50 protein-coding genes (2 of these 50 only partly in view) are annotated in these 55,133 nt (G+C 70.1%); 22 read left to right on the top strand and 28 right to left on the bottom strand.

Features of this window, described 5'->3' with window-relative positions:
* Together AC07VX_RS23550 and AC07VX_RS23545 are read left to right on the top strand one after the other, a co-directional pair.
* Positions 1-924: the 3' portion of a glycosyltransferase family 2 protein gene (locus AC07VX_RS23550; RefSeq protein WP_493166943.1), read on the top strand. 60 nt of this gene lie to the left of the window's left edge; 924 of the gene's 984 nt are visible here — the last part of the coding sequence; its start codon lies beyond the left edge, outside the window; the stop codon is at positions 922-924.
* Complete coding sequence (locus AC07VX_RS23545; RefSeq protein ID WP_493166944.1) at positions 921-2,429, top strand: MptA/MptB family glycosyltransferase; 1,509 nt, start codon at positions 921-923, stop codon at positions 2,427-2,429. Before AC07VX_RS23550 ends, AC07VX_RS23545 begins: the two co-directional genes overlap by 4 nt.
* Before the next feature lie 7 nt (positions 2,430-2,436).
* Here the strand turns inward: AC07VX_RS23545 and AC07VX_RS23540 are convergent, their stop codons facing one another.
* Genes AC07VX_RS23540 through AC07VX_RS23530 form a run of 3 tightly spaced genes read right to left on the bottom strand, consistent with a single transcriptional unit; the run spans position 2,437 to position 5,396 of the window.
* The gene (locus tag AC07VX_RS23540; protein WP_493166945.1) at positions 2,437-3,276 is read right to left on the bottom strand and encodes a class I SAM-dependent methyltransferase; all 840 of its coding nucleotides are present in this window, start codon (positions 3,274-3,276) and stop codon (positions 2,437-2,439) included.
* Positions 3,277-3,282: 6 nt separating this feature from the next.
* On the bottom strand, positions 3,283-4,311 hold the full coding sequence (locus AC07VX_RS23535) for an NAD-dependent epimerase/dehydratase family protein (RefSeq protein WP_493166946.1): 1,029 nt from the start codon (positions 4,309-4,311) through the stop codon (positions 3,283-3,285).
* Positions 4,308-5,396, bottom strand: a complete 1,089-nt coding sequence (locus tag AC07VX_RS23530; RefSeq protein WP_495122029.1) for an N-acetylneuraminate synthase family protein — start codon at positions 5,394-5,396, stop codon at positions 4,308-4,310. The genes AC07VX_RS23535 and AC07VX_RS23530 overlap by 4 nt, the downstream gene beginning before the upstream one ends.
* Before the next feature lie 191 nt (positions 5,397-5,587).
* On the opposite strand from AC07VX_RS23530, the gene AC07VX_RS23525 reads away from it, so the two are divergent.
* Genes AC07VX_RS23525 through AC07VX_RS23500 form a run of 6 tightly spaced genes read left to right on the top strand, consistent with a single transcriptional unit; the run spans position 5,588 to position 11,564 of the window.
* Positions 5,588-6,586 (top strand): glycosyltransferase family 2 protein, encoded by a 999-nt coding sequence (locus AC07VX_RS23525; protein WP_493166948.1) that lies wholly within the window; start codon positions 5,588-5,590, stop codon positions 6,584-6,586.
* Entirely contained in the window at positions 6,583-7,128 is a 546-nt protein-coding gene (locus tag AC07VX_RS23520) for a dTDP-4-dehydrorhamnose 3,5-epimerase family protein (RefSeq protein WP_493166949.1), read from the top strand. Before AC07VX_RS23525 ends, AC07VX_RS23520 begins: the two co-directional genes overlap by 4 nt.
* A complete protein-coding gene (locus AC07VX_RS23515; RefSeq protein ID WP_495122028.1) occupies positions 7,128-8,051 on the top strand; it encodes an NAD-dependent epimerase/dehydratase family protein in 924 nt (307 codons plus the stop codon). The genes AC07VX_RS23520 and AC07VX_RS23515 overlap by 1 nt, the downstream gene beginning before the upstream one ends.
* Positions 8,048-9,406 (top strand): hypothetical protein, encoded by a 1,359-nt coding sequence (locus AC07VX_RS23510; protein WP_493166951.1) that lies wholly within the window; start codon positions 8,048-8,050, stop codon positions 9,404-9,406. The genes AC07VX_RS23515 and AC07VX_RS23510 overlap by 4 nt, the downstream gene beginning before the upstream one ends.
* Positions 9,403-10,386, top strand: a complete 984-nt coding sequence (locus tag AC07VX_RS23505; protein ID WP_493166952.1) for a glycosyltransferase family 2 protein — start codon at positions 9,403-9,405, stop codon at positions 10,384-10,386. Before AC07VX_RS23510 ends, AC07VX_RS23505 begins: the two co-directional genes overlap by 4 nt.
* Complete coding sequence (locus AC07VX_RS23500; protein WP_493166953.1) at positions 10,386-11,564, top strand: glycosyltransferase; 1,179 nt, start codon at positions 10,386-10,388, stop codon at positions 11,562-11,564. Before AC07VX_RS23505 ends, AC07VX_RS23500 begins: the two co-directional genes overlap by 1 nt.
* A gap of 4 nt (positions 11,565-11,568) precedes the next feature.
* On the opposite strand, the gene AC07VX_RS23495 is transcribed toward AC07VX_RS23500, so the two are convergent.
* From AC07VX_RS23495 to rfbF, 4 genes are read right to left on the bottom strand one after another with little or no spacing between them, the layout of a single operon-like run.
* Positions 11,569-13,338, bottom strand: coding sequence for a thiamine pyrophosphate-binding protein (locus tag AC07VX_RS23495; protein WP_493166954.1), 1,770 nt, complete (start codon positions 13,336-13,338; stop codon positions 11,569-11,571).
* Complete coding sequence (gene rfbH, locus AC07VX_RS23490; RefSeq protein ID WP_493166955.1) at positions 13,335-14,654, bottom strand: lipopolysaccharide biosynthesis protein RfbH; 1,320 nt, start codon at positions 14,652-14,654, stop codon at positions 13,335-13,337. The genes AC07VX_RS23495 and rfbH overlap by 4 nt, the downstream gene beginning before the upstream one ends.
* Positions 14,651-15,712 carry a CDP-glucose 4,6-dehydratase gene (gene rfbG / locus AC07VX_RS23485; protein WP_493166956.1) on the bottom strand — a complete coding sequence of 354 codons (1,062 nt, stop codon included), beginning with the start codon at positions 15,710-15,712 and terminating at the stop codon, positions 14,651-14,653. Before rfbG ends, rfbH begins: the two co-directional genes overlap by 4 nt.
* On the bottom strand, positions 15,697-16,476 hold the full coding sequence (rfbF, locus tag AC07VX_RS23480) for a glucose-1-phosphate cytidylyltransferase (protein WP_493166957.1): 780 nt from the start codon (positions 16,474-16,476) through the stop codon (positions 15,697-15,699). Before rfbF ends, rfbG begins: the two co-directional genes overlap by 16 nt.
* A gap of 129 nt (positions 16,477-16,605) precedes the next feature.
* Between rfbF and AC07VX_RS23475 the strand changes: the two genes are divergently transcribed.
* From AC07VX_RS23475 to AC07VX_RS23445, 7 genes are all read left to right on the top strand, one after another.
* Complete coding sequence (locus tag AC07VX_RS23475) at positions 16,606-18,162, top strand: peptide MFS transporter (RefSeq protein WP_493166958.1); 1,557 nt, start codon at positions 16,606-16,608, stop codon at positions 18,160-18,162.
* Positions 18,163-18,383: 221 nt separating this feature from the next.
* Positions 18,384-19,580: an efflux RND transporter periplasmic adaptor subunit gene (locus AC07VX_RS23470; protein WP_493166959.1), complete on the top strand. Its 1,197-nt coding sequence runs from the start codon at positions 18,384-18,386 to the stop codon at positions 19,578-19,580.
* A gap of 17 nt (positions 19,581-19,597) precedes the next feature.
* A complete protein-coding gene (locus tag AC07VX_RS23465) occupies positions 19,598-22,891 on the top strand; it encodes an efflux RND transporter permease subunit (RefSeq protein WP_493166960.1) in 3,294 nt (1,097 codons plus the stop codon).
* Between the two features lies 1 nt (position 22,892).
* On the top strand, positions 22,893-24,281 hold the full coding sequence (locus AC07VX_RS23460; protein ID WP_493166961.1) for a TolC family protein: 1,389 nt from the start codon (positions 22,893-22,895) through the stop codon (positions 24,279-24,281).
* A gap of 76 nt (positions 24,282-24,357) precedes the next feature.
* Positions 24,358-25,425, top strand: coding sequence for a sensor histidine kinase (locus AC07VX_RS23455; protein WP_493166962.1), 1,068 nt, complete (start codon positions 24,358-24,360; stop codon positions 25,423-25,425).
* On the top strand, positions 25,413-26,105 hold the full coding sequence (locus AC07VX_RS23450) for a LytR/AlgR family response regulator transcription factor (RefSeq protein ID WP_493166963.1): 693 nt from the start codon (positions 25,413-25,415) through the stop codon (positions 26,103-26,105). The genes AC07VX_RS23455 and AC07VX_RS23450 overlap by 13 nt, the downstream gene beginning before the upstream one ends.
* Before the next feature lie 60 nt (positions 26,106-26,165).
* On the top strand, positions 26,166-27,398 hold the full coding sequence (locus tag AC07VX_RS23445; protein ID WP_493166964.1) for an acyltransferase family protein: 1,233 nt from the start codon (positions 26,166-26,168) through the stop codon (positions 27,396-27,398).
* Here the strand turns inward: AC07VX_RS23445 and AC07VX_RS23440 are convergent.
* From AC07VX_RS23440 to AC07VX_RS23430, 3 genes are all read right to left on the bottom strand, one after another.
* Entirely contained in the window at positions 27,299-27,826 is a 528-nt protein-coding gene (locus AC07VX_RS23440) for a DUF7482 domain-containing protein (RefSeq protein WP_493166965.1), read from the bottom strand. The two genes, AC07VX_RS23445 and AC07VX_RS23440, sit on opposite strands and share 100 nt — an antisense overlap.
* Before the next feature lie 44 nt (positions 27,827-27,870).
* Positions 27,871-28,410, bottom strand: a complete 540-nt coding sequence (locus AC07VX_RS23435) for an HPP family protein (RefSeq protein ID WP_493166966.1) — start codon at positions 28,408-28,410, stop codon at positions 27,871-27,873.
* Between the two features lie 137 nt (positions 28,411-28,547).
* Positions 28,548-29,912, bottom strand: a complete 1,365-nt coding sequence (locus AC07VX_RS23430; protein WP_493166967.1) for a cation:proton antiporter — start codon at positions 29,910-29,912, stop codon at positions 28,548-28,550.
* Between the two features lie 210 nt (positions 29,913-30,122).
* Here AC07VX_RS23430 and AC07VX_RS23425 point away from each other — a divergent pair, with 210 nt between their 5' ends.
* From AC07VX_RS23425 to AC07VX_RS23415, 3 genes are read left to right on the top strand one after another with little or no spacing between them, the layout of a single operon-like run.
* Entirely contained in the window at positions 30,123-30,374 is a 252-nt protein-coding gene (locus AC07VX_RS23425) for a type II toxin-antitoxin system Phd/YefM family antitoxin (RefSeq protein ID WP_493166968.1), read from the top strand.
* 8 nt (positions 30,375-30,382) lie between these two features.
* Complete coding sequence (locus AC07VX_RS23420) at positions 30,383-30,880, top strand: PIN domain-containing protein (protein ID WP_493166969.1); 498 nt, start codon at positions 30,383-30,385, stop codon at positions 30,878-30,880.
* Entirely contained in the window at positions 30,877-32,409 is a 1,533-nt protein-coding gene (locus AC07VX_RS23415) for a tryptophan halogenase family protein (RefSeq protein ID WP_493166970.1), read from the top strand. The genes AC07VX_RS23420 and AC07VX_RS23415 overlap by 4 nt, the downstream gene beginning before the upstream one ends.
* Here AC07VX_RS23415 and AC07VX_RS23410 read toward each other — a convergent pair.
* From AC07VX_RS23410 to AC07VX_RS23380, 7 genes are all read right to left on the bottom strand, one after another.
* Positions 32,393-33,580 (bottom strand): MFS transporter, encoded by a 1,188-nt coding sequence (locus tag AC07VX_RS23410; protein ID WP_493166971.1) that lies wholly within the window; start codon positions 33,578-33,580, stop codon positions 32,393-32,395. The genes AC07VX_RS23415 and AC07VX_RS23410 overlap by 17 nt on opposite strands.
* Positions 33,581-33,582: 2 nt before the next feature.
* Complete coding sequence (gene arsN2 / locus AC07VX_RS23405; protein WP_493166972.1) at positions 33,583-35,415, bottom strand: arsenic resistance N-acetyltransferase ArsN2; 1,833 nt, start codon at positions 35,413-35,415, stop codon at positions 33,583-33,585.
* Entirely contained in the window at positions 35,406-35,897 is a 492-nt protein-coding gene (locus AC07VX_RS23400) for a MarR family winged helix-turn-helix transcriptional regulator (RefSeq protein WP_493166973.1), read from the bottom strand. Before AC07VX_RS23400 ends, arsN2 begins: the two co-directional genes overlap by 10 nt.
* Before the next feature lie 114 nt (positions 35,898-36,011).
* A complete protein-coding gene (locus tag AC07VX_RS23395) occupies positions 36,012-36,689 on the bottom strand; it encodes an aquaporin (RefSeq protein ID WP_493166974.1) in 678 nt (225 codons plus the stop codon).
* Entirely contained in the window at positions 36,682-37,185 is a 504-nt protein-coding gene (locus AC07VX_RS23390) for an arsenate reductase ArsC (RefSeq protein ID WP_493166975.1), read from the bottom strand. Before AC07VX_RS23390 ends, AC07VX_RS23395 begins: the two co-directional genes overlap by 8 nt.
* An 8-nt stretch (positions 37,186-37,193) precedes the next feature.
* Complete coding sequence (locus AC07VX_RS23385) at positions 37,194-37,688, bottom strand: arsenate reductase ArsC (protein ID WP_493166976.1); 495 nt, start codon at positions 37,686-37,688, stop codon at positions 37,194-37,196.
* A gap of 12 nt (positions 37,689-37,700) precedes the next feature.
* Complete coding sequence (locus AC07VX_RS23380) at positions 37,701-38,027, bottom strand: ArsR/SmtB family transcription factor (protein ID WP_493166977.1); 327 nt, start codon at positions 38,025-38,027, stop codon at positions 37,701-37,703.
* 152 nt (positions 38,028-38,179) lie between these two features.
* Between AC07VX_RS23380 and AC07VX_RS23375 the strand changes: the two genes are divergently transcribed.
* Both AC07VX_RS23375 and AC07VX_RS23370 read left to right on the top strand, forming a co-directional pair.
* Positions 38,180-39,298 carry a mechanosensitive ion channel family protein gene (locus AC07VX_RS23375; protein ID WP_493166978.1) on the top strand — a complete coding sequence of 373 codons (1,119 nt, stop codon included), beginning with the start codon at positions 38,180-38,182 and terminating at the stop codon, positions 39,296-39,298.
* Between the two features lie 5 nt (positions 39,299-39,303).
* The gene (locus AC07VX_RS23370; RefSeq protein ID WP_493166979.1) at positions 39,304-40,539 is read left to right on the top strand and encodes a potassium/proton antiporter; all 1,236 of its coding nucleotides are present in this window, start codon (positions 39,304-39,306) and stop codon (positions 40,537-40,539) included.
* Here the strand turns inward: AC07VX_RS23370 and epsC are convergent.
* From epsC to AC07VX_RS23340, 6 genes are all read right to left on the bottom strand, one after another.
* A complete protein-coding gene (epsC, locus tag AC07VX_RS23365; protein WP_493166980.1) occupies positions 40,522-41,457 on the bottom strand; it encodes a serine O-acetyltransferase EpsC in 936 nt (311 codons plus the stop codon). The genes AC07VX_RS23370 and epsC overlap by 18 nt on opposite strands.
* Positions 41,408-41,950, bottom strand: a complete 543-nt coding sequence (locus tag AC07VX_RS23360) for a hypothetical protein (RefSeq protein ID WP_493166981.1) — start codon at positions 41,948-41,950, stop codon at positions 41,408-41,410. The genes epsC and AC07VX_RS23360 overlap by 50 nt, the downstream gene beginning before the upstream one ends.
* 5 nt (positions 41,951-41,955) lie before the next feature.
* Positions 41,956-42,717 (bottom strand): DUF899 domain-containing protein, encoded by a 762-nt coding sequence (locus AC07VX_RS23355; protein WP_493166982.1) that lies wholly within the window; start codon positions 42,715-42,717, stop codon positions 41,956-41,958.
* An 83-nt stretch (positions 42,718-42,800) separates the two neighbouring features.
* Complete coding sequence (locus tag AC07VX_RS23350) at positions 42,801-43,454, bottom strand: Vgb family protein (RefSeq protein ID WP_493166983.1); 654 nt, start codon at positions 43,452-43,454, stop codon at positions 42,801-42,803.
* Between the two features lie 26 nt (positions 43,455-43,480).
* The gene (locus AC07VX_RS23345) at positions 43,481-44,701 is read right to left on the bottom strand and encodes a helix-turn-helix domain-containing protein (protein ID WP_493166984.1); all 1,221 of its coding nucleotides are present in this window, start codon (positions 44,699-44,701) and stop codon (positions 43,481-43,483) included.
* A gap of 1 nt (position 44,702) precedes the next feature.
* Positions 44,703-44,882 (bottom strand): hypothetical protein, encoded by a 180-nt coding sequence (locus AC07VX_RS23340; RefSeq protein WP_493166985.1) that lies wholly within the window; start codon positions 44,880-44,882, stop codon positions 44,703-44,705.
* A gap of 96 nt (positions 44,883-44,978) precedes the next feature.
* Here AC07VX_RS23340 and AC07VX_RS23335 point away from each other — a divergent pair, with 96 nt between their 5' ends.
* Both AC07VX_RS23335 and AC07VX_RS23330 read left to right on the top strand, forming a co-directional pair.
* Positions 44,979-45,563 carry a LysE family translocator gene (locus tag AC07VX_RS23335; RefSeq protein ID WP_493166986.1) on the top strand — a complete coding sequence of 195 codons (585 nt, stop codon included), beginning with the start codon at positions 44,979-44,981 and terminating at the stop codon, positions 45,561-45,563.
* A complete protein-coding gene (locus AC07VX_RS23330; protein ID WP_493166987.1) occupies positions 45,563-47,008 on the top strand; it encodes an aminotransferase-like domain-containing protein in 1,446 nt (481 codons plus the stop codon). Before AC07VX_RS23335 ends, AC07VX_RS23330 begins: the two co-directional genes overlap by 1 nt.
* On the opposite strand, the gene AC07VX_RS23325 is transcribed toward AC07VX_RS23330, so the two are convergent.
* The 5 genes from AC07VX_RS23325 to AC07VX_RS23305 form a co-directional block, all read right to left on the bottom strand.
* On the bottom strand, positions 47,001-47,492 hold the full coding sequence (locus tag AC07VX_RS23325; protein ID WP_493166988.1) for an MOSC domain-containing protein: 492 nt from the start codon (positions 47,490-47,492) through the stop codon (positions 47,001-47,003). The two genes, AC07VX_RS23330 and AC07VX_RS23325, sit on opposite strands and share 8 nt — an antisense overlap.
* Before the next feature lie 268 nt (positions 47,493-47,760).
* Positions 47,761-49,011: a TIGR02679 family protein gene (locus tag AC07VX_RS23320; protein WP_493166989.1), complete on the bottom strand. Its 1,251-nt coding sequence runs from the start codon at positions 49,009-49,011 to the stop codon at positions 47,761-47,763.
* On the bottom strand, positions 49,008-53,159 hold the full coding sequence (locus tag AC07VX_RS23315; protein WP_493166990.1) for a TIGR02680 family protein: 4,152 nt from the start codon (positions 53,157-53,159) through the stop codon (positions 49,008-49,010). Before AC07VX_RS23315 ends, AC07VX_RS23320 begins: the two co-directional genes overlap by 4 nt.
* Complete coding sequence (locus AC07VX_RS23310; protein ID WP_493166991.1) at positions 53,152-54,450, bottom strand: TIGR02678 family protein; 1,299 nt, start codon at positions 54,448-54,450, stop codon at positions 53,152-53,154. The genes AC07VX_RS23315 and AC07VX_RS23310 overlap by 8 nt, the downstream gene beginning before the upstream one ends.
* Positions 54,447-55,133 carry the final stretch of a TIGR02677 family protein gene (locus AC07VX_RS23305; protein ID WP_493166992.1) on the bottom strand. Its footprint extends 816 nt past the window's final position, so 687 of the gene's 1,503 nt are visible here — the last part of the coding sequence; the start codon falls outside the window, past its right edge; the stop codon is at positions 54,447-54,449. The genes AC07VX_RS23310 and AC07VX_RS23305 overlap by 4 nt, the downstream gene beginning before the upstream one ends.

The raw sequence follows: 55,133 nt of genomic DNA, 5'->3' as shown, positions 1-55,133 counted from the left end.
CACCAGCGCATCAAGGCCCAGTTCGAGCCCGGCGGCCCCGCGGCTGACTTCGAGTTCGAGCACATCTTTCTGGACAACGGCTCCACCGACGACACCGTCGCCCGCGTGAAGCTGCTGGCCGCGGCCGACCCGCGCGTCAAGCTCATCGTCAACGCGCGCAACTTCGGCCATGTGCGCTCGCCGCTGCACGGCATGTACCAAGCCAGCGGCCAGGCCGTCATCACGATGGCCTCCGACCTGCAGGACCCGCCGGAGCTGATCGGCCAGTTCGTCGCCCACTGGCGCGCCGGCGAGCTGATCGCGTTGGGCGTGAAGCCGCGCTCGCGTGAGACCTGGGCCATGGCCGTGATCCGGCGCTTCTACTACCGCGCGCTGGGCCGCATGGCCGACGTGCCGCTGATCGCCAACTTCACCGGCTTTGGCCTCTACGACCGCTCGGTCATCGACATGATCCGCGAGCTGGGCGATCCCTATCCCTATTTCCGAGGGCTGATCGCCGAGCTGGGCATCCGCTACGCCACCGTCGAGTTCGAGCAGCCCGCCCGCGTGCGCGGCATCACGAAGAACAACTTCTACACCCTCTACGACCTGGCCATGCTGGGCCTGACCAGCCACTCCAAGCTGCCGCTGCGCCTGGCCACGCTGGCCGGCTTCACGCTTAGTGCGGTCAGCCTGCTGGTGTCGCTCGGGTACCTGCTGGCCAAACTGCTGTTCTGGCAGCACTTCGCCGTCGGCACCGCGCCGGTCATCATCGGCCTGTTCTTCTTTGGCGCGGTGCAGCTCTTCTTCATCGGCCTGGTGGGCGAGTACGTGGCGGCCATCCACACCCAGGTCAGCAAGCGGCCGCTGGTGGTGGAGAGGGAGCGCGTGAACCTGCCGCCGGGCGATGCGCTGCCGCGCCATTCGGGCGAGCCGCGCGCATGACCGCACCGCCCGCCGGGCGCCGCTGGAGCTGGCTGTTCGCGGCCTATCTGGCTTCGGTGCTGCTGACGATGGCGGTCTCGGCGCGGCTGTGGTGGCAGTCGCCGCTGCACCTGACGGCCCACGAGTTCGACTACTTCCTCGGCCTGTTCGAAGGCAGCGGGTCGCGCGTCGCCGCCGAGCGTGTGCTGCAGGGGCGGGCCCTGCACCTGCTGCTGTTCGCCGGGCTCGGTGCGCTGTATGCCGCCCTGCTGCTGGGGCTGAGCCGCCAGCCCGACGCCGTGCCGACGCGGCGCCTCGCCGCGGGCAGCGCCCTCGTTGCGCTGGCCTTCGCCATCGGCATGCCCTGGGTCAGCCCCGACGTGTTCTTCTACATCGGCACCGGCTGGGTGGACGCGCATTACGGCCTCAACCCCTATCGCTACGCGATGAACCAGGTGCCGGGCTTCGCGAACGACGTGATGTTCGCCAATGTCTTCCCCCTGTTTCTGGAAGGCACGACGTCCTACGGTCCGCTGTTCCAGAAGATCGCGGCAGGCATCGCCTGGCTGTCGGGCGGCAACGACAAGCTTGCCCTGGCGCTGCACAAGCTGTTCTACCTGGGCCTGCATGCAGCGGCCAGCGCGCTGGTGTTCCAGCTGGCGCCGCCGCGGTGGCGCAAGGTGGCGCTGTTCGGCTATGCCGCCAACCCGCTGATCCTGTTCAGCGTGCTCACCTGCGCGCACAACGACCATCTGATGAACGTCTGCATCCTGGCGTCGCTGTGGCTGCTGCGGCGCGACCAGCCCCTGGCCGCCGGCGTGGCCCTCGGCATGGCGGTCAGCCTGAAGTACTTCCCCCTCGTCTTCCTACCCATCCTGCTGGTCATGGCCCTGCTGCAGCACGCGCAGGCGCGGCTGGCCTGGCGGGACCTGCGCGCCCCCGCGCTGCTGGGTGGCGGCTTCGTGCTGGCGTTGCTGGCGCTGCAGCGCCTCTACCCGGCGTCGACCGAGCATGTGTCGCACCTGCTCAGCACCGGCGTGGGCGTCTACCGCAGCAGCCTCTTCCATCTGATCGACGCATTGACGCGCTACCTGCTGCCGGCGCTGTTCGGCATTCCTGAAGCGCAGATCACGCCCCAGGACCTGGGCGGCACGCTGCGGCTGGCTTACATGGGCCTGTACGCCCTGCTGTGCTGGCGCTATTGGCCGCGGCTGCGGCGCGAGCCTTTCCAGGCAGGCGTCGAGATGTGCCTGGCGGCCACGCTGCTGTACTTCGTGCTCGTCAACACGTCCAACCAGGAGTGGTACCTGACGTGGATGATGGGGTTCGCCTTCATGCTGCCCGGCGACGCCGCGCGGACCCTGGCGCTGCGCCTGTCGGTGGCGTATCTGCCGCTGGTCATCTACACCGTCCGCGGAGAGCGCTGGGTGGTGTTCGCGGCCAACCTGGCCCTCTACCTGCTGCTGGCGGCCTGCGCCTGGCTCTACATGCGCCGGCCGGCCGCCACCTCGGCGGACCCGGCCTGAGCGCCCTTCAGGCCCGGCGGCACAGCACGGCCATGGCCATGCCTGTGCCCAGCGCCAGGCGGGTCTCGGCCTGCACGGCCAGGCCGCAGCCCTGCAGCAGGCGGCGCAGGCCCTCGGCGCTGAAGAAGTTGATGTGCTCATGCCAGTGGCGCTTGCGCCGCCAGGCCGCCGGGTCTTGTTCGGCCTCGCGCATCAAGGCCTCGAAGGGCAGCTCGACGTAGAGCGCCGTGCCCGCGTCCATGGCCCGCACGATGGCGTTGACCAGCGAGGCCGGCGCGGGCACATGTTCCAGCACATGGGCCAGCACGATGAGGTCGTAGGCTACCTGCGGCGCCGCCACGGCGACGGCACCCGCGACCAGCGGCCGCCCGGAGATGTCGAGCACATGGTGCAGCCGCGCCTCGCGGCGCAGCGGCGTGTTCTGGCCGGTGTCGCCGCCCCAGTCCAGCACGGCGGGCCGGGCTGGCAGCCGCGGCCTCAGAAACGCCTCGACCTCGGGGATGTGGGCGTCGCCGGCCAGCAGCGCGCGGTTGCGCGCCGTGTAGCCGGGCTCGAAGCGTTCGCGCTGGGACTCGTAGTCGGCACCGCGGTAGTCGCGGTAGAGGCGCGCCATCTCGGCATCGTCGAAGCGCATGTCCAGGAACAGGCATCCGCAGGCCGGGCAGTGCAGGCTGGTGCACAGCGCTTGCGCATGGCCCAGCGGCAGGTCGCGCAGGCCCCAGTCGGGCGTGATCTCGCAGGGCTCCCAGCCCAGGGCGCGCTGGGCGACGAAGGGCATCAGCACGGCGCTCTGGCGTTCCAGCCGGTCGGCGCCGCAGCAGATGCAGGTGGTGGCGAGACGGGGCATGGAAGGCTAGGCCTGCAGCGAATGCCAGCGCGCCGTGCGCTGGATGGCGAGGTCCAGCGGCGTCCAGGCCGCGAGCCCGAGCGTCGCCGCGCGGTCGAGCCTGGGCAGGTAGTAGCGGCGCGACTCGCCTGGCTGCTCGGGGCCGACCTGGACGGCCGCCGCCGGGGCCAGCAGGTCGCGGGTGCGCCGCGCCAGCTCGACGACGCGCAGGCCCTGCGCGCCGCCGACATTGACGGGCCAGGCGCCGGGCGCCTTCAACAGCAGCGCGAGCAGCCACCAGGCCAGGTCGGCGCCGTACAGATAGCTGCGCATGGCGTGGCCCGCCGAACTCAGCCGCAGCGGACCGCCCGCCAGCGCATCGCGGATGAAGTTGCCGATGGCGAAGTGGCCGTCCAGGTCCAGCCCGGGGCCGACGAAGGCGAAGCAGCGTGTCAGCACGGGCGTGCAGCCATGAGCCTGCCCATGCAGCACGGCCAGCAGCTCCGATGCGCGCTTGGCCTCGCCGTAGGCACTGCCCGGCTGGGCCGGGTCGCAGGCCAGCGGTGCGTCCTCGGCCACGGGCTCGGGCGGCAGCGCGCCGTACTGTGCGCCGGAGCCGGTCAGCAGCAGGCGACGCACGCCATGCGCCGCGGCAAAGGCCAGCGCGTGCCGCGTGCCGGCCAGCACACCGTCGAAGACGGCCTGCGGATCGACATGGGCACTGGCGTGGGTGTCGGTCGCGGCGTGCAGCAGCAGGTCGAAGCTGCCATCGCCCGGCCAGGGTGTGCGCACGTCGCCCTGCGCGAGGCGCAGCCAGGGCAGGCGGGCGGCCCAGGGCTGGGCGGCGAGGAAGCGTTGCGGGTCGCGGCTCAGGCCGACCACCTCGAAGCGCAGGCCGCGGCCCTGCAGGTGGGCCAGCAGGGCCAGCAGGTTGCTGCCGAAGAAGCCCGTCGCGCCGCTGATGAACAGGCGCTGGCCATCCAGCGCGTCGAGGCCGGGCGCCTGGGCCTCGATGCGGGCGAAGTCGTCGGCCAGGAAGGCCGCCAGGTCCGTCACAGGCCGCGGTTGTAGATCAGGTTGCGCAGCGCCGGCGTGCTGGCGTAGGGGCTGTCCAGGTCGTCGATCATCAGCGCCGAGTCGGCCTTGAGTTCGCGCACCGAGCGCTGGCCGTTCATCACCTCGCGGCAGGACAGCTGGCCCTTCTGCAGCGGGATGGCGAGGTAGAAGTCGCGGTCCACGCTGTTGTGGTGGAACTCGTAGCCGGCCGGCAGATCGCGCTTCAGGTAGACGCCGCGCACCAGCTGGTCCAGGTACTCGATCTCGCGCTTGCTCGGGATGCGCTTGGCCTGGCCGCTGGCGCCGCACATCTCGCGGGCCTTGTGATAGGCCTTGAACCAGGCGTCGATCTGGTGCGGCAGCGAGCAGTAGGGCGACACGGCGATGCCGTCGGCCTCGATGTCGATGTGGCGCTCCCAGGTGCGCGCGCCTTTGGCGTAGGACATCAGCATGGAGCTGCTCCAGTCGCCGTACTCGTGCGTGGAGAAGCCGATCACGAGGCCGGGGTAGCGCTGGCGCAGGTAGTCGATCTGGTTGAGCTCCAGCTCGTCGTCCTCCGACGGGTATAGCGACACGCAGTGGTTCAGCGACAGTGGAATGTGGCGGTTGGCGAAGAAGGTGACGAGGTCGTCCAGGTCCTTCTCGGAGGATCCGCCCGTCGAGACGATGACGGGCTTCCTCGTCTTGGCGATGCGGTCCAGCAGGAACCAGTCGTTCAGGTCGGAGCTGGCCACCTTGATGATGGGCAGGTCGAACTCCTCGCACAGATCCACCGAGGCCTCGTCGAAGGCGGTCGCCATCGGGATGCAGCCCTGGTCACGGATGGCGTTGATCAGCGTCGCGTACTCGTGCTTCCCGAGCTTGGTCGCCTCCGTCTTCTTGACGTAGCGCAGGTCCTCGCGGCCCTTGAAGCTCGGCGAGATGAAGTGGTCGACGTCGCGGAACTGCAGCTTGATGGCGGCACGGACGTTGTTGAAGCGCACGACCTGGGCGAAGGCATTGATGATGGCCAGGCCGCGGTCGACCCGGCCCCAGTGGTTGTTGGCCAGCTCCAGAACGAACAGGTCGTTGAAAACGCGTTGCATCGCGGTCATGCTCTACTTTCTCGCCTCGGCGTGCCCTCGGCACGCGGGCTCGAATCCTATCGCCGCGACCGGCCGGTGCGGGCCGACATAATTCCGCGCATGCCATGCAGCAAGCCATGGTGCACCTTCCCACCCATGCTTTGGCAACCTCAGCGCGAGCAGCAGCCTTGTCTTCTCCAGCGCGAGCCGGTATGAAAGTCAGTGTCGTCGTCCCCTGCTTCAACATGGGCTGGTGCGTGGGCGATGCCGTCGCGTCGGCGCTGGCGCAGGATCACGACGACCTCGAAGTGGTCGTCGTTGACGACGGCTCCACTGACGACACGCCCCTGCGTCTGCAGGGCCTCGGCCCCCGGGTCATCGTGCTGCGCCAGGACAACCGCGGCCTGGCCGCCGCGCGCAACGCCGGCATCCGCGCCGCGCGCGGGGACCTGCTGGTGTTCCTCGATGCGGACGACCGCCTGCTGCCCGGCAAGGTGTCGCGTCAGCTCGCGCACCTGTGCGCCCACCCCGAGCTGGGCGGCGTCTATTCCGACGGTTATCTGGTGACGCTGCAGGGCCGGCGTCTGAACCGTATCTCGGCCGAGTCCCCGGCCGGCCTGTTCAGCGCTGCCGGCGCGGCCGAGCTGCGCCGGCAGTTGCTCAGGGGGCATCCGTTCCCGCCGCACGCGGCACTGCTGAGTCGCGCGGCGGTGCTGGAGGCAGGGCTTTTCGATGAGGGATTCCGGGCCCGCGAGGATCTGGAGTTCTGGCTGCGTTTCACGGCGCTGCACCGCATGGGCTATGTGCCCGGCGAGCTGGTGGCGTACACCGTGAGGCCCGGCAGCCTGAGCCGGCCCTCCGAGCTCATGCACGCCTCGTCCTGCCGCCTTTACGCGCGCCTCGCCGCAGACGCAGACTTCCTTGCGCTTGCGGCCGCGGAGCGCGCGGCCCATCTGCGCGCCTGGGCCGTCGAGGTGGGCGTGCAGCACCACGGGCCCTGGTCCGGCGACAACGGTCCAGCGCGCGCCTGGGCCCGGCAGGCCAGCCGGCTGGACCCGTCGAGCTGGCGCGGTCCGGTGCTGCGGGTGCTGCTGGCGCTGCCCGGCGGCGCGGCCTTGATGCGCCGGGGCCTGGCCCTGCAAACCCGGCGCTGGCGGCAGCGCTTTGCCGCCCGGCAATCGGGGCATCCCGTCCTTGCAGAGTTTTCATGAGTGACATGTTCGAGCCCGTCTCCCTGCCCGGCTGCTTCCGTCTGCACCTGCCGCTGCATCGTGACGCGCGCGGCTGCTTCGTGAAGAGTTTTCATGCACCGTCGTGGGCAGCCCAGGGGCTGTGCACGCGGTTCGAGGAGGACTTCTTCTCGGTGTCGCGCCGCGGCGTACTGCGCGGCTTCCATGTCGTCACGCCGCCGCGCGCCGGTGCCAAGCTGGTCTATCCGGTCCAGGGGCGGGTGTTCGACGCACTGCTGGACCTGCGCCTCGGCTCGCCCCGCCATGGTCAGGTCGAGGTCTTCGAGCTGGATGCCGAGCGGGGCGATGCGCTGTACGTGGCGGCCGGCGTCGCCCACGCCTTCCTGGCGCTCAGCGAGTTTGCGGTGATGGGGTACAAGACCGAATTCGCGCACGACCCGGCCACTGACCATGGCGTGCGCTGGGATTCCACGCCGCTGGTCTGGCCCGAGGCGACGCCCACCTTGTCGGCACGCGATCTCGGCCTGCCGCCGCTGGCCGAGTTCAACAGTCCTTTCGCCTGATGCCCCCAGCCGCCTCCACGTCCATGCAAGCGCCGGTTGCCCTGGTGACCGGCGGGACGGGCTTCCTGGGTTCGCATCTGGTGGCCAGGCTGGCCCGGGACGGCTGGCAGGTGCACGTGATCAGCCGGCATCCACCCACCGACCGGGCCGGGGTGTATTTCCACCGTGCCGGCGCCGCGATGGCGGACTGGGACGCGCTGCTGCAGGCGGTGCGGCCCGACGTCGTCTTCCACCTGGCGACCCTTTTCCTGGCCGAGCACCGCGCCGACCAGGTGGACGAGTTGCTGGACACCAATCTGAAGCTGGGCACGCGGCTGCTGGACGCCATGGCGCGTGCGGGCACACGCCGGCTGGTGAACGCCGCCACGAGCTGGCAGTACCGCCTGCCGGACCGCGCCGAGCCGCATCCGGCCAACCTCTACGCCGCCACCAAGCAGGCCTTCGAGGCCATCGTCGACTACTACGCCGAACTGCTCGGGCTGTCCGCGGTGTCGCTGCGCCTGTTCGACTCCTACGGTCCCGCCGACCCGCGCCCCAAGCTGCTCAACCTGCTGTTGCGCCTCGGCCCGGACGCGCCCCCGCTGGCGCTGTCGGGCGGTGAACAGCGGCTTTGCCTGGTGCATGTGCGCGACCTTGTCGAGGCGCTGCTGGTGGCGGCCGGGCTGACGGCAGGTGCGGGCGGCCATGCCCGCTATGGCCTGGCGGGCGTGCCGGATCGCTCGCTGCGCGAGATCGTGGCCCTGCTGGCTTCACTGCGCGGGCAGCCCGTGCCTGTTGCCTGGGGCGCGCGTCCCTACCGCGAGAACGAGATCATGCGGCCCTGGCGGGCGCTGGCGCCGCTGCCGGGTTGGGCACCGCAGGTGAGTCTGGAAGACGGCCTCGTCGCACTGCTGGCCGACGCCGCGGCGGCCTCGCCGCCATGACGCGGCTGCATCGAGCCTCCTTCTGGGCCTATGCCGCCCAGTTCGCGGGCCTGCCGCTGAGCGCCGTTTTGCTGCCGCTGGTGCTCTGGCGGCTGTCGCTGGAACAGCTGGCGCTGTGGTACCTGATGCTGGCAGCGGGCCAGCTGGGCGCGATGGCCGAGGGGGCGCTGGAGCCGGCCGTCACGCGCTACCTGAGCTATGCCCGCAGCGGCGTGAGCGCCTTGCCCGCGCATGGCGAAGCGGCTGCGCCTGGCAGCGGCGTTGTCAACGCTGCATTGATGGCGGAGCTGGCCGGCAGCGGTCGCTGGCTCTACCGGCGCCTGGCCTGGATCAACCTGGTGCTGGTCGGCGGCGCCGGTGCGGCAGGGCTGGCCTGGTTGGGCAAGCCTCTGGGCGACCCGGTGCAGCTGATGGCGGCCTGGGCCCTGTTCTCGCTGGGCCAGTGGCTGGGCTGCCGTTGCTTCGTCGCGGTGCCGCTGCTGCAGGGCGGCGGCCGTGCCGATCTGGCGTTCAGGGCCTTGACGGCCCAGCGTCTGGCCTTCGGCCTCATCGCGGCGCTGGGGCTGCTGGTGGCGCCACGGCTCGAGGTGCTGGGGCTGGCCCAGATCGCAGGCGCCTGGGCCGGGCCTGGCCTGGCGATGTGGCTGGCCGACCGGCTGCTGCCGGCGCCCGCCGCGCGGCCCACGGCCGGGCGCCTGCGCATGCTGTTGCAAGGCAGCGTGGCGCTGTGGCTGGGCCGCCTGGGCGGCTATCTGGTGGCCAAGGCCAACCTGCCCATCGTCTCGGCGGCGCTCGGCTTGCAGACGGCGGGCCGTCTCGCGCTGGCCATGCAGTTGCTGGACGCCATCGGTCAGCTGGCCCAGGCGCCGTTGATGGCACGCCTGCCGCAGCTCTACCTGTGGCGGACGCAGGACCGGGCCCAGGCCTTCAGGGCCCTGGTCGGGCGTGTCCTGTCCATCGGCTGGCTCAGCTACGCCGTGGTCGCCCTGGGCCTTTGGAGCCTCGGCCCCGCGCTGCTGGCCTGGCTCGGCAAGCCCGATGCGCTGCCGCCCGCGCTGCCGCTTGCGCTGCTGCTGCTGGCCGGCCTGCTCGAACTCAACCACAGCATGAGCGCCACGCTGCTGATGGTCGACAACCGCGTGCCCTTCGTGCCGGCGGCCCTGCTGTCCGGGGCGGCCATCGTGCTGCTGTCCAGCTGGGTGCTGACGGCCACGTCCGCCGGCCTGGTCGGCGCCATCGCCGTGCCGCTGTTCGTGCAGGCGGCCTACAACAACTGGAAATGGCCGCTGGAATGCCTGCGCGCCTTCCAAACCAGCTACGGAGAACTGATGAGAGCAGCCTGGAGGCGGGTGTGAATGAGACGCCGCTGGTCAGCATCGCCATCCCGACCTTCCGGCGCGCCGATCTCCTGCGCCGGGCGCTGCATAGCGCGCTGGGCCAGCAGGGCGTCGAGGGGCTGGAAGTCCTGGTGCTGGAGAACCCGGACGAGGACCGCCCTGGCGCGGGGCCGACGGCCGCGGCCGTCCTGTGCGCCGGCCTGCCCGATGCGCGCCTGCGCTACGTCTGCAACGAGCGCAACCTCGGCATGGTGGGCAACTGGAACCGCTGCCTGGCGCTGGCCCGGGGCCGATGGGTCGTCATCCTGCACGACGACGACTGGATGAATCCGCGCTTCCTGCGTCTAGCACTGGACCTGGTCCAGGCCCATCCGGACCTGCGCCTGGTCGGCACCGGCGCCGCCATCGAACGCGACGAGGGCATGCCAGGCGACCGGGCGCCGTTGCCGGCGCGGCTCAAGCCCTACCGCATCCAGCCGGCCCACTTCCTGCTGGGCAATCCGTTCTTCGCCTCCGGCGTGATGATGGACCGCCAGCTGGCACTGGACCTGGGCGGCTTCGATGCCGGCTGGTACCCGACCATGGACCACGCCTTCTGGCAGCGCTTCTGCCAGCACGCGCCCTGCGCGCGCATCCCCGAGCCGCTGCTGCACTACTACATCGGTGCCAACGCGTCGCTGCATCCCTCGATGTTGATCCGCTACATCGTCAACGACTTCAGGCAGCGCCGCGAGCTGCTGGGCTCGACCGGCCTGGACGGCTTCTTGCTGCGCCGCTACTCCCGACTCAAGCCCTGTCGCGAGCGGCTTTTCCTGCAGCAGCTCTTTCGCCTCGGCATCCCCTGGGCGGACCTGGAGCTGGCGCTGCTCGACGCGGGCTGGCGCCCGGTATCCAGGGCCTGGCAATGGACCTATCTGCCCATGCGCGCGGGCCTGGAGCTCATCTCCATCCTCTTCACCCGTCGGCTGACGCGCCTGCGCAGCCGCGATGTCGCCTGATGCCGCCGCTGCGCGTCCTCGTGCTCTTCGACAACCTGGAGTTGAGCGGCACCCATCGCATCGCGCTCAACCTGATGGATGCAGGCCCGGCCGCCGGCCTCGACTGCCGCGGCCTGGTGTGCATGACGGACAAGACCGGCCTGACCGACTCGGATCCGCGCTTCGTCTGGCCCACGCGCACCCTCGGGCGTGGCGAATCCCTCGTCACCAAGCTGCGCAAGGCACTGAGCGTGTTCCGCGCGGCAACCCGCCTGGCCCGCGATGCGGACGTGCTGCTCGCTACCTGCCCACCCACGAGCCTGATCGCCAGCTGGGCCGGCTGGCGCGCGGGCAAGCCCGTGATCGGCTGGGTGCACTACGACGCGCTCGGGCGCCGCCGCGAGCGCCTCGGGGCCACCGGCGGCTGGCTGCGCGACAGCCTGCAGAACCTGCTGTACTACCGCTTCATGCCGCGTCTGCGCCATCTCGCCTTCGTCAGCGACTCGACGCGGGCCAGCATGGCGACGAGCCGCGGCCTGGGCGCGCCCCGGCCGGGCTGGCTCACGCTGCCCAACCCTTATCTGCCGTCGAGCTTCGCCGCACACAGCCAGCAGCTGCAGCAGTTCCAGGCCGTGCAGGCCAGGGGCGAGCCGGTGCTGCTGTTCCTGGGCCGCCTCGTGCGCCAGAAACGCTGGGAAGACGCCCTCGCCGCGGCCGAGCATCTGCACCGGGCCGGCGTGGCGGCGCAATGGGTGTTCGTGGGCGACGGCGCGGAGCGAGAGGCTTTGCGCGCTGCCCTGGCGGCTTCGCCCGTGCGGGACCGGCTGCACGCCTTCGGTGCCGACCCCAACCCGCTGCCCTTGCTGGAGCGCGCCGATGCGCTGGTGCTGACCTCGCTCTACGAGGCCTGGCCGACCGTCATCCTCGAAGCGTTCGATCTCGGCGTTCCCGTCGTCGCCTACGACTGCCCTTCGGGGCCGGCCGAGATGCTGGGCGGCGGCGAGCGCGGCTGGCTGACGCCGGAGGATCCCGCCGCGCTGGCCGCGGCGCTGGCCGAGCGCCTGGCGCCCGGGGGGGGAGAGCTGGCGCAGCGCCGCAGTGCGGCTGCGCGCGCATTCCTCGAGCGCTTCCGGCCCGCGGCCGCCCTGCTGGCCTGGCGGCGAGCGCTGGACGGCATCGCGGCCCGGCCGCGGCGCTGATGCCTCAGCGTGCCAGCGCGAGGGCGCTGGCGCGGACGGTTGCCAGCTCGTCCGGTGGCAGGAAGGGATGCATGTCGTCGAGCTCCGGCGTGAGGAACCGGCCCTGCTCGTCGACGCGGGACTTCAGCTTGGGTGAGAAGCCCTGGGCCGGGTCGACATGGATCTGCACCAGCAGCGGGCCGCTGCCCTGGATCAGCGCGGGCAGGCCGGCCAGGTCTTCCGGCCTGGCGATGTCCACGGCCTTAATGCCGTAGGCGCGGGCCAGCGCAACGTAGTCCGGGCAGTCCACACCCGAGGCGTGGTCGGCGCCGATGACGCGGCCGAAGAAGTTCTCGTGGCTGAGGCGGATGGACAGGTAGCCGTCGTTGGCGAGCACGACGATGGCGACGTCGAGCTGCAGCGTCTTGAGCGTCTGCAACTCCTGAACATTCATCTGCAGGCTGCCGTCGCCGGCCAGGCAGACGATGCGGCGCCCCGGAGCCGCGATGGACGCGCCCAGTGCCGCGGGCAGGTCGTAGCCCATCGAGGCCGAGCCGGAGTTGCTGAAGAGGCGTTGGTCCCGTTTCAGCCGGCCGATCTGGAAGGGCAGGATGCAGGCCGAAGCGTTGCCGCTGGCGACGATGCCGTCATTTGGCAGCGCTTCGAACAGGGCCTCGACGGCTCGGTAGGGATTGATGAGGCCGGGTGCGCTCGTGTTGCCGGGCTCCATGGCCGGATAGCGCGTTGCGATGTCGCGGCACCAGGCGGCCCAAGGGGAGAAGGCCGGCGCCGTGATGCCGGCGCGCAGGGCCTGGATGAAGGCCTTGGCGTCGGAGGTGATGGTCAGCGTGGGCTTGACCAGGGGCTTGTCGAACTCGGCCGGGTCGATGTCGACCTGCACGACGCGGGCCTCCTTGGCGAAGCTGCCCCAGTTGTAGCTGACCTGGCGGATGTTGAGCCGCGAGCCGATGACGATGACGAGGTCGGCGGCCTGCAGGCAGAGGTTGCCGGCGCGTGTGCCGATGGTGCCGGGGCGACCGGCAAAGAGGGGGTGGTCGGACTCGATGAGGTCGTGGGTCCAGGCCGTCGTCAGCGGGATGCCGCTGGCTTCGACGAGGTCGCGCAATTCGTCGACGGCGCCGGCCAGGCGAACACCGGTGCCGCCGAGGATCAGCGGGCGCCTGGCTTCGCGCAGCCATTGCAGGGCGATGCCCACGTCCGGCGCTGCGGGAGCGGGCGGTGCGGCCGGCTCGACGAAATCGAAGGGCTCGGTCGATGACTGCAGGTCGATCGGGATGTCCAGCCAGACCGGGCCGGGGCGACCGCTGGTGGCGAGGGCGAGCGCCTCGGGCAGCGCGCGGGCCAGTTCGTTCAGCGAGCCGATGGCCCAGGCGCGCTTGACGACGGGCCCCACCATCGCGGTGATCGGCACCTCCTGGTCGCCCAGTTGGCGCAGGCCGGGCACGGGCGTGTGCGCCAGCGCCGTCGCGCGCTTGACCTGGCCGGACAGCACCAGCATCGGGATGGAGTCGGTGAATGCGCCGAACACGCCGTTCAGCGCATTCAGGCCGCCGGGGCCGGTCGTCACGTTGACTATGGCCGGGCGGCCGTCGATGCGGGCATAGCCCTCGGCCGCCATCGCGCAGGCCTGCTCGTGATGCATGAAGCTGCAGGTCAGGCCGGGTTGGGTGGCCAGGGCCTGGTTGAGGAACATCGCACCGCCGCCGGTGACGGCGAAGACCTGTGCCAGCCCCCGGCCTGCCAGGTAGCCGGCCATGCGCTCGGCAGCGTTCACAGCCCGCCTCCGACGAAGCCGGCGATCTCGTCGGCCGCGTAGTCCAGCTGGTCGTCGGACAGCCCCGGGTACAGGCCGATCCAGAAGGTGTCGTTCATGACGATGTCGGTGTTCGTCAGCGGGCCGGCAACGCGGAAGTTGCGGCCCTGCATGTAGGGCTGGCGGGTCAGGTTGCCGGCGAACAGCAGCCGCGTGCCTATGCGCTTGGCGTCGAGATGGTTCAGCAGGTCGACGCGGCGCAGGTTGGCCTCGGGGCGGATGGTGATGGGAAAGCCGAACCACGACGGGTCGCTGCCCGGGGTGGCCTCGGGCAGCAGCAGGAATTCCTGGCAGCCCTGCAACCGTTCGTGCAGCCGCGCGAAGTTGCGGCGGCGCGCAGCGATGAAACCGTCCAGCCGGTCCAGCTGCGCCAGCGCGCAGGCGGCCTGCATGTCGGTGATCTTGAGGTTGTAGCCCAGGTGGCTGTAGGTGTACTTGTGGTCGTAGCCTTCGGGCAGGGCGCCGAGCTTCCAGCAGTAGCGCTTGCCGCAGGTGTTGTCCTTGCCCGGCGCGCACCAGCAGTCGCGGCCCCAGTCGCGCAGCGATTCAGCCGCGCGCCGAAGGGTGTCGTCGTTCATGAACACCGCGCCGCCTTCGCCCATCGTGATGTGGTGGGCGGGGTAGAAGCTCAGCGTGGCGATGTCGCCGAAGCTGCCGACCAGCCGGCCGTTGTAGGTGGAGCCCAGCGCGTCGCAGCAGTCCTCCACCAGCCACAGCCCGTGCTGGCGGCACAGCCGGGTCACGGCGTCGAGGTTGTAGGGGTTGCCCAGCGTGTGGGCCAGCATGATGGCCTTGGTGCGCGGGGTGATCGCGGCTTCGAGCTGGGTGACGTCGATGTTGTAGGTCGGAAGGTGCACGTCCACCAGCACCGGCACAGCGCCGCATTGCAGGATGGGGTTGACCGTCGTCGGGAAGCCCGCCGCCACGCCGATGACCTCGTCGCCCGGCCTGATCGCACGCTCGCCCAGAAGTGGTGAGGTCAATGCCGAGAAAGCCAGCAGGTTGGCCGACGAACCGGAGTTGGTCGTCAGCACATGCTTGACGCCCAGCACCTGCGCCAGGCGGGCCTCGAAGGCAGCGTTGAAGCGGCCGGTCGTCAGCCAGGCGTCGAGAGAGGCCTCGACCATCAGCTTCATCTCCGGTGCGCCGACGACCTTGCCGGAGGGCGGGATGACGGTGTCGCCGGGCTTGAAGGCGCCGGGTGCGGGCGCCGCCGCTGCGTATTGCTCGACGAGCTGCAGGATCTGCTGGCGCAGCGCGAGTTGGTCGGGTGTCATGGGAAAGCCAGGTAGGAGTCGATCTGCTGCAGGGTCAGCGCCTGCAGGTCCGCACCCGCGCGGTGGGCGCGGTGCCATTGCCAGGTGAGGTGCAGCGCCGCGGAAAGCGGCAGGCGTCCCTGCCAGCCCAGGCGCTCGGCGGCCTTGGTGGAGTCCAGCAGCAGCACGCCGGCTTCGTGCACGCCGCTGCCGTCGCCGAAGGTCAGCGGGGGCGTGGTCGTGCCGTCGGCGCGAGCGTGCGCCAGCAGCAGCTCGGCCACATTGCGCACGGGCTGGCCGTGCAGGTCGGCAGGGCCGAAGTTCCAGGCGCCGCTGAAGCCGGGGGCGTCGTCCAGCAGCCGCTCGGCGAGCGCGAGGTAGCCGGCCAGCGGCTCCATGACGTGCTGCCAGGGCCGCACGGCATCGGGGTGACGCAGGTGCAGCGGGGCGCCGGCATCGATGGCGCGCAGCAGATCGGGCACGAGGCGGTCGGTGCTGACGTCGCCGCCGCCGATGACGTTGCCGGCCCGCGCCGTGGCCAGCGGCAGCATGAACGACGCCGCGTAGCTGGCCGCGACGATCTCGGCACCGGCCTTGCTGGCGCTGTAGGGGTCGTGGCCACCGAGCGCGTCGGTCTCGCGGCAGGGCGGGCCGAGATCGCGGTAGCACTTGTCGCTGGTCACCGCGACGACGGCGGGCACCCGGCTTTGCTGGCGCACGGCCTCCAGCAGGTTGGCCGTGCCCATCACGTTGGTGGCGAAGGTGCCCAGCGGGTCGGCATAGGAGGCTCGCACCAGCGGCTGTGCGGCCAGGTGGAAGACGACCTCGGGTTGCGCCGTGATGACGGCTTCGAGCAGCGCGGCGGGGTCACGCACATCGGCGATCCATTCGGCCTGCAGCGTCTGCCGTACGCCGACGGACTCGTAGAAGCCGCCCGCCTCCGGCGCCAGCGCATAGCCGCTGACCTGCGCGCCCAGCCGCTTGAGCCACAGCGCCAGCCAGCCGCCCTTGAAGCCGGTGTGGCCGGTGACGAGGACACGCCGGCCGGCCCAGGAAGCCGCGTTCACCACAGCTTCCATGGCGCGCGGCCCTCGGCCCACAGCCGTTCCAGATGAGTGCGGTCACGCACGGTATCCATGGGCTGCCAGAAGCCCGGGTGTTCGTAGACGCCGAGCTGGCCGCGCGCGGCCAGCGTTTCCAGCGGTGCCTGCTCCCAGATGTCCGCGTCGCCCTGGATCAGCTCGATGACCTCGGGCTTGAGGACGAAGAAGCCGGCATTGACACCGCCCCCCTCGCCCTGCGGCTTCTCGCGAAAGCGCAGCACTCGCTGCGTGGCGGGGTCGATGTCCAGCGCGCCGAAGCGGGCCGGCGGCACGGCGGCGGTCAGCGTCGCGGCCAGCCCGCTGGCGCGGTGCTGGGCCAGCAGGGCGGTCACGTCCACATCGGCGACGCCGTCGCCATAGGTGAAACAGAAGTCCCGCTCGCCCTTCAGATAGCCCGCCACGCGCTTCAGTCGCCCGCCGGTGCCGCTGTCCAGGCCGGTGTCCACCAGCGTCACGCGCCAGGGCTCGGCGTGGCGCTCGTGCACTTCCATGCGGTTCTCGGCGAGGTCGAAGGTGACGTCGGAGCTGTGCAGGAAGTAGTTGGCGAAGTACTCCTTGATGACGTAGCCCTTGTAACCGCAGCAGACGATGAAGTCCCGGATGCCGTGGGCGGCATAGATCTTCATGATGTGCCACAGGATGGGCTGGCCACCGATCTCGATCATGGGCTTGGGGCGCAGATGGGTTTCCTCGGCGATGCGAGTGCCCAGTCCCCCGGCAAGGATCACGGCTTTGGTCATCGAACGAGTTTAGGCGGACCCAGGGCAATCCCTGGGGCGACCCACCGTGGAAATGGCCCTGCGGGCGGGACAATTCCGGGCCTCCGCGCGGGCCACCGCCCGCTCCCCGGTTCACCTGGAACGATCAACGTGACTACCACTGCCCCCATGCCGGGCCGAGCGGCGACCCCGCAAACCGGCGCCGCCATCCTCGGCCAGCCCAACCAGCTGTTCGTGCTCTTCTTCACCGAGATGTGGGAGCGCTTCTCCTACTACGGCATGCGGGCGCTGCTCGTGCTCTTCCTCGTCACCGAGGCCAGCAAGGGCGGCTGGGGCTGGAGCCGGGCCGACGCGACGAACCTCTACGGCTGGTACACGGGCCTGGTCTACCTGACGCCCATCCTGGGCGGCTACATCGCCGACCGCCTGCTGGGCACGCGCCGCTCGGTGCTGCTGGGTGGCTTCATCATCGCGGCTGGCCACGTCGCCCTCTTCATGGACACGGTGCCGAGCTTCTACGCCGGCCTGGGCCTGGTGGTGCTGGGCACGGGGCTGTTCAAGCCCAACATCTCGGCCATCGTCGGCCAGCTCTACGGCCCCGGCAACGAAGGCCAGCGCGACGGCGGTTACACGCTGTTCTACATGGGCGTGAACGCGGGCGCCTTCTTCGGCATCTCGCTGTGCGGCTACATCGGCGAGAAGATCTCCTGGAACCTGGGCTTCGGCCTGGCCGGCGTGTTCATGATCCTGGGCGCCATCCAGTTCTGGCTGAGCCAGGGCCTGTTCGGCGCCATCGGCGACAAGGTCGACGCGGCGAAGAAGGCCGTCGAGGAGAAGCTCGACGACACGCCCGCGCACGTCGTGGCCGACCGCCTGAAGGCCATCGTCGTGTTCTCCTTCTTCACGATCTTCTTCTGGTTCGCCTTCGAGCAGGCCGGTGGCTCCATGACCATCTTCGCGGCCGACTACACCGACCGCACGCTGGTCGGCACCGCGGGCTTCGCGTTCAAGGTCGTCAACACGGCGATGACGCTGATCCCGGCAGCCATCCTGTCCTGGCTGCTGTTCAAGCTCTACCGCTCCACCGGCGGCAACTACGTCATGGCCAACGTGTCGCTGGCCGTCGCCTTCGCCATCATCTGGGGCCTGAGCCTGTGGATGCTGGGCCGCGAGTTCGCGATGGACCAGAGCGAGGTGCCGGCCACCTGGTTCAGCGTACTGAACAGCCTCTTCATCGTCGTGCTGGCGCCGATGTTCTCCAAGCTGTGGGAGAAGCACTGGAACCCGTCCGGCCCGGTCAAGTTCGGTGTCGGCCTGGTACTGCTGGGCCTGGGCTTTGCCGTGCTGTCCTACGGCTCGGCCGGCATCCCGCAGGGCGCCAAGACGGCCCAGATCAGCATGATGTACCTGAGCGTGGCCTACCTCTTCCACACCATGGGCGAGCTCTGCCTGTCGCCGGTGGGCCTGTCCTACATCTCCAAGCTGGCGCCCACCCGCCTGCTGGGCCTGATGTTCGGCGTGTGGTTCCTGAATACGGCAATAGCCAACAAGATCGCCGGCTCCACCGGTTCCTACATCGACGCCATCTCCAACCAGTACTCGATGTCGGTGTTCTTCCTGATCTTCACGGCCATCCCGATCGGCGCCGGCGTCGTGCTGATGCTGCTGAGCCCGTTGATGAAGAAGTGGATGCACGGCGTTCACTGAGACCCGGCCCAGGGCTGCCGGCCTGCAGGCCGACAGCCTGCGGGGCATGAAACCCGTGCGTAACCGACGGGCCGCCGCGCTCCAGCCCGGCGGCCCCTTTTTTGTGCACGGGTCGCGGCTGTTGACAAGGAATGTCAGCAGCTTGAATGGGCTTTCAAGTTCGGGGTGACGGCGCGGGGGGTGAAGTGCTTACAGTCGCCCGCTTGCATTCGGAGCCCTCCATGACGAAGAAAAGCCTGGCGCTGAACCTGACGCCCCTCCTTGCCGCCGTTCTGCTTGCTGCCTGCGGCCAGCAGCAGGGCGCACCCGGCGGCCAAGCCGGGGGGCCGCCGCCGGTGTCGGTGGCGCCCGCCACGCAGCGCGAGGTGCAGGAGTTCGACGAGTTCACGGCCCGTCTGGAGGCGCCCGACACCGTGGACGTGCGCGCCCGCGTGGCCGGCACCGTCGAGGCCGTGCGCTTCAAGGAAGGCCAGTTGGTGAAGAAGGGCGACCCGCTCTTCACCATCGACGCCCGCGGCTTCAAGGCCGAGGTGGCGCGTGCCGAGGCGCAGATCGCCGCGCTGAAGACGCAGGCCGAGCTGGCTCGCGCCGACCTGACCCGCGCCGAGAAGCTGGTCAGCGTCAACGCCGTCAGCCAGCAGGAGATCGACCAGCTGCGCTCGGCGCTGCGCTCGGCCGAGGCCAACCAGAAGGCCGCCGAGGCCGCGCTGGTGCAGGCCCGCCTGAACGTCGAGTACGCCAACGTGACGGCGCCCGTCAGCGGCCGCACCTCGCGCGCCAACGTGACGCCGGGCAATCTTGTCGGCGTCGGCGACGCGGTGCTGACGACGCTGGTCTCCAGCGACAAGGTCTATGCCTATTTCGACGCCAGCGAGGCCACCTACCTGAAGTACATGCGCTCGGCCAAGCCCGTCCAGACCGCCGTGCAGATGGGCCTGTCCAACGAGCAGGGCTTCCCGCACACCGGCAAGCTGGACTTCGTCGACAACCGCCTGAACCCGGCGACGGCCTCCATCCGCGCCCGGGCGGTGTTCGACAACAAGGGTGGCCAGTTCACGCCGGGCCTGTATGCCCGCGTCAAGCTGGGCGGCAGCGGCTCCTACCAGGGCGTCGTCGTGCCCGACCGCGCCATCACGACCGACCAGACGCACAAGATCGTGCTGATCGTCGGCCCCAACAACATCGTGCAGCCACGCCCCGTCACGCCGGGCGCGCTGGTGGACGGCATGCGCGTCGTCGACAGCGTCAAGGCCGGCGAGCTGGTCATCGTGGACGGCCTGCTGCGCGCCTTCCCCGGCGCGCCGGTCACGCCCCAGGTGCTGAAGGTGGACGACAAGGGCATGCCCATCCCCGCCGCGCCGCCGGGCCCGCAGGGCGCCGCGCCTGCGACGGCCCCGGCCTCCGCCGCCTCGAAGTAATCCCAAGGCGGTAGCCCATGGACATCTCACGCTTCTTCATCGACCGGCCGCGCTTCGCGACCGTGTTGTCCCTCTTCATCTTCCTGATCGGCGCGCTGGCCATCCCGCTGCTGCCGATCTCGGAATACCCCGAGGTCGCGCCGCCGCAGGTCGTCGTGCGCGCCCAGTACCCCGGCGCCAACCCGCGCGTGATCTCCGAAACCGTGGCCACGCCGCTGGAAGAGCAGATCAACGGCCTCGAGAACGTCCTCTACTTCGAGAGCCAGGCCACCGGCGACGGCGGCATGACGCTCACGGTCACCTTCAAGATCGGCACCCACCCCGAGGCCGCCGAGACGGCGGTGCAGAACCGCATCAACCGTGCGTTGCCGCGTCTGCCCGACATCGTGCGCCAGATCGGCGTGACGACCGAGAAGGCGGCGTCCAACCTGACGATGGTGGTCCACCTCGTCAGCCCGGACAACTCGCGCGATGCACTTTATCTGCGCAACTACGGCACGCTGAACGTGCGCGACGACCTGCTGCGCGTGCCCGGCATGGGCTCGGTGCTGAGCTTCGGCGCGGGCGACTATGCGATGCGCATCTGGCTGGACCCGCAGAAGCTCGCCGCCCGCGGCATGACCGCGGCCGACGTGGTCGGCGCCATCCGCGAGCAGAACTCCCAGGTCGCGGCCGGCGTGGTCGGCGCGTCGCCGTCGCCCAAGGGGACCGACTTCCAGCTCTCAATCAATGCCCAGGGCCGCCTGGTCAGCGAGGAGGAGTTCGGCAACATCATCGTCCGCACCGAACCCAAGACCGGTGCCTTCGTCCGCGTGAAGGATATCGGCCGCGTCGAGATCAGCGCCAACACCTACGCGTTGCGCAGCCTGCTGAACAACAAGGAGGCCGCCGCCATCGCCATCTTCCAGGCGCCCGGTTCCAACGCGCTGGCCATCTCCGACAACGTGCGCAAGGCGATGGAGAGGCTCAAGCCCAGCTTCCCCGCGGGCGTCGACTACGCCATCGTCTATGACCCGACGCGCTTCGTGCAGAGCTCCATCGAGAAGGTCGTGCACACGCTGTTCGAGGCCATCGCGCTGGTGGTGCTGGTGGTCATCATCTTCCTGCAGACCTGGCGCGCCTCCATCATCCCGCTGGTCGCCGTGCCGGTGTCCATCGTCGGCACCTTCGCCGTGCTGCTGGCGCTGGGTTTCTCCATCAACACGCTGACGCTGTTCGGCCTCGTGCTGGCCATCGGCATCGTGGTGGACGACGCCATCGTGGTGGTCGAGAACGTGGAGCGCAACATCCAGGACGGCCTCACACCGCATGCGGCCACCGTGAAGGCCATGCAGGAGGTCTCCGGCCCCATCATCGCCATCGCCCTGGTGCTGTGTGCCGTGTTCATCCCGCTGACGCTGGTGCCGGGCCTGTCGGGCCAGTTCTACAAGCAGTTCGCCGTCACCATCGCCATCTCGACGGTGATCTCTGCCTTCAACTCGCTGACGCTGTCGCCGGCCCTCGCCGCCATCCTGCTGCGCCCGCACGACGCGCCCAAGGACCGGCTGATGGTGGTCATGGACAAGCTGTTCGGCCGCTTCTTCCACTGGTTCAACCGCTTCTTCCACCGCCGCTCGGAGGACTACGGCCGCGGCGTGACGGGCATCCTCAAGCGCAAGTCGCTGGCCCTGATCGTCTACGCGCTGCTGCTCGGTGCCACGGTCCTGCTGTTCACGCGCCTCCCCAGCGGCTTCGTGCCAGCGCCGGACAAGCAGTACCTGATCGGCGTGGCCCAGCTGCCGGCCGGTTCCAGCCTGGACCGCACCGAGGAGGTCATCCGCCGCATGAGCGACATCGCCCTCAAGGTGCCCGGCATCACCGATTCGGTGGCCTTCCCCGGCCTGTCGGTCGCCGGCTTCTCGGCCTCGCCCAACGAAGGCATCGTCTTCTTCAAGCTCGACGAATTCGACGCCCGCACCTCGCGCAGCCTCAGCAAGGAAGCCATCCTCGGCCAGGTCAACGGCGCCATCCAGCAGATCCAGGGCGCGCGCATGTTCGTCGTGCCGCCGCCCCCGGTGGACGGCCTGGGCATCGCCGGCGGTTTCAAGATCCAGGTGCAGGACCGCAGCAGCCAGGGCGAGCAGGCCCTGTACGGCGCCACCTGGGGCACGCTGGGCCAGATCTACGGCAACCCCAACACGTCGATCGGCACGCCGTACTCCAACTACGACATCAACGTGCCGCAGCTGTTCGCCAACGTCGACCGTGTGAAGGCCAAGCAGATGGGCGTGCCGCTGGGCTCCATCTACGACACGCTGCAGATCAACCTCGGCTCGCTCTACGTCAACGACTTCACCAAGTTCGGCAAGACCTACCAGGTCATCGTGCAGGCCGACTCACCCTTCCGTGCCAAGGCCGAGGACGTCGTGCAGCTCAAGACCCGCAACGCCGCCGGCGACATGGTGCCGCTGGGTTCGCTGATGAGCGTGGAGCCCACCTTCGGCCCGACGCGCGTCACGCGCTACAACGGCTTCCCGTCGGCCGACATCAACGGCGCGCCCAAGCCCGGCTTCTCGTCGGGCCAGGCCGAGGCCGAGATCGAGCGCCTGCTGAAGACGCTGCCGCGCGGCTTCGGCTACGAGTTCACCGACCTCAGCTACCAGGACCGCCTGACCCGCGACGTCGCCGTGCCCGGCACGACGGTGAAGATCCCGACACTGGCCGCGGTGCTGCTGTTCTCGGTGCTGCTCGTCATCCTCGTGCTGGCCGCCCAGTACGAGAGCTGGAGCCTGCCGCTGGCCATCATCCTGATCGTGCCGATGTGCATCCTGTCGGCGCTGTTCGGCGTGTGGCTGTCGCACTTCCCGCCCTTCATGCAGGCGGGGGACCTGAACATCTTCACGCAGGTGGCCTTGGTCGTGCTGGTGGGCCTGGCCTGCAAGAACGCCATCCTGATCGTCGAGTTCGCCAAGGAGCTGGAGGAGCAGGGCCGCTCCATCCGCGACGCCGTCATCGAGGCCTGCCGCCTGCGGCTGCGCCCCATCCTGATGACGTCTATCGCCTTCTGCGCCGGCGTCATCCCGCTGATCCTCGGCAGCGGCGCCGGCAGCGAGATGCGCCGCGCGATGGGCATCGCCGTGTTCGCCGGCATGCTGGGCGTGACCTTCTTCGGCATCTTCCTGACGCCGGTGTTCTACAGCCTGCTGCGCGCCGGCACCGAGAAGCGCCGCGCCCGCGCCGCGGCGCTGCGCGCCCAGGTCGAGGCCTCGGCCCATGCCTTCCATCCGGGCATCGATGACGATCTCCCCCCGACCCAGAAGGAGGGCCACTGACATGCTCGTCCGCCTGACCCCCCTCGCCCTCGCCGTGGCCCTCGCGGGCTGCGCGGCACCGGGCCTCTCCAAAGGCCCGGCCAACCTGGCTCCCGAGAAGTTCGCGCAACTCCCGGCCGCCAATCCCGGCGCCGCGACGATGACCGCCGCCTTCGTCGACAGCGCGCAGCTGCAGCGCGTCGTCGACGAGGTGCTGGCCAACAACCGCGACCTGCGCGCCGCCGCCGCGCGGCTCAGGCAGGCCGAGGCGCTGGCCGATGCCGCCGGCGCCCGCCGCCTGCCCTCGGCCAGCGCGGGCGCCAACGCCAGCCGCCAGCGCGCGCCCAACGACCAAGGCCAGTTCCGCAACTTCAGCAGCTACGGCGTCAACGCGACGGCCGGCTGGGAGGTCGACCTGTGGGGCCGTGCCTCGGCCACCGCCCAGGCGGCCGGTTATGACGCCCAGGGCGCCGCACTCGACCGCGACGCCGCCGCGCTCAGCCTGGCCGGCACGGCGCTCAACCTGCAGACCCAGCTCATCGGCCTGGGCCATCGCCTGCAGCTCGCCAAGGAGACGCTGGTCGTGCAGAACCAGCTGCTCGACCTGGTGAAGGCGCGCGTCGGCGCCGGCCGCGGCACGGCGCTGGACCAGGCCCGTGCGGAGGCCCTCGTCGCCCAGACCTCGGCCGGCGTGCCGGCGCTGCGCAATGCCGCCTGCCTCACGCGCCTGCAGCTCGACGTGCTGCGTGGCCAGCCGCCGGCCGACTGTGACAAGGCCGACAGCGACCCACTGCCCGCCATGCCCCAGCCGCGCCTGATCAGCCTGGGCACGCTGCCCGACCCGGCCGGACTGCTGGCTGCCCGCCCCGACGTGAAGGCCGCCGCCGCCCGCGCCCAGGCCGCTGCGTCGCGGGCCCAGGTTGCCTGGGCCGCGCGCTGGCCCACGCTGGGCCTGACCGGCCAGATCGGCTGGAGTGCCGGCAGCGCAGGCGATTTGTTCAAGAGCGGCACGCAGATCCACAGCCTCGCCGCCGCGCTGAACTGGAACTTCCTCGACTTCGGCGCCCGCAAGGCCGAGGAGAGCGCCGCCCGTGCCGGCTTCGACGGCGCCGTGGCCGCCGCCGAGCAGGCCCAGCTGACGGCGCTGCAGGACGCCCAGGGCAGCCTGTCCACGCTGCGCGAGACCGAACTGCAGGCCGCGTCGCAGGCCGCGGCGGCGGAGGCCACGCAGCGCGCCCGCGACCTGGCGCTGAAGCGCTACGAAGCCGGCGTGACCGACTTCTACGCGCTGCTCAGCGCCGAGCAGGAACGCCTGGCCGCGGCGGACGCGCTGATCCAGGTGCAGACCGCCCGCGCGGGCGCGCTGCTGGGCGTGCACAAGGCCTTCGCTGCGAAGCTGACGGCGCAGTGACCGGCGCGGGGCCAGTCGCTGGCCCCGTGGGGTGAATGGCGGCCGCCGCAGCGCCGGCCGCGGCACACTGGCGGCCATGCACCTGCTGCCGCGCCGCTGGCGCCTGCCCTATGTCGCGTTGCTGATCGCCGTCGGCCTGCTGCTCAGCGCGTCGGCGCTGCAGGCCTACCGCCTGTCCGGCGGCACGCGGCCCTGGGAGCCCTTCCTGTGGGAGTTCAGCTCCGTTGGCGTCATCGGCGTGCTGGTGCTGGGCGTGCATGCCCTGATGGGCAGGCTGCGCGGCCGGCCCTGGCCGCGCCAGCTCGCCGCCCATGCCGTCGCGCTGCCGCTGTTCAGCCTGGCCCACATCGGCGGCATGTTCGGCCTGCGCCTGCTCGTCTACGGGCTGGTCGGCGTCGCCTACCACCCCGACACGCTGCCCGTGCTGCTGGTCTACGAGGGCGGCAAGGACGCGGTCAGCTACATCAGCTTCTGCCTGATCTCGCGCGGCGTCTGGATGGCCCAGGCGGCGGCGGCGCGGGCCCAGGAGCTGGACCGTGCCCGCCGCGAGCTGGCCGAGGCACGCCTGGCGCGCCTGGCCGACCAGGTGCAGCCGCATTTCCTGTTCAACACGCTGAACCTGATTTCCTCGGTCATGTACGAGGACGTGGCGCGCGCCGACCGGCTGCTGTGTCAGCTGGCCGACCTGCTGCGCCAGACGCTGGCCGCCCAGCAGCGCGCCGAGCACACGCTGGGCGAGGAGCTGGCCCTGGTAGCGCCGTTCCTGGCGCTGATGCAGGCGCGCTTCGGGCCGGAGCGGCTGGTGGTGAGCATCGAGGCCGACACGGCCGCGCGCGCCTGCCGCCTGCCGGCGCTGCTGCTGCTGGCGCCGGTGGAGAACGCGGTCAAGCACGACGTGGCGCGGCATCGCGGGCGGGTCATGGTGAGCGTGCGGGCCGAATGCCGCGGCGAGCGGCTGCACCTCAGCGTCAGCAACCAGGGCGACACCCCGGTGCCCGAGTCGCCGCCCGATCCCGACGGCGGTTTCGGCCTGCGCAATCTGCGCGAGCGCCTGGCTGCGCGCCACGGTGAGGCGGCCCGCGTCGAATTCGGGCCCGGCGGCCAGGGCATGACGCTGAGCCTGGAGCTGCCATGCGTGTGCTGATCGTCGACGACGAGCCGGCCGCGCGCGCCAAGCTGCGGCGGCTGCTGTCGGCCGAGGTCGACGTCGCCAAGCTGCTGGAGGCACCCGATGCGCCGGCGGCGCTGACGCTTGTGCGCGGCCTGGCCGTGCCGCCCGATCTGGCCGTGCTGGACATTGAGATGCCGGGCGGCAACGGCGTGCAGCTGGCCGCTGCGCTGCGCGAGGCCGGCGTGCGGGCCATCGTGTTCTCGACGGCGCATGCCGAGCATGCGTTGCGGGCCTTCGAGCTGGCGGCGCTGGACTACCTGCTCAAGCCCTACACGGCCGAGCGGCTGGCCGCCGCGCTGGTGCGCGTGCGCGAGCTGCTGGCGCGGCCCGCAGCGCCGGTGGGCGAGTGGTGGGTGGACGGCGAGCGCCTGCGCCTGTCCGAGGTGCAATGGATCGCGGCGGCCGACAACTACATCGAGCTGCACCTGCCGCCGCGCACGCTGCTGGAGCGGGCCACGCTGGCCGACGCGCTGACCCGCCCCGGCTGGGCGGCGCGCTTCCTGCGCGTGCACCGCAGCCATGCGGTCAACCTGGCCCATGTGCGGCGCATCGAGCGCCTCTCCAGCGGGGAGGCGCTGCTGGTGCTGGACGGCGGCGCGACGCTGCGCGTGTCGCGCGGTTACCGCGCGGCGCTGGACGCGTTCGCCCCGTAGCCGCCGCCACTCGCCCCAGCCCGCTCGCCGCGCGCGGCGCCGGCCGCGAAGCTGGCGGCCATGAACACCTCCGCCGCCTCATCACGCCTGCCCTTCCTCGACGGCCTGCGCGTGGCCGCCTTCGCGCTGCTCATCCCGTACCACGTGGGCATGTACTACGTGAGCTGGGACTGGCATGTGAAGAGCCCGGCCGCCAGCAGCGCGCTGGAACCCTTCATGCAGCTCAGCTCGCCGTGGCGGCTGGGCCTGCTCTTCCTCATCGCCGGTGCGGCTGCCCAAGGCCTGTTCGCCCGGCGCGGGGCGCTGGGCACGCTGAAGGACCGCTCGCTGCGCCTGCTGCTGCCGCTGGTGTTCGGCATGGCCGTCATCGTCACGCCGCAGGCCTATTACGAGGTGCTGACCAAGGTGCCGGCGCAACTGCCCGGCGATGGCGGCTACCTGGACTTCTGGGCGGCTTATCTGCAGGGCGGCAAGTACTGCCGCGGCAACGACTGCATGGACGTGCCGACCTGGAACCATCTGTGGTTTCTGCCCTATCTGTGGCTGTACGCATCGCTGGGGGCGCTGCTGGCCCGGTTCGTGCGCCTGCGCCTGGAGGCGACCTGGGGCGCCTGGGCCTGGCTGCTGCTGCCGGCCCTGCCGCTGGCGCTGCTGCGCGTGTTCGTCAAGCCGCTGTTCCCCATCGAGCACGACCTGGTGCACGACCTCTACAACCACCTGCAGTACGGCCTGCTGTTCGCCATCGGCTGGACCAGCCGCACGCCGCTGGCGGCCGGCTTCTGGGCCGCCGCGCTGCGACTGCGCTGGGTGGCGCTGGGCGTCTCGCTCGCGGGCTGGGCGCTGCTGCTCGTCTTCAACAGCCACGACGAGGCGTGGAAGGACATCGGCGGCCTGCTGCCGGCCGCGCGCACGCTGCGCGGCGCGTTGACCTGGTGGGCCATTGTCGCCGCCTGCGGCTGGGCGCAGCGCGCGTTCACGCGGGAGTCGGCGGGGCTGCGGGCCGCCAGCCGGGCGGTGTTCTGCCTCTACATCCTGCACCAGAGCGTCATCGTGCTGCTGACGCAGGCGCTCAAGCCGCTGGCCCTGCCCTGGGGGCTGGAGGCGCTGCTGCTGATCGGGCTTACCTTCGCGGTCTGCCTGCTGGCCTACCTGGGCGCGCGCCGCGTGCCCGGCCTGGCACTGCTGCTGGGCATTCAGCGTGCGCCGCGCAGCGCGCTGCCGTCCACGCCGCGCGTGATGGGGCAGTTGACGACGATGCCGGTCACGTCGAGTTCGACCTCGCCCGAGGCCTGAGCCGCCAGCACGTCTTCCTCGGAGCGCAGCTCGCGCGGCGGCTTGCCGGCCTGCCAGCGCACCAGCACCAGCCGCCACAGGGGGCTGTAGTTCGGGTCGGGCCGCGCCGCGCCCACCGGTGCCGGGCCGGAGGCGAAGACGCTGATCTGCGTGGCGTCGGCGAACTTGTAGACGCGCTCGGTCAGCGAGGCGCTGCCGCTGCCGATCGCGCCCGCCAGGCGCGGCACATGGTTGACGCCGGCCTGCGCGGCCATGGCGGCGTCGGAGATGTCCGTCGTCACGTAGTCGACGCGGCGGCCGTCCACCCAGGCCTGCTGCCCGGGCAGCACCACCTCGCCGGGGCCGCGGGCCGCGCAACCGCCCATCAGCGCGGCGAGTGCGGCGAGCGCGGGAAGCAGGACGAGGGAGGTGGTGCGCGGGCGGGCCATCCGGAGCAGTCGCCGTTGGGGGGGGCACCGCATTACACCGCGGCTCAGTACCAGTAGACCGGATAGACCCGCTTGGTGGCGCGGTGGTAGAGCAGGGCCACGACCACCATCGTGATCGCGCCGAACAGCGTCGGGAAGAGCAGGAAGCTCCACTTCGGTGCGGCCAGGAACACGATGATGGGGTTGGAGCCCGCGGGCGGGTGCATGGCGCGGGTCAGCATCATCAGGGCCGCCGAGGCCGCCGCCGCCGTGGCGAGCGACCACCAGCTCGGGCCGAGCAGCGCCAGTGCCGCCAGGCCCACCGCCGTGCAGATGACATGGCCGCCGATGACGCTGCGCGGCTGCGAGAAATGCAGTTCCGGGAAGCTGAACACCATGACTGCCGTGGAGCCGAAGGAGCCCAGCAGCAGCAGCGTGCCCAGGTTGAAGGAGGCCATCGCCAGCACGGCGATGATGGCGAAGACGCCCGCGCAGGCGACAAGGCCGGCGCGCAGGCCGTAGCCGGGCGCGCGGCTGGGTGGGCGGCTGATGATGGGCGCAGGCTCGGCGGGCCGTGCCCCGACGCCGGGAGCAAGTTCGCTCATGAGTGTCCTTGGCAGGTCACGGAGTTCTAGCAAGGAGCGCGCCGGCCCGGTCAGGAAAAGGGAGGGCGGGCCCGTGACGCCGCCTCCGGCAAACGCCGCCGATCCTCACGGTGGCGGCGCGGAGATGGGCCCGACCCTCAGGTCGGGTGGCTGGCGGGTGTGCCTGGGATGGCGCCGAGTTCGCCCGACTCGCGCGCCTTGCGGCCGTAGAAGACCTCGAACAGCGGCGTGGCCATCATGGTGGTCACCACGGCCATCAGCACCAGCATCGAGAACAGGGCCGGGCCGATGATGCCCTTCTGCAGCCCGATGTTGATGATGATCAGCTCCATCAGGCCGCGCGAGTTCATCAGCGCGCCGATGCCCAGGGCCGTGCGGTTGTCCTCGCCGGCCAGGCGGGCGGCCAGGTAGCAGGCGCCGAACTTGGCCAGCACCGAGGCCACCAGAACGCCGGCTGCGATCAGCAGCAGCTCGACCGAATTGATCATGTCCAGCCGCGTGTTCAGGCCCGAGTAGGTGAAGAACATCGGCAGCAGCAGGATGACCGTGATCGGCTCGACCTTCTTCTTCAGCTCCGCCGCGAACAGGCCGCGCGGCATGACAGCGCCGAGGATGAAGCCGCCGAAGATGGCGTGGATGCCGACAGCGTCCATGATGAAGGCCGAGGTGCAGAAGGCGATCAGCGTGATGCCCAGCACCGTGTGGCTCATGTGGCCGTCGCGCTCCACCCTGCGGCCCAGCGGCGCTAGCAGCTTCTTGCCAAATAGCAGCACGAAGGCCGCCCACAGCACGCCGCCGCCGATGGCCAGCACGGCCACGCCGGGGCCGGCGCCGAACGCCGCCAGCACCAGGGCCAGCACGCACCACGAAGCCGCGTCGTCGAAGGCGCCAGCCGTCAGCGTCAGCGTGCCCAGCGAGGTGTGGGCCAGGCCCTGCTCGTTGATGATGCGGGCCAGCATGGGGAAGGCGGTCAGCGCGATGCAGGCGCCCATGAAGAGCGTCGCGTTGGCCGTGGAGATGCCCTCGGCGAACAGGCCCGGGATGGTCAGCAGGATGGGCGTGATGAGCAGGGCGATGAAGAACGGCGCCGCGATGCCCGACACCGACACGCCGATGGCGCTGCGCGCCTTGGTGGCGAAGTGGTCCAGCCGCAGCGTGGTGCCCACCAGGAACATGTACAGGCCCACGCCCAGCTGGGCGCCGGCATACAGCACGCTGCGCATCTCCTTCGGGAAGATGGTGCCCTGCACCTGCGGGAAGAACAGGCCCAGCAGCGACGGGCCGAGGATGACGCCCGCGATCATTTCGCCGACGACCTGGGGCTGGCCCATGAACTTGCGGCCGGCCCAGCCGACCACGCGGCAGGCCAGCATGATCAGCCCGAGCTGCAGGAAGAAGTGAACGCTGAAGTCGCCCGGCGCATAGGTCTTGGCCGCCGCGGCCGCAGGGGGGCCGTGCTTGGCGAACACGTCGCCGAGGATGGCAAGAAGGTCGAAGTCCATGGGGCTGTCGCTTTTTCGATTTGTGCTGGCTCGTCGCGCACCGCTCAGGGCGCGACAACGTTGTCTCCGCTTGACCCACATCAAGGTGATCGGCTGGCATGCACTGTGCCAGCCGGGTTTGCGCTGTCCATTGGGTCGAGCAGTCGTGAGCCTACGTACCTACATCGGATTTGCGCGCAGGAAGGTACGTAGGTACGATCCCCGGCCACGATGAAGCTCCTTTCCAGCCGCGAGTTCAACCGCGACGTCAGCCTCGCCAAGCGCGCCGCCCAGGTGGAGCCCGTACTGATCACGGACCGGGGGCAGCCCACGCATGTGCTGATGAGCATCGCCGAGTACCGCCGCCTGACCGGGGAGGGGGAGAGCATCCTGGAACTGCTGGCCATGCCCGAGGCCGTGGCCCTGGATGCTGGCGACGCGTCGGCCGACGGTGCCTGGGACCACCGCGAGAACCTCGCCTGAGCCCGGCTATGTTTCTGCTCGACACCGGCATCGTGCTTGAGTTGCGCAAGGCCAAGGCGGGCCAGTCCGACGCGGGACTTGCTGCCTGGGCCGCCGGCCTGCCGCGCCAGAAGCTCTTCATCTCGGCGCTCAACCTGCTGGAGATCGAGAACGCCGCGGCCCGCCTGGCTCGCCGCGACCGCGCGGCCGGCCTCGTCGTGCGCGACTGGATCGACAACCGCGTGATGCCTGCCTTCGAGGGCCGCGTGCTGCCGGTGGACGCCTCCATCGTGCGCCGCCGCGCCCAGCTGCCCTACGCCAACACGCGCGACGGCCTGCTCGCCGCGACGGCGCTGGTGCATGGTCTGACCTTCGTGACCCACCGCGTCTCGGCCTTCCGCGCCGGCCGCGTCAAGCTGCTCAACCCCTCCGGCTACGTCGCCCAGCCCAGCGAGGAGGACGAGGACTGGGCCCACGGCGCCCAGACCGGCCACCAGTGGCTGAAGAATCTCTACACAAGAGCATGACCCCCAAGCGACGCATCCTCATCGTCGGCGGCGGCACGGCCGGCTGGCTGACCGCCGCCTACCTGGCCAAGGCGCTGAAGCTGCCCGAGCGCCCCCATCTCGAAGTGACCGTGCTGGAGTCGCCCGACATCAGCAGCGTCGGCGTCGGCGAGGGCACCTTCCCCACCATCCGCACGACGCTGCAATACCTCGGCATCGACGAGGCGCACTTCATCCGCGAGACCTCGGCCACGCTCAAGCAGGGCATCCGCTTCGTGGACTGGGCGCGCGCGCCCGGCGCCGGCCGGCATCACCAGTTCTTCCATCCCTTCGAGGCCCCGTTCTTTGCCGGGGACCTCAACCTCGTGCCCTACTGGCTGCTGCAGGACGAGGCCACGCGGGCGCCCTTCGCCGAGGCCATGACTCTGCAGGCGCGCGTGGCCGAGGCGCAGCGCGCGCCCAAGCGGGCCGGCGAGGCGCCCTATGCCGCGCCGCTGAACTACGCCTACCACTTCGATGCCATCAAGCTCGCCCGGCTGCTCGCCGAGCGTGCCTGCCAGCTCGGCGTGCGCCACGTGCAGGGCACGGTGAATGCCGTCGCGCTGAACGCCGCGGGCGCCATCGCCCACCTCGACACCGACCGCCAGCAGCGCTTCGAGGCCGACCTCTACATCGACTGCAGCGGCTTGCGTGCCGAGCTGATCGGCCGCGCGCTGGGCAGCCCCTTCAAGTCGGCGCGCGGCCAGCTCTTCGCCGACCGCGCGCTGGCCTGCAAGGTGCCGCTGGGGGCCGACGCCGTCATGGAAAGCTGCACCATCGCCACCGCCCACGAGGCCGGCTGGCTGTGGGAGATCGGCCTGAACGGCGCCCGCGGCATTGGCTGCGTCTACTCCAGCGACCACCTCGGCGACGACCGCGCCGCCGACATCCTGCGCGGCTACTGCGGCGCGGCGAACGAGGACCTGGCGATGCGCAGCATCCCCTTCACGCCAGGCTACCGCGAGCAGCAGTGGGTGAAGAACTGCGTCGCCATCGGCCTGTCGGCCGGTTTCCTGGAGCCGCTGGAAGCGACCGGCCTGGTCCTCATCGAGGCCGCCGTCGGCATGGTGGCCGAAATGCTGCCGCACAGCGGCCCCATCCATGCCCCGGCGCGGCGCTTCAACGAGCTGATGACGGCCCGCTTCGAGAACATCATCAACTTCCTGAAGCTGCACTACTGCCTGAGCCAGCGCCCCGAGTCCTTCTGGCGCGACAACGCGGCACCGGCCAGCATCCCCGAGCGCCTCGCCGGCCTGCTGGAGGAATGGAAGCTGCGCCCGCCCGGCCGCTTCGACTTCGTGCTCGACACCGAGACCTTCGCCTTCTTCAACTACCAGTACATCCTCTACGGCATGGGCTTTGCCACCGATCTAGGTGCCGGCCGCAGCGACTTCCCGCAGGTCGAGGAAGCCAACAGGCTGTTCGCCAAGATCCAGCGCTTTGCCGACCGCGCCATGGCCGACCTGCCCAGCCACCGGGCGCTGATCCAGCAGATCAACGCGGGGCGCTGACGGGCGCCGCCGCGGGCATGCGGATCAACGCCAGTGCGGCCGCCGCACTCATGGCCAGCGCGGCCGAGAACCACAGCGCGCTCGCGCCGAAGCGCGCCAGCAGCAGGCCGAACAGCCAGGGCGACAGCGCCTGCCCCAGCCGGGCCGGCAGCATCAGCAGCCCCTGCCGATGGCCGTAGCCTGCGGTGCCGAAGAGGGCCAGCGGCAGCGTGCCCTTGGTGATCGTCAGCACACCGTTGCCAGCGCCGTGCAACACCGCGAAGGCGATGGCGGCCGGCGCGCCCAGCACCGCCAGCAGGGTCGCGCCCAGCGGGTGCATCAGCGCTGCGGCGCGCGCCGAGATCAGCGGGTGCAGCCGGCGCAGGAAGCCGAACTCCGCCAGCCGCCCGGCCACCTGGGCCGGCCCCACCAGCGCGCCGATGGCGATGACTGCGCCCGGCGCCACGCCCACTGCGCCCAACAGCCGTGGCAGATGCGCCGCCATGGCCGTGCTGACGAACAGGGTCACGGCGAACACCCAGGCCAGCAGTGCAGCCGTGCGCAGCGGCGGCTGCGTCGGCGCAGCCGCCGGCTCCGTTACCGGTGCGCCTGCCGCGGGGGCCGGGGCGGATGCCAGCTTCGGCAGCCAGGCATTCAGCGGCAGGCCCGCCAGCAGGTGCAGCGCCGCCCAGGCCCAGCAGGCGCCGCGCCAGCCCCAGGCGTGTTCGAGCGCGGCGGTCAGCGGCCAGCCCACCGTGCTGGCAAAGCCGGCGATCAGCGTGATGCCCGTGATGGCGCTGCGCGCGTCCTGCCCGTACAGCCTCACCAGCGACGCGAACGCGGCCTCGTAGAGGCCGCTGCCCATGGCCGCGCCGAGCACCAGCCAGGCCGCGAACAGGCCCGCCGGCCCGCCGGCCAGCGCCAGCATCGCCAGGCCCAGCGCGAACAGCAGGCTCGTGGCCATCAGCACCGGGCGGCCGCCCCAGCGGTCGATGCGCCGGCCCGAATGCGGCCCGACGAAGGCTGACACGACCAGCGCCGCGGAGAACGCGGCGAACACCGTGGGCTCCGTCACGCCCAGCTCGGCCGCCATGGGCCGGGCCAGCAGCGCGGGCAGGTAGTAGGACGAGGCCCAGGCCAGCGTCTGGGCGCTGCCCAGTGTGGCGACGACGCGCAGCCGGGCGTTCGCCATCGTCAGCCGCAGCAGCGCGAGGACTGTGCCGCGGGCTGGGGCGCGCAGCCGCGCTGGGGCAGGGCCACGGCGACGGGGGCCGGTGCCGGCCCGCAGCAGCTGCTGTCCGCGCCGTCGTCGCTGCGGTCGGTCGAGCACACGCCCGTCTCCGGCAGCGCCAGCTCGACGCGGTCGGCCGCGGCCAGGTCGCCCGCAAGGGCCGCGACGACCGAGCGCGCCTGCTCGAAGCCCGTGGCCATCAGGAAGGTCGGTGCGCGGCCATAGCTCTTCACGCCCACGGTGTAGAAGCCCGGCTCGGGGTGGGCCAGCTCGCGGTGGCCGTGCGGGCGCACGGTGCCGCAGCTGTGCAGGTTGGGGTCGATCAGCGGGCCCAGGGCCTCGGTCGACTCAAGCCAGGGGTCCAGCTTCATGCGCAGCTCGCTGGCCAGGCTCAGGTCGGGCCGCTGGCCGGTCGCACAGATGATCTCGTCGATGGCCTCGACGACGACCGGCTGCTGCTTCGCATCGAGGCCGCTGACCCGTAGCTGCTCGCCCACGCGCTCGATGCGCGCAATCCGCAGGCCGCCGAAGAATGCCAGCGCGCCGCCGTCGCGCAGCCGGCGCAGCGAGGCGCCCAGCGCGCCGCGGGCCGGCAGGGCATCGGCGCTGCCGCCACCGAACACGCGCTGCAGCGCCGGCGAGCGCACAGCCCAGGCCAGCTGCGTGCCGGGCGACTGCTTGGCCAGTTCGGCCAGTGCGAGCAAGGCATTCGCCGCCGAGTGGCCGGCGCCGACCACCAGCGTGCGCCGGCCCTCGTAGCGGCTGCGCAGCGCGCCGGTCACGTCGGGGATGCCGTAGAAGATGCGGTCCGCCGTTTCGGCCTCGCCAAGGGCCGGCAAGCCGTTGGCGCCCACCGGGTTGGGCTGGTTCCAGGTGCCCGTGGCGTCGATGACGGCGCGCGCGCGCAGCTCGTGCAGCGCGCCGCCCTGCGCGTAGCGAACGACGAAGGCTGCCTCGTCGCGGCCGGCGCTCTTGACCTTGTCGAAGCCCTCGCGGCTGACGGCGGTCACGCGGGCGCCCAGCTGCAGCGCGGCCGCCACCTGGGGCAGGGCCGCGAAGGGCAGCAGCACGCGGTCGACCACCTCGCCGGCGCGCGGCAGCTCGGCCGCGGGCGGCGGCGCCCAGCCCGTGGGCGCGAGCAGCCGCGCCATCGCCGGGTCCACGTTGAACTGCCAGGGCGAGAACAGCTGCACATGGCCGTAGTCGCGCAGATTGGCGCCGACCGAGGCGCCGGCCTCCAGCACGACGAAGGGCAGGCCGCGCTCGATGAGCTGGGCCGCCGCGGCCAGGCCCACGGGCCCGGCGCCCAGTACCGCCACGGGCAGGCCCGCATCGGCCACGATGGGCTCGCGCAGCGGCAAGACCATCAGCGCGGCGCTGGCCGGGCAGGCGCCCTGGAACTCGGCCGAGGCCTTCAGCGCGGGCGGCACGTCCTCGATCTTCAGCCGCTTGAAGCCGTACTGCGCGAAGTACTCGGGCGCGCTGACGGTCAGCAGGTAGAGCGTGGCGATGTCGCGCGAGCGGGCCTCCAGCAGCAGGCGCTCGACGAGCTGCCGGCCGATGCCCTGCCGGTGCAAGCCTGGCGCGACCGCGACCGAGCGCAGCAGCGCGACGCTGCCGTAGACCTCGGCGCCGGCGCAGCCGACGACCTCGCCCTGGCTGACGGCGAGCAGATAGGTGCTCAGGTGGGCCTCGGCGCCCTCGGTGGGCAGCTTGTTGGCGAGCAGCAGGGCCTGGACGGCGGGCCAGTCGGCGGGGCCGGCCTGGCGCAGCGAGATGGATGGGTTCAGCAGCATGGTTTGGAATCCCGGGTGGGCTCCCTGACGGCCGTGGGCGGCAGGCAGCAGTTGGCTGCCGGGTCGTCGCGCAAGGCCTTCAGGAGCGTCAGCAAAGAGGTCTCGACCGCGGCGCGCTCGCGCTCGCTCAAGGACACCAGCAGTTGCTGGGCATGGTCGTCGAGGGTCTGGTTCAGCTCACGGACGGTGTGCTCGCCGTCGGCGGTGAGCGTGACGAGCCAGCTCCTTGCGTCGCTCGGGTTCGGCGCCTTGCTCACCCAGCCACGGGCTGCCATGGCCTCCACGGCGCGCGACACCCAGCTCTTCTCCAGGCTGACCCGCGTGCCCAGCTCCGACAGCGGCAGCGGCCCGGACCGGCCCAGCTCGGTCAGCAGATGGCATTGCGTGCTGGTGGTGCTGCAGCAGTCGGCCACCACGCGCTGGGCGCGGGTGTAGAGGCGGGCGACTTCGCGCAGCAGGGGGCCGGCGGTGGACTGGGGCATGGGCGTGGCGGTGGCAACGGGCGAGGTGCATCTTGGAAGTCGTTCCATTGGTTGTCAATAGCAACTACATGGATTCAAAGAACGGGGCCGAGGCCCCGTGGGTTCATGCCGCCCTCAGGTCGTGCGCGGGGTGGTGGTCGGCTCGGCCAGCAGCCGGTTCACCGCGACGGCCAGCGCAGCACCGGCCAGCTCGGCGACGGCGAAGCCCGCCGCGCTGGCGGGCGCGATGCCCGCGAAGCTGTCGCTGAAGAGGCGGCCGAACACCGCCGCCGGGTTCGCGAAGGACGTGGACGCCGTGAACCAGTAGGCCGCGCCGATGTAGGCGGCCACCATGGCGGGCGCGCGGCCGGCCGGTGCGCGCAGGATGACCAGCAGCAGGCCGAAGGTGGCCACGGCTTCGGCGATCCACTGCCCCGTGCCGCCGCGCAGCTTGGTAGAGAACTGCAGGATGCTCATGTCGAACATCGCGTGTGCCAGCCAGGCGCCCAGCATCGCGCCGAGCAGCTGCACGGCGACGTAGGGCAGCAGCGCCGCCACTGCCAACTCGCCGCGCCAGGCCATGACGGCGCTGACGGCAGGATTGAAGTGCGCGCCGCTGACGGGGCCGAACACCTCGATCAGCACGTACAGCCCGCCGACGGTGGCCAGCGTGTTGGCCAGCAGCGCGAGGGCGACGCTGCCGCCGGACAGGTGCTCGGCCATCACGCCGGACCCGATGACGACGGCCAGCAGCAGGGCCGTGCCCAAGCCCTCGGCGAGCAGCTGGCGATGCAGGCCCACGCGCTCAGTCATGGGCGATCTCGGCCAGCGCCTGCTGCAGCTTGGCGCGGTTCATCGTGTTCAGCGGCAGCTGCAGCAGCTGCAGCATGCGGTAGCCGATGGCCTGGCGCGTCAGCTCGAAGGCGCGGCGCTTGCCCTCGTCGCCGCCCTCGGCATTGGACGGGTCGGGGTAGCCCCAGTGCACCTTGACCGGCTGGCCGCTCCCGCCGAAGAAGACCGGGCACTGTTCGGCCGCGGCGCTGTCGCAGACGGTGATGACGATGGACAGCGGCGGCGAGCCGGGCGCCGTGAACTCGTCCCAGCTCTTGCTGCGATAGCCGGCCGTGTCCACGCCTGCGTTCTGCAGCGCTTCAACGGCGAAGGGGTTGACGCGGCCGCTGGGCGCGCTGCCGGCGCTGTGGGCCAGCAGATCCTTGCCGAGCTTCCTCGCCCAGTGGTTGAGCATGCCCTCGCCGAGCACGCTGCGCGCGGAGTTGTGGGTGCAGAGGATGAGGACGTGTGTGGTCATTGCGGGACTCAGCGGGTGCCGATCTGGTGGATTTCGTGCTGGATGGCGAGAGGCTCCAGCTTGGGGAGGGGCAGGGCGAGCAGCAGTTCGATGCGCCGCTTCAGCGTGATGGCGGCGTCGAGGAAGGCTTGCCGCCTGACGTCGTCGCTGCCTTGCACGGCGGCCGGGTCGGGCACGCCCCAGTGGGCGGTCATGGGCTGGCCGGGCCAGACCGGGCAGACTTCGCCCGCGGCCGAGTCGCAGACCGTGAACACGAAGTCCATGATGGGCGTGCCGGGCGTGGCGAACTCGTCCCAGCTCTTGCTGCGAAAGCCCTCGGTGGGCACGTGCAGCGCGGCCAGCGTCTGCAGCGCCATCGGGTTGACGGCGCCGGCGGGCTGGCTGCCGGCCGAGTAGGCCCTGAAGCGCCGGTCGCCCAGGCTGTTCATCAGGCCTTCGGCCATGATGGAGCGGGCCGAGTTGCCGGTGCAGACGAAGAGGACGTTGAAGGTGTTGTCGAGCATGTCAGGACAGGGTTAGCAGCCGCAGGGGGCGGCGCTGCTCTCTACGGTGCAGGGGGCACCCTGGCAGCAGTTCTCGGTCAGATAGCCCAGCAGCGCGTTCATGCTGTCGTAGCGGGCGCGGTAGATCAGGTTGCGGCTGGCGCGCTCCTGCGTCACCAGGCCGGCATTGACGAGTTCCTTCAGATGGAAGGACAGCGTGGCGGCGGCCACGCCAAGACCCTCCTGCATGGCGCCGGGCGTCAGCCCGGCGTCACCCACCACGACGAGGGCGCGGAATACCTGCAGCCGCAGCGGCTGGGCGAGCGCGGCCAGGGCCTTGACGACGGTTTGTTCATCCATATTTCCATTATTGTCGAACAGTAGGGGCGATGCAAGCGGCCTCGCTGGCGGCCGCTGTCAGCCCAGGCCCACAGGACCAGCGGCCGCCGGCTGACAGACGATCGCCCGCTGCCCGTCTAGCGTCGGGGCATGACGATCGAACGGAGCTCTCGATGACCTGGCATGACATCCTCGCCCGCGCCGAGGCCGCCTGGCCCGGGCTGGGCTGGATGGACGTGCTGCCCGCCGTGCTGGCCGGCGTGCTGAGCATCGTCCTCCTGAAGGCCGGCCTGCGCCTCGGGGTGCAGCGGCTGCGCACGCTGTCGGCGCGCACCCGTACCTCGCTGGACGACAACCTCGTCAGCGTGCTGGAACGCACCCATGGCGCCGTGATCTGGGCCGTGGGCCTGCTGTTGGGCCTCACGCTGCTGCCGCTGGACGACCGCTGGCAGGCCCGCGTGGGCCAGCTGTGGTTCGCCGTCGTGGCCCTGCAGCTGGGCCTGTGGGCGCAGCAGGCCGTGGCCCGGCTGCTGGCGGCCCACCAGCAGCGCCAGGGCGGCGGCGCGCTGTCGGCCTCGGCCACGCTGCTGGGCTGGGGGCTGCGCGGCGCGCTGTGGGTGGTGGTGATGCTGGCGGTGCTGTCCAACCTGGGCGTCAACATCACGGCCTTCGTCGCCTCCCTGGGCATCGGCGGCATCGCGCTGGCGCTGGCGGTGCAGAACATCCTCGGCGACCTGTTCGCGTCGCTGGCCATTGCGGTGGACAAGCCCTTCGAGGTGGGTGACTCCATCACCGTGGGCGACGTGACCGGCACGGTCGAGCGCGTGGGCCTGAAGACGACGCGCATCCGCAGCCTGGGCGGCGAGCAGATCGTCATGTCCAACGCCGAGCTGCTCAAGCGCACGGTGGCCAACTTCAAGCGCCTGCAGACGCGGCGCGTGCTGTTCACCTTCGGCATCACCTATGACGCCTCGCCCGACGAGGTGGCCGCCGTGCCGCCGCTGGTCAAGGCGCTGATCGCCGCCGACCCGCTGCTCGAACTCGTGCGCGCGCACTTCAAGGGCTTCGGCGAGAGCGCGCTGAACTTCGAGGTCGTCTACCGCGTGAAGGACCCGAGCTACGACGTCTACATGGACCGCCAGCAGGCCCTGAACCTGGCGTTGATGCGCGCGCTTCAACAGCGCGGCATCCGTTTCGCGTTCGTGACCAACATGGTCAACGTCGTGGGCCTGCAGCCGCCCCGGGGCGCCGTGCCCGACGCGCCCGACGTCGTCCCCGCGGCGGCCGGTTGAGTCGCATGCTGCACAGCGTCGCCGCCGGGCCCGAACTGCTGACCGCGGCCGTCGCCGCGCTGGTGCTGGTTGCCATCGCGGGCGCGCTCTACAGCCACCGTTTCGGGCTGTCGCACCTGCTCGTCTTCATGGGCGTGGGCATGCTGACCGGCGTCGACGGCCCGCTGGGCCTGCCCTTCGACGACCACCGGCTGGCCGTCAACGTCGGCAACCTCGCCCTGGCCCTCATCCTGTTCGACGGCGGCCTGCGCACGCGCTGGGACGAGGTGCGCCGCGGCATGCTGCCGGCCGGGCTGCTGGCCACGCTGGGCGTGGCGGCCACGGCCGCCGTCGTCGCCGGCCTTGGGCGCATGGTGCTGGGCGTGTCCTGGCCCGAGGGGCTGCTGCTCGGCGCGGCGGTGTCGTCCACCGACGCGGCGGCCGTGTTCGCGCAGTTTCGCGCCAGCAGGCTCAGGCTCGCGCCGCGCCTGGCGGCCACCATCGAGGTTGAGTCGGCCCTCAACGACCCCATGGCCATGGTGCTGACGCTGGGGCTGATTGCCTGGCTGACGCCGCTGGGCCAGGCGGGCGATGCGCATGTGGCCGGCCTGGCCGACCTGGCGCCGCTGCTGGGCGAGCAGCTCGGCCTGGGGCTGCTGATGGGCACGGCAGGCGGCCTGCTGGCGGCCTGGTGGGTGCGCCACCTGCCCATCGGTGATGACCATGACGGCCTCAGCGCGCTGTTGATGGCGGCCCTGGGCCTGCTGCTTTTCGCCGTCACCAACCGCAGCGGCGGCTCGGGCTTCCTGGCCGTCTACCTTGCTGGCCTGCTGGTGCGCCATCGCGCCGGGCGCGTGGCCGCGCTGAGCCTGCCGGGGCTGAACGGCTACACCTGGCTGGCGCAGGCGGTGCTGTTCCTGCTGCTGGGCCTGCTCGTCACGCCGCATGAGGTCTGGCGCCTCATCGGGCCAGCGCTGCTGGTGGCGGCGGGGCTGATGTTCGTCGCGCGGCCGGCGGCGGTCTTGCTGTGCCTGGGCCCGCTGGGCTTCGGCTGGCGCGCGCAGTGCTTCGTGGCCTGGTCGGGCCTGCGCGGCGCGGTGCCCATCGTGCTGGCCACCTACCCGGTGCTGGCCGGCCTGCCCGATGGCTGGCGCTTCTTCGACGTCTCCTTCGTCGTCGTGCTGCTGTCCCTGCTCGTCCAGGGGCCCACGCTGGCGCCGCTGGCGCGCTGGCTGGGCTTGAACTCAGCCGCAGCCGACTGAATCCGCCTGCGTGACGATGCTGCCTGGCGGCACGCTGCGCGTCAGCCACACGTTGCCGCCGATGACCGAGCCGCGGCCGATGGTGACGCGGCCCAGCACCGTGGCGCCGGCGTAGATGACCACCTCGTCCTCTACCACCGGGTGGCGGGGCTGGCCCTTCACGGCCAGGCCGTCGCCGTCGGTGGGGATGCTCTTGGCGCCCAGCGTGACGTTCTGGTAAATGCGCACGCCTCGCCCCAGGATGGCCGTCTCGCCGATGACGACGCCGGTGCCGTGGTCGATGAAGCAGCCGCTGCCGACGGTGGCGCCGGGGTGGATGTCGATGCCGGTGTCGGCGTGGGCCAGCTCGGCCACCACGCGCGCCAGCAGCGGCAGGCCCAGGCCGTAGAGCTCGTGGGCGATGCGGTGGCTGATGAGGGCGCGCAGCCCCGGGTAGCACAGCAGCACCTCGTCCACGCTGCGCGCGGCGGGGTCGCCCTGGTAGGCGGCGAGCACGTCGCTGTCCAGCAGCTGGCGCAGCCGGGGCAGGGTGATCAGGAAGCGGCGGGCTAGCTCGGTGGCGTCCGCCGTGGGGGCGTTCATGCTCGTTTCCAGGCCGCGCTGGCGGGCGTCGTGGCGCAGCTCCAGCGCTGCTTGCTGGCGCAGCGTCGTCATCGCCGCACCGAGGGTGTGGCCGACGTAGAAATCCTCGTTCTCGGGCTGCAGCGTGGGCGGGCCCAGGCGCATCGGGAAGAGCGCGCCGGACAGGCACTGCACCATGCCTGCCAGCAGCTCGCGCGAGGGCAGCTCGCGGCCGTCGCCGCCGCGGCGGTGGGCCTCTCGCCACCGCTGGCGCACGCCGCGCAGGGCCTCGACGACGGCGCTCAGTTCATCGCCGGGGGCGGGCGGGATCGGCGTTGGGGCAGGTGCTGGGCTCATGGCGGTCGAGTATAGGAATCCAGCGTCGCCAGGCGGCCTGGCCGCCGAGTGCCAGCGCCGCCGTCACGGCCAGCATGGCGGCCATGTGCACGACCACGGCGGCCAGCGCCAGCGCGAGCGAGCCAGTGGCCGTGATCTCGCGCGCCGGCGAGGCGCTGAGGCACAGCGGCACCAGCGCCGGCACCAGCATCAGGCCGCTGCCGTGCAGGCTGGCCACCAGGCCCGACCACAGCGCAAGCCCCGCCCGGGCACGCCGCCGCAGCAGCGCGAGGGCCAGCAGCCCGCCGCACAGCCAGGGCGCCGCCGACATCGACCCGCCCAGCGCCACCAGCACCGCCACGCCGCCCACGGCCGCCGCATGGCCCAGCGCGATCGGCAGCAGCGCCCGCCGCGCATCGCGCGAGCAAGCGGCCAGGCCCCAGCCTGTGGCCGGGTTGAGGCCATGCAGCGCGCCGGCCGCTGCGACGGCCAGCCAGGGCCAGATGCCGCTCACGAGGCTCAGGCCTTCTGGCTGCCGCAGCAGGAGGCCGGCGCGGGTGCGGTGGCCTCGTAGCGGTCGTGGTGGCGCACCCACTCCATCGTGTAGCCCAGGCCCGCCTCGTCCCGGCCCCGCGGCGTCAGGTCGATCAGGTGGTACGTGCCCATCATCACTTCCACGCCGCGGCCGAAGGTGGAGTAGGTGTGGAAGACGTCGCCCGCCTCGTCCTTGCAGAAGATGCTGATGCCAGGCGCCTCCTCCTGCGGGAAGGGCGTCATGTGGAAGTTGTAGAACACCTCGCCGTCGACGCGGTCTTCGGGCCGGAAGCTGACGTGGAAGTCGCGGTTGAAGTCGTTGCCGTGGGACGAGGCCCAGGCGAACTGCCAGCCCATGCGGCGCTTGAAGGCCTCGATGTTGGAGAGCGGCGCGCGCGAGACGGCCAGCAGCGTGATGTCGCGCTGGGCCAGGTGCGGCGCCATGCCGTCCAGATGGTCGGCCATGAAGGAGCAGCTCTTGCAGCCCTGCTCCCAGCCGGGGCCGAACATGAAGTGCTGCACCAGTAGCTGGCGGCGGCCCTGGAAGAGCTCGGTCAATCGACGCGGGCCGGCGGGCGTGTCGAACACATAGTCCTGCGCCAGCCGCGTCCAGGGCAGGGCACGGCGCTCTTCGGCGATGCGGTCGCGCAGCTGGGTCAGCTCCTTCTCGCGGGCGAGCAGGTTCTTGCGTTCGGCGATCCAGCGGTCGCGGGTGACGATGGGGTGGGGTGTAGTCGGTGCGTTCATCGAGAGACTCCGTGGAGTGAGGAAGGGAACGGGCAATGCAGCGGCTCCACCCGGGGCCGGGTGGGGGTCTGCTCAGGGAGAAATCAGGCCGTGGCCTGGCGCTTGGGGCGGCGCACGGCTCTGACCTTGCCGGTACCGCCGCCGCCAGCGTAGAACAGGGCGGCGCCGTCAGACTCCAGGCCGCTGACGTTGGTGCCCGCCGGCATCTGCAGGCTTTGGAGCACCGTGCCGTCCGTGGGGTCGATGCGGCGGATCTCGCTTGCATCGTCTTCCCAGGTGCCGTGCCAGAGCTCGCCGTCGACCCAGGTCACGCCGGTCACGAAGCGGTTGGATTCGATGGTGCGCCGAATGGCGCCGGTGGCGGGGTCGATCTGGTGGATCTTGCGGCTGCGGTGCTGGCCCACCCACAGGCTGCCCTCGGCCCAGGCCATGCCCGAGTCGCCGCCCTGGCCGGGCGCCGGGATGGACGCGACGACCTCGCCGCTGGCCGGGTCGATCTTGTCGATGCGGGCCTCGGCGAGCTGGTAGAGGTAGCGGCCGTCGAAGGCGGTGCCGGCGTCGCAGGGCCGGGCGATGCGCTGCGTGGCCGCGCCGCTGGCGGGGTCGAAGGCGACGAGGGCGTTGCCGGTGGCGGCCCAGACCTGGCGGCCGTCATGGGTGACTCCGGCGACGCGGTCCGTGCCCTCGAAGGGGCCGTATTCGCGCACGATCTCGGCGGGCTGGGTATCGATGCTCATGGCTTGCTCCTGGCGATGTCGCAACCTTAGCCAAGCGGCAGCGCGGCGGGGAGTAACAAGATCGTCGTGAATCCTGTCAGTGGCGGCGCCAGCCAGCGCCGCGTGCGCGTCTGGCCCACGGCGCGCACGCGGCCCGCCGCCTCCAGCTCGGCCAGCGCGCGCTGCACGGTGCGCTGGCTGTCGCCCAGGGCCAGGGCCAGCGCCGAGGTGGACCAGGCCGCGCCGTCGGCCAGCAGGGCCATCAGCTCGCCGGCCTCGCCTTCGACCGGCGGCGCGAGCACGGCCACGCGGCGCTCGTGCAACGGCCGCAGCGCAAAGCCGCGTGCCGTGGCCTCGATGCCCGCCACCGGCGCGACGAGCTTGCGCAGCCGGCCCATCTCGACCCGCAGCCGCGCGCGGTGCGTCTCGTCGGACTCGCGCAGCCGGAAGGTGCGGGCGATCAGCACGTCGCGCTCCGCATCACCCGGCCAGGCCTCGGCCAGCGCGCGCAGCAGCGTGAAGAGCACGGGCCGGCGCGCCAGCGGCAGCTGCCACCCGCCAGCGCGTAGCCCATGCCGGCAGGCGTCGACGACGAGGGCACCCGAGTCCATCAGCGCGGCCACTTCGTGCAGGCGCAGCGGCTGCCAGGCGCCGTCGCGCAGCAGGCGTGCGGCGGTGTGGTCGAGCGCGGCGCCGGCCTCGGCGATCTCGGTCTGCAGGGCCGGCACGCCGGCGCGGGCCGCCGCCTGCTGCGCCTGGCCCAGGGCCTGCCGGGCCTCGTCCAGCCACAGCGAGCGCAAGGCCAGCTCCACGCGGGCCAGGGCGGCGACGGCCGCGGGCAGAGGCGGCAGCGCGGCGAGGTCGACGGGCGCGAGCAGCTCGGCCGCCGCATCCAGCCGGCCGAGCAGCAGCCAGCGCCGTGCCGCGATCAGCCGCGCCTGCAATGCGTTGGCCGCGTCGCCGTGGGCCTGCAGCACGGCCATCGCGGCTTCGAGCGTGCGGGGGGCGGCGCTGAAGTCACGCAGGGCCAGCGCCACCTCGGCCTCGGCGACGACGCAGCGCGCCCGCGCCGTGGCCTCGCGCACGCCAAAGCCGGCCACGGCGCCGCGCAGCAGCTCGCGGGCGCGGGCCAACTCGCCGAGCTGGGCCATCGCGATGCCGCGCAGGGCCAGGGCGGGTGGGTCCTCGCGCAGGGCCACGCGCTTGAGCGCGGCCAGCGCATCGCCCGCGGCCAGCGCGCGGGCGGCGGCGGAGATCAGCGAGTCCACGTCAGCGCACCGGCGCCAGCAGCAGGCTGCCGTTGCGGTCTTCGGTGATCCACAGCCGCCCCTGCCCGTCCTGGGCCAGGTCGATCGGCGCGCCCACCGGGTGTCTGCCGGCCTGGGCGGCCCGGGCCGTCTGCACGAGGGCGACCGCAGCCAGCAAGGCGGTCCGGATCAGAGGGGTCATGGCTTGATTGTGTCGGTCGCCGCGCTGATACAGCGCAGTGCGCGGCGCTGCCCGCTGTAGCTTCACGCGGCGCGCGCCGGGCGCTGCAATGGCCGCATGAACGAGATGCTGCCCTTCCTGAGCTACTGCGCGCTGATGTCCGGCACGCCCGGCCCCAACAACATGATGCTGGTGGCCAGCGGCGCCCACCACGGCTACCGGCGCACGCTGCCGGCCATCCTCGGCATGGTGAGCGGCGTGGCCACGCTGACGCTTGCGAGCTGCATGGGCCTGGGGGCCCTCTTCGTGGCCTGGCCGACCCTGCACGTGGCGCTCAAGCTGGCCGGCACCCTCTACATGCTGGTGCTGGCCTGGCGCCTGGCCGGCAGCCCGGCGGCCCAGGATCGTCCGCCCGAGGAGCTGGGGTTCGCGCGGGCTGCGCTGTTCCAGCTCGTCAACCCGAAGAGCTGGATACGCGCGGTGACGGTGGCCTCGGTCTTCATGCCCACGCAGCTGGGCCTGGTGGCGGGGGCGTTGCTGGTCAGCGGGCTGGGCGCCATCGTCGGATTCCCCTGCATCTCGATGTGGGCCCTGTTCGGCACCGGCATCGGCCGCTTCCTGTCCAACCCGGCGCGGCGGCGGGTCTTCAATGCCATCATGGCCATCTCCCTGGTCGTGCTCGCCTTGATGCTGCTGCGCTGATGTTTTCGTTGGACCGCGATTCCTCCCTCCCGCTGGCCGACCAGATCGAGCAGCGCCTGCACGGCCTCATCGCCACGCACCAGCTGCCCCCCGGCGCGCGGCTCAATTCCATCCGCCAGCTCGCCGCGCGGCTGGGCGTGAGCCCCAATACCGTCGTCGTCGCCTACGACCGGCTGGTCGCCGCCGGCCTCGTCGACTCGCGCGGCACGGCCGGCTTCTTCGTCACCGACGGACCGGCCGATGCGCTGCCCGACGCGGCGCGCGTGGAGGCCGGCGAGGAGCAGGAGGCCGTCTGGCTGGCCCAGCAGGCCAACGACCAGAAGGCCGGCGTGCTGCTGGCCAGCAGCGGCGCGCTGCCGGCCGCATGGCTGGAAGACGCCATCCCCGCCGCCGCCGTGCAGCGCGGCCTGGCACGCGCCAGCGCTGGCATGGCCTCGCGCTGCCCGCCTCAGGGCCTGCCGGAGCTGCGCGAGCGCATCGCAATGCTGCTTCGCAGCCAAGGCCTGGCCGTGGACGCCAACCGCGTGCTGACGACCTACGGCGGCACCCAGGCCATCGACCTGATCTGCCGCGCCCTGCTGAGGCCCGGCGATTCGGTCGCCGTCGAAACGCCGGGTTATTTCCTGCTGTTCGACCGGCTGCGCCAGGCTGGCGCGAACGTCATGCCAGTGCCGCGCCGACCCGACGGCATCGACCTCGACGCGCTGGACGCGGCCTGCGCGCGCCACCGCCCGCGCCTGCTCTTCCTCCAGAGCGTGCTGCACAACCCGACCGGCTGGGGCAGCACGGCGGCCAACCTGCACCGCGTGCTGATGCTGGCGCAGCGCCACGACCTGCTGATCGCCGAGGACGACGTGCAAGGCCATTTCCACCCCGGCGCGCCGACACGGCTGGCACAGCTGTCGGGGCTGGACCGCGTCATCTACTACTCCAGCTTCGCCAAGGCCATGAGCCCGGCCCTGCGCCTGGGCTACATGGCCGCCGAGCCGGCGCTGATCAAGGCGCTGCTGCGCGAGAAGATCCTATCGGTGCTGACGACTTCGGCCCTGAACGAGTTCGTGCTGCTGGAGGTGCTGGCCGCCGGCCGCTGGCGCAAGCACCTGGACCGGCTGCAGCAGCGCCTGGCCGTGGCGCGCGCGGCGGCCACGCAGCAGCTGCGCCAGGCCGGCGTGCTGCTGGAGCACCCGGGCGAGGGTGGCCTCTTCCTGTGGGGGGCGCTGCCTGCCGGCGTGGACGTGGACGGCGTCGTGCGCGAGGCCTTTCGCAGCGGCATCCTGCTGGTGCGCGGCGCCACCTTCGCGGCCGACGGCGCACGCGACCCGCACCTGCGCTTCAACGCCGCCTTCAGCCAGGAGCCGCGGGTGGCGGAGTTCCTGCGCGAGCAACTCGGCGCGGCGACCACCGCACAGCGCATCGTCGAGCGGGCGCGCAGCCGCGTCAGCTGACGCTCACGGTGTCGCCGAGGCGGATGGCACCGCCCTCGAGGATGCGCGCCGTCATGCCGCCATGCCCGCGCATCGCGGCGTAGCCGCCCGGGCCGATGACCTCTTCCATGCGCGAGCAGGGCGCACAGGGGCCGACGATCTCGATCAGCGCCGCGCCGACGCGCAGCTTGGCATGCTTCAGCGCCAGCAGGTTGATGCCGGAGATGACGAGGTTGCGGCGCAGGTCTGCAGGGTCCAGCGGGCCGCTGCGTGAGAACGCCGCGATCAGCGGCAGGTGCTCCTGCTGGATCAGCGTGAGCTGGCGCGTCGACAGCTCGGCCTCGCCTCGCCGGCCCAGGCGGTCGTCGGCCAGGCCGATGCCGGCCAACGCCATCGTCTGCTCGATGCAGCGCGCCCGGTCGCGCGGCGCGGCACGCACGACGATGGTCTCGACACGGCCCTGGACATGGGCCGGCGGCGTCATGAGATCGCGCAGGGTCTTCATGCAGCCACCTTAGCGCACGAACAATAGGGAGCTGACAACAAAGTTTCGAACTCCGTCGCCTATGAAAGCGAAGTCGACTTCCAGGAAATATGGAGCTGCAAAGTATTGAACTTTGGATGCCGTTCGATTCGCATGGCGGCTGAGGCCAATGTCAATGTTTCGAACGAGCCCGCCGCAGTCTGACGGCCAGGTAGAGCAAACGTTGGCCGCTTGCATTCAGGGACTGAGCCATATTTTTGCAACCCGCCCAGGCCAAGAGACGCTGCAGCTACGGCGACGCAGGCAGCGCTCCACCCCCAAGATCAATGAGCATGCGATCAGCAATTGCTTCCTCGGCTACCCTGACATCGAGCGCCATCATCTGTGCCGACAGGTCATCATCCCAGCTTGCTGCGACCATGGCGCCGGCCAAAGACACCGGCGTCGTCACAGTCGCGGCGGCGCTCACATAGTCGTCAGCACTCATCCGCCATGGCCGCGCCGAGTGTTCACGGATAACTAGGTTGGCTATCCCGATACCGGGCCAATCAAAGTCTCCGTGGTACCAAAGGCGTGCACCCGCTGCGGCCAACTGGGACAGCAGCGTGCGCTGGGCGGCACTAGGCATTCCGTCCGTGCAAACCAACGGCGCACAATCGTGTCCCAGCTGATCGGCTGCGATCGCCACGATGTTGGGGTTCTCGCAGACGAAGACGTCTCGCTCTGCCACGTTCCACGCTGGCGTCGACCGCAACAGCCAGCGAAGTGAAATGAAATCGGGTTCGCCGAGCGGTCCGAGCTGGTGCCGCCCCGCACTTTGATCGCTTGGAACCACCGGCAAGTTCAGAAACAGTGCCGGCCGTGCCAGTTCGTTGACCAGTACACCCGCTGTCGCCCATGTCTCGCGACGATCTTCTTCGATGTCCTGTTCCTCGTCGCTGGCGCGGCGTGCGTGGCGGAGAACGGCTAGGACAATCGAGGACTCAGGCCGCCCGGGGTCCAGCGCGTGAGCGTCACCCAAGACCGCCGCAGCTAATTGCGAGCGTGTCATCCCGCTGGCCGGAAGGAATTTGAGAACCAGCTCGACGCGGCTCAGAAGTTGAGCGGCGACCTGGCTTCGCGTCCCCGAATGACGCTTCACAAGCCCCCGGTTCAGCGCGCTCGCCAGCCATGACGACAGAGAATGGTTGCTGACGCCCTCGAAGACCGCAGCCCAGCCAGCGCGCTGCTCGTCTGCGAGCGCTGCGCGATTGACTATCTGCCCGTCGAGCTTCTCTAGCGCGTCTCGCAACGAGTTCGCCAAGCCCGCTTCGACGAGCATCGCGTCCACCGTAGGCACATCGAGCGTGAAAGAGTTCGTAGCACGCGTGGCCGCGCCTGTCAGCGCTGCCAGCGCCGTTCGCTCGTGTGGTACCAGATTGAGCAAACGCACCCGCCTTGGCAAGTTGCCCTCGTCCTCGAGACGACGCCTCAGTCGCTGACGCAGTAGAGCCAGATCTGGCGAACCAAGCAAACGATGGAGGCGAGAGTCGGCGGTCATGGACGCGCTGGGAAACGGTTGTCAGGGTCGGGCTGCTGTTTCTTGGCCTTCCCGTCCCAGGTCCAGCGCGAGACGAAGACAGCGTCTACATCGTCCCTGCGCTGGAGCTGGCAGATGGATACGCCGGGCAATTCTGCATAGCAGGCCCATTCGCGCTCGCTGGTGATGATGAAGTCCAGATCGAACTCGCGGATCAGGGCCATGCAGTGCGCCCGAGCGGCGTCGTCAATGCCGGCAAATGCCTCATCTAGCAGCATGAGCCTGGGAGCCGTCGCGCCCTCCGCGCGGCCGTAGAAGCTCGCGACGGCGGCAAAGAGTGGCACCGTCAGACCCAGAGCGCGCTCGCCGCTTGAAGCCGGCCCGGACAACTTCTTCCACTGATTGGCCTGCCAGCGCTCGACCTTGAAGCGATGCCACTTGCGGTAGTCAAGGGCGCGAGCCAGCTGGTCGCTGAGCGAGGTGCTCGCCTGAGCACCTGACTCAGCCAGCTCTCGTTCCGCCTTGATGCGCTCCTGCAGCATTCGACCGACGACCTCTCGGTCCTCCGTCGACCATAGGTCAGAGGATTTGTTCAAGAGACGCTTGCGGGCTTCGGTCAGCCCCAAGGGGGCGCCTTCCGCCTCAGACAACGGCTCCCAGAGCAATCTGAACTTCACGCCAGTCGATGTCGGTCGCTTCTTCAGTTCCTCGTTGATTGCGCTTACGTGGTCGTCCGCCATCTTGAGCAAGCGCTGCACCTCGGCAGCGATCTCCGCCTGAAGATGGCCTTCGAGGATTTCTTTTTCTTTGTTGGTTAGGAGCTCGCTGCGGTCAGCGATCTCGCGTTCGAGCAACTTGACCAGGCGGCCGGGCTGCTCGGACTTGTTTTGATAGACCACACGAACGACCAGGCCGAAGTCGGTCTGCTCGCCTGTGCATTGGTACCCCAAGCCAGACAGCGCGGTCTGCAAAGCGCTCAGGTCATCGTTGATGTGCTTCTGTACCTTGTGCCAGGCATCGTCGCTATCGTTGACGTGCGCGAGCGCCTGCTCGAGTCGCCGCGCCAGGGTCAGCGCCGGCTCGACAGTCCAGGGGGCGACAGATTCCGGTACCGCAATCTCGGGCGCTCCGGCAGCCAAGATGCCGCTGACCGCAAACTGCTGCAGCTGGGACACCACGGTCGCACGTGTTGTCGTCTGCGCGTTCAGTTCCGCCTGCCTGTTTTCGAAGTGCTGGGCTGCGATGGCTCTCTTCTCGCCAGCTCGCTTATTGGCATCACGTGCGCTGTCTTGCGTTTCCTCGCACTGCCCGACCAGCAGCCTCAGGCGTTCGAGTTCAGCCATCAACTCCTTAACCTTCAATCCAACGGTCGACTCCAGCGTTCGAAGCTCCGCGTCAGCGATGGTCAATTCTTCTTGCCGCTGAAACTCCTTTCCAGACGCCTCTTCGAGCGCTGCCTGGGCCTCGTCGCGTCGCTGCTCCTGCAGCGCAAGCTCCGGTCGAAGCGTCCTCAGCGCTTGGGCAGCGTCAAGGAACTTTGTCAACTTGGCTTCGTAGGTCAGCAATGCTTCCTCGATGGCCACCAGGGCTTCCGCCTTAGTGGGCAAGCACAAGTCAGCAGCATCCAATTCCAGCTTGTTGATGGCCGCATCAAGGTGTTCCTTGGCTTCGGCGAGTTCGCGCTCGGTTTGGTCGAGCCGGACGGCGGCACGTCTCTCGCTTTCAATCACCGCAACGCACTTGTGATGCCAGGACCGAACCAGCGACTCGGAGGGCGCGGACTGCAACTCAGAGCGCGCGGCATCCTTGCGAGCGGTAATCGCCTCGATGCGTGCCTCCAATGAGGCTATCGTCTGGTCAAGCTCGTCCAGCAAAGCGTCGATCTCCGCGATCCGGCGTGCCCGCGCCAGCGCTCTGGACGTGGCGCCGATATAGGAGGCCTCGGACTTGTGCCAAGCCCCGGAAACCGGGCCAATTCGATAGCGCCCGTTAAGACCGACCCACGCTTCGTCTCCGGAGTCAGCCTCATCGCAGGCGATGCCTTGGAGCAAGCGTTGCACAACGGCGGCCGAAGTGGTTTGACCCTCGACGGAAACAGGCACCAGCCAATGCGCCAGTGAGCTCACTTTGGGAGCTCGAGCCACCAACGTCGTGTCAAGCACCGCCATCTCGCCATCTGCCGCTACCAGTTCCCCGTTCGGAGATACCCAGGCATCCAGAATTCCCGAAGCCTCTAGCGCCGCTTCCAGCGGTGCCCGCTTCTCAACGGGTAGCCCCTCTGCAAAGTCGACCAGTTTCCAGAACGGTGATCCGTCCCGCTGAGCACGTGCCTGTGGATCTCTGGCCGTCGGTGCCGGTGGCTCGGGGTCAGTTCCGAGCAGCAGCGCTTTGCGTTCGGTCTGCAAGGTTTGGAGCTGACGCTGGGCGGATTGGCGCTCCGATTTGATCGCCGCCTCGTCGTCGGACAAAGTGACTACGGCCGAGGCATGGGCTGCGTCCAGGGCTTGCCGGCCTGGATGTTCCGGCGGCACGTTAAGTACCCACTCGCCGATTGCGGTCAACGTGTCGTCCTGGTTGACGCGAAGCTCACGCAGTTTGCCAAGATGCTCGCTCCAAGACTCGACGTGTGAGCGCCCTTCTTGGTCAAACTTCTCCTCGGTCTCAGCGCGCTCCTCACGGGCTGCCTGGAGGTCATCAAGCGCTTCGTCGCGTCGTCGCTGGCGACCATCGAAGTTGGCGCGCTGACGGTCCACTGCAGCCATCAGTGAGCGAACCACGCTCAAGCCCTTGCGGCGCTCCGTGGCAACACCGTGCAACGCGGCTCGCTCTCGCTCGTAGGCGCTAGGTTCGAGCGTGTGCAAGTGGGCGCCGCCCGTCACGAGAAGCACGTTCTCGAGCACGTCATCCCCGAGCTTCGCTGAACTGGCCGCCGTCAGGCTCTCCCCGGAAGCCAAGTCAGCGCTCTTGACATGCACGTCCACGCGGTTTGAGTACTCCTGAAACCGCGATGAGGCGGCGTCCGCTTTCTTCCTGGCTTGCTCCACGGCCCTCGCGGCTTCTGCGAGTTCACTCCTGCTGCGCGTGACCTGTGCTTGAGCGCGGTCAAGGCGCGTGGCATCCGCGTTGGCAGGGTCTTCCTTCAGCACTTCCCACGACTTGCGGGCATCTGCGAGGGCGAGATCGGCCTGCGCCTCGTCCGCGATGGCGATCCGCTCCTCTTCCGCTGCCTCGACGGCCTTCTCCTCGGCATCGTTGCGGGCCTTGCTTGCGTTGTCAAAGTCCGTATTGGCCTTTCGCAGCAGCCTTGCCTCGCGTCGAGTCCGCGTTGCTGCATAGGCCCGGTAGCGTTGCTCGAAATGCCGCACCGCCACCGACAGCGCGTTGTACTGCTCTAGCGTTTGACGCTCGTCCTCGAGCTTTCCGAGGGCATCGGCGACATCCACCAGCATCTTGTCAGCGATCGGCGGGAGTGCCTGAGTCAGCGCCGCAGACAACGCGGCCTCGTCGGGCTTCTTCGACAGTTGGGGCTGACGCAACTGGATCAACGTGTCGATGAGCGCGTCATAGCGAGCCGTGCCAAGCCCGAACAGGCGTTCATCGACGGCCCGGCGATAGGCAGTGGCCGTTGGATAGATCTGCCCGTGGCCTTGGATGGCTCCTTTCAGGCGCTCTTTGTTGAGCACCTGCCGCTCCGTCGACAACAGCCAAAGATCGCGGTTCATGCGCGGCGAGTTGGCGCCCCCGTCCAGCATGAAATACCAGGCATCCGGCTGAGGTTTGGCCGCAGTCGCCAGCATCCCAGCGCCCAGCGTTACGAACTCAGGCTCGCCAGTTGCCGTGAGGCAACCGAACTCGATCCAGGCGTAGCCGATGCGCCGGTCATAGGCATTGCCCATCAAGAGGTTCCACGACATCTTCTTGCCACCGTCGCCGTCCGGTTCGATGCGTGACGATTTCAAGTTCGCATCCAGCAGGAAAGGCATCGTCAGAGAGAGAACCTTGGACTTGCCCGTGCCGTTGTTGCCTCTCAGAAGCAAATGCCCGTCGTTGAACCAGAACTCTTCACTGTCGTAGTGGAACAGCGCGATCAGACCCAGCCGAAGCGGCTTCCACCTCCGCGTCGTTGGCATGGGCAGATCGACGGTCCGCGCCTCTTGAGCATCAATCATGGTCAAACTCACCAGACAGAAGACTAGGGGATGCGGAGCCAGATTTTGAGTTTGCCCCCTGCACTACGACATCCTTCAGCGAAAACCGAAACATCGCCGGCATCGGAATGACTGAACCATCGTCGATCCGCACCAGATGCAGCCGTTCGAGCCGGTCCAGCGCCTCTTTGGCCAAGTCACCTTCAGAGCCTGCCTGTCGCGCGGCCACACGCCAGAGCTTCCCGAACCTCTCACGCACACCGGCAATGAAGCTCTCGACTTGGTCAATGGTCGCTGTGGGCGCTTCGATAGGGCCGTTCGCTTCTGAGGCCTTCAAGAGCGAGCACAGGTACTCGGCTACGAGCAGCGTCACGTGTGCATCGGTGCCCTCGTCTGGCATAGAGACGTCGGTCAGCTGACCGTCGACGTCGACGAGTGCGGTCCCTTCGAGTCGCTGCTCCGGGGAGAGACCCGTCGCGTCGCAGATACGCCGCGCCATTGCCCCCCGTTGATTGGTGAAGTATGCGAGGCTCGCATCGTCCAACTCGTCCAGGTAGACGACCGGATCGTCGAGTAACCGACGTGCCAGCGCAAACCGCAGAACAGCCGTACGACCGTCCTCGCTGTCTGGTGCGTACTCGGCGCACAAGGCAGCCATCCGGTCATCGAACGTCACAGGCTGCTCATCCTCTGGCCAAGTCGACGGGCCGCGGGCGCACGCAAGCACATTGGCCAGCAGCCGACGGTTGACGTCGTAGAGCGCATCACCCTCACCACTTGAAACCTGGACGAAGGCCTCCTCGTCGCCGGCCACTCTCGAGAGCACCCCGAACTCCAGCAGCGTCTTACAGACGGCCACCAGCTCCTTGCGCTCATGGTGCGACTTGAGATCGAACGTGAAGGATCTGTTTTCCAACAGTGGGTCAGCCGCGGCGACCAGCAGCTGCTCGCCGAGCGTACGGAGCGTGACTTGAACATCCGCTCTCTCGAGGACGTAGCAGGCGAGGCTGAACAGAACGTAGCGACGTCGATCGAAACCCGATAGTCCACGCGTGTCGTCAGCCGTATCGCCCGGCCGTTTCTGCAGCCGCACGCCTTCGCGGTAGCTGAGTAGCGGCCAGCCGGCCTCTCGCATATACCAATCGCCGAGTGCATCGGCATGCCGGCGCACCAGTGCGAAGTCAGGATGCATTGACGACATCAAGGGGGTCATCAATGTCGCGCGAACTGCCGCGCGGAATTCGTCTTGCTGCCGGTGCTGCTGCAAGCGCCCGATACTGCGGCTATCCAGAGACTTCTTCATCTTGTTCATGCATCGGAGATCGTGAGCAAGTGGTCTTGACCGCTGAACCAACCGTTTTCAGTTTCGATGACGGCCCGCGTGTTGGCACCAAGGGGTTCCAGCTTGATCTTGTGCAGTCCATCGCCCGTCAGGCGCTCCACGGCCATGTCAGGCCGACGCTGTTCGGACAGTGCCTCCGCCAGCAGGCTAAGAAAGAGCGCGAACTCTTCGCGGTTGAGGACTCCTAATTCGGACAACTTGCCGGCCCGACCGGTTGCCAGACGCGCCCGAGCAGCTTCGACCTGCATGGCTTCCTGCCGAAATTGATTGGCGAGGGCTCTGCGTTCCTCAGACCGGTCTCTTTCACGCGGCAGTACACCGCGAGGACTGGCCTCGCCGTATTCACGCAAGCGCGGATGAATGGCAAGCGATGGCCCTTTAGCCCAAGACGTGTTCGGAGAAACGGTTTCGTCGCTGGCCGGAACCAGCGAGAAGTGCCGTGCAGGGTTAAGCCCAAAAGCCGCGCGCGCCATCCGGTGCGTCTGGGAGTCGTTCTCGCAGGCGGCGAACCAATAGGCCAGGGCGCGGAAGTCCGCAGATCTGTCGCTACGCCCACTGCGCCGGTCGTTGACGGCGCCGATCGCGCTGAGCAGTTGCGGAATGGCCGTCCTTGCCCGCGCTCGCAAGTGATCTGATTGGGAGGGCTCGTAGCC

The organism is Roseateles sp. GW821-FHT03B02 (assembly GCF_059421025.1).
This window is presented reverse-complemented; position numbering and strand designations above follow the sequence as displayed.

What these genes read in the sequence shown, in the direction of transcription:
- AC07VX_RS23545 (WP_493166944.1), top strand. Translation starts at nt 921, where the DNA reads ATGACCGCACCGCCCGCCGGGCGCCGCTGGAGCTGGCTGTTCGCGGCC.
- AC07VX_RS23540 (WP_493166945.1), bottom strand. Translation starts at nt 3,276, where the DNA reads ATGCCCCGTCTCGCCACCACCTGCATCTGCTGCGGCGCCGACCGGCTG.
- AC07VX_RS23530 (WP_495122029.1), bottom strand. Translation starts at nt 5,396, where the DNA reads ATGCAACGCGTTTTCAACGACCTGTTCGTTCTGGAGCTGGCCAACAAC.
- AC07VX_RS23525 (WP_493166948.1), top strand. Translation starts at nt 5,588, where the DNA reads ATGAAAGTCAGTGTCGTCGTCCCCTGCTTCAACATGGGCTGGTGCGTG.
- AC07VX_RS23520 (WP_493166949.1), top strand. Translation starts at nt 6,583, where the DNA reads ATGAGTGACATGTTCGAGCCCGTCTCCCTGCCCGGCTGCTTCCGTCTG.
- AC07VX_RS23515 (WP_495122028.1), top strand. Translation starts at nt 7,128, where the DNA reads ATGCCCCCAGCCGCCTCCACGTCCATGCAAGCGCCGGTTGCCCTGGTG.
- AC07VX_RS23510 (WP_493166951.1), top strand. Translation starts at nt 8,048, where the DNA reads ATGACGCGGCTGCATCGAGCCTCCTTCTGGGCCTATGCCGCCCAGTTC.
- AC07VX_RS23500 (WP_493166953.1), top strand. Translation starts at nt 10,386, where the DNA reads ATGCCGCCGCTGCGCGTCCTCGTGCTCTTCGACAACCTGGAGTTGAGC.
- rfbH (WP_493166955.1), bottom strand. Translation starts at nt 14,654, where the DNA reads ATGACACCCGACCAACTCGCGCTGCGCCAGCAGATCCTGCAGCTCGTC.
- rfbG (WP_493166956.1), bottom strand. Translation starts at nt 15,712, where the DNA reads ATGGAAGCTGTGGTGAACGCGGCTTCCTGGGCCGGCCGGCGTGTCCTC.
- rfbF (WP_493166957.1), bottom strand. Translation starts at nt 16,476, where the DNA reads ATGACCAAAGCCGTGATCCTTGCCGGGGGACTGGGCACTCGCATCGCC.
- AC07VX_RS23470 (WP_493166959.1), top strand. Translation starts at nt 18,384, where the DNA reads ATGACGAAGAAAAGCCTGGCGCTGAACCTGACGCCCCTCCTTGCCGCC.
- AC07VX_RS23465 (WP_493166960.1), top strand. Translation starts at nt 19,598, where the DNA reads ATGGACATCTCACGCTTCTTCATCGACCGGCCGCGCTTCGCGACCGTG.
- AC07VX_RS23460 (WP_493166961.1), top strand. Translation starts at nt 22,893, where the DNA reads ATGCTCGTCCGCCTGACCCCCCTCGCCCTCGCCGTGGCCCTCGCGGGC.
- AC07VX_RS23455 (WP_493166962.1), top strand. Translation starts at nt 24,358, where the DNA reads ATGCACCTGCTGCCGCGCCGCTGGCGCCTGCCCTATGTCGCGTTGCTG.
- AC07VX_RS23450 (WP_493166963.1), top strand. Translation starts at nt 25,413, where the DNA reads ATGCGTGTGCTGATCGTCGACGACGAGCCGGCCGCGCGCGCCAAGCTG.
- AC07VX_RS23445 (WP_493166964.1), top strand. Translation starts at nt 26,166, where the DNA reads ATGAACACCTCCGCCGCCTCATCACGCCTGCCCTTCCTCGACGGCCTG.
- AC07VX_RS23440 (WP_493166965.1), bottom strand. Translation starts at nt 27,826, where the DNA reads ATGGCCCGCCCGCGCACCACCTCCCTCGTCCTGCTTCCCGCGCTCGCC.
- AC07VX_RS23435 (WP_493166966.1), bottom strand. Translation starts at nt 28,410, where the DNA reads ATGAGCGAACTTGCTCCCGGCGTCGGGGCACGGCCCGCCGAGCCTGCG.
- AC07VX_RS23430 (WP_493166967.1), bottom strand. Translation starts at nt 29,912, where the DNA reads ATGGACTTCGACCTTCTTGCCATCCTCGGCGACGTGTTCGCCAAGCAC.
- AC07VX_RS23425 (WP_493166968.1), top strand. Translation starts at nt 30,123, where the DNA reads ATGAAGCTCCTTTCCAGCCGCGAGTTCAACCGCGACGTCAGCCTCGCC.
- AC07VX_RS23420 (WP_493166969.1), top strand. Translation starts at nt 30,383, where the DNA reads ATGTTTCTGCTCGACACCGGCATCGTGCTTGAGTTGCGCAAGGCCAAG.
- AC07VX_RS23415 (WP_493166970.1), top strand. Translation starts at nt 30,877, where the DNA reads ATGACCCCCAAGCGACGCATCCTCATCGTCGGCGGCGGCACGGCCGGC.
- AC07VX_RS23410 (WP_493166971.1), bottom strand. Translation starts at nt 33,580, where the DNA reads ATGGCGAACGCCCGGCTGCGCGTCGTCGCCACACTGGGCAGCGCCCAG.
- arsN2 (WP_493166972.1), bottom strand. Translation starts at nt 35,415, where the DNA reads ATGCTGCTGAACCCATCCATCTCGCTGCGCCAGGCCGGCCCCGCCGAC.
- AC07VX_RS23400 (WP_493166973.1), bottom strand. Translation starts at nt 35,897, where the DNA reads ATGCCCCAGTCCACCGCCGGCCCCCTGCTGCGCGAAGTCGCCCGCCTC.
- AC07VX_RS23395 (WP_493166974.1), bottom strand. Translation starts at nt 36,689, where the DNA reads ATGACTGAGCGCGTGGGCCTGCATCGCCAGCTGCTCGCCGAGGGCTTG.
- AC07VX_RS23390 (WP_493166975.1), bottom strand. Translation starts at nt 37,185, where the DNA reads ATGACCACACACGTCCTCATCCTCTGCACCCACAACTCCGCGCGCAGC.
- AC07VX_RS23385 (WP_493166976.1), bottom strand. Translation starts at nt 37,688, where the DNA reads ATGCTCGACAACACCTTCAACGTCCTCTTCGTCTGCACCGGCAACTCG.
- AC07VX_RS23380 (WP_493166977.1), bottom strand. Translation starts at nt 38,027, where the DNA reads ATGGATGAACAAACCGTCGTCAAGGCCCTGGCCGCGCTCGCCCAGCCG.
- AC07VX_RS23375 (WP_493166978.1), top strand. Translation starts at nt 38,180, where the DNA reads ATGACCTGGCATGACATCCTCGCCCGCGCCGAGGCCGCCTGGCCCGGG.
- AC07VX_RS23370 (WP_493166979.1), top strand. Translation starts at nt 39,304, where the DNA reads ATGCTGCACAGCGTCGCCGCCGGGCCCGAACTGCTGACCGCGGCCGTC.
- epsC (WP_493166980.1), bottom strand. Translation starts at nt 41,457, where the DNA reads ATGAGCCCAGCACCTGCCCCAACGCCGATCCCGCCCGCCCCCGGCGAT.
- AC07VX_RS23355 (WP_493166982.1), bottom strand. Translation starts at nt 42,717, where the DNA reads ATGAACGCACCGACTACACCCCACCCCATCGTCACCCGCGACCGCTGG.
- AC07VX_RS23350 (WP_493166983.1), bottom strand. Translation starts at nt 43,454, where the DNA reads ATGAGCATCGATACCCAGCCCGCCGAGATCGTGCGCGAATACGGCCCC.
- AC07VX_RS23340 (WP_493166985.1), bottom strand. Translation starts at nt 44,882, where the DNA reads ATGACCCCTCTGATCCGGACCGCCTTGCTGGCTGCGGTCGCCCTCGTG.
- AC07VX_RS23335 (WP_493166986.1), top strand. Translation starts at nt 44,979, where the DNA reads ATGAACGAGATGCTGCCCTTCCTGAGCTACTGCGCGCTGATGTCCGGC.
- AC07VX_RS23330 (WP_493166987.1), top strand. Translation starts at nt 45,563, where the DNA reads ATGTTTTCGTTGGACCGCGATTCCTCCCTCCCGCTGGCCGACCAGATC.
- AC07VX_RS23325 (WP_493166988.1), bottom strand. Translation starts at nt 47,492, where the DNA reads ATGAAGACCCTGCGCGATCTCATGACGCCGCCGGCCCATGTCCAGGGC.
- AC07VX_RS23320 (WP_493166989.1), bottom strand. Translation starts at nt 49,011, where the DNA reads ATGACCGCCGACTCTCGCCTCCATCGTTTGCTTGGTTCGCCAGATCTG.
- AC07VX_RS23315 (WP_493166990.1), bottom strand. Translation starts at nt 53,159, where the DNA reads ATGATTGATGCTCAAGAGGCGCGGACCGTCGATCTGCCCATGCCAACG.
- AC07VX_RS23310 (WP_493166991.1), bottom strand. Translation starts at nt 54,450, where the DNA reads ATGAACAAGATGAAGAAGTCTCTGGATAGCCGCAGTATCGGGCGCTTG.